The organism is Synechococcus sp. CCY9201 (assembly GCF_034931105.1).
Taxonomy (GTDB): Bacteria; Cyanobacteriota; Cyanobacteriia; order PCC-6307; family Cyanobiaceae; genus CBW1002.
Map to the genome: position 1 here is coordinate 1 of NZ_JAYGIC010000065.1, position 57,671 is coordinate 57,671.

General features: G+C 64.9%; 52 protein-coding genes and 1 pseudogene (1 of these 53 running past the window's edge). 29 read left to right on the plus strand and 24 right to left on the minus strand.

Annotated features, from left to right (window positions below; genetic code table 11):
• The 5 genes and pseudogenes from VB716_RS06335 to thrS all read right to left on the minus strand — a co-directional run.
• Positions 1-700 (minus strand): annotated as a pseudogene (locus tag VB716_RS06335) (M3 family peptidase); the annotation flags it as partial.
• A gap of 52 nt (positions 701-752) precedes the next feature.
• Positions 753-2,339, minus strand: a complete 1,587-nt coding sequence (locus tag VB716_RS06340) for an NAD(P)H-quinone oxidoreductase subunit 4 (RefSeq protein ID WP_322757006.1) — start codon at positions 2,337-2,339, stop codon at positions 753-755.
• Between the two features lie 142 nt (positions 2,340-2,481).
• Entirely contained in the window at positions 2,482-3,429 is a 948-nt protein-coding gene (gene thrB / locus VB716_RS06345; RefSeq protein ID WP_197155190.1) for a homoserine kinase, read from the minus strand.
• Between the two features lie 70 nt (positions 3,430-3,499).
• Positions 3,500-4,525 (minus strand): glucokinase, encoded by a 1,026-nt coding sequence (gene glk / locus VB716_RS06350; protein ID WP_197170146.1) that lies wholly within the window; start codon positions 4,523-4,525, stop codon positions 3,500-3,502.
• Positions 4,526-4,535: 10 nt separating this feature from the next.
• Complete coding sequence (gene thrS, locus VB716_RS06355; RefSeq protein ID WP_322758825.1) at positions 4,536-6,266, minus strand: threonine--tRNA ligase; 1,731 nt, start codon at positions 6,264-6,266, stop codon at positions 4,536-4,538.
• 365 nt (positions 6,267-6,631) lie between these two features.
• Between thrS and VB716_RS06360 the strand changes: the two genes are divergently transcribed.
• Complete coding sequence (locus VB716_RS06360; RefSeq protein WP_322758826.1) at positions 6,632-6,934, plus strand: DUF2605 family protein; 303 nt, start codon at positions 6,632-6,634, stop codon at positions 6,932-6,934.
• A 17-nt stretch (positions 6,935-6,951) separates the two neighbouring features.
• On the plus strand, positions 6,952-7,422 hold the full coding sequence (locus VB716_RS06365; protein WP_323270025.1) for an NINE protein: 471 nt from the start codon (positions 6,952-6,954) through the stop codon (positions 7,420-7,422).
• Between the two features lie 2 nt (positions 7,423-7,424).
• Here the strand turns inward: VB716_RS06365 and VB716_RS06370 are convergent, their stop codons facing one another.
• The 5 genes from VB716_RS06370 to VB716_RS06390 form a co-directional block, all read right to left on the minus strand.
• Positions 7,425-8,015 (minus strand): glycoside hydrolase family 104 protein, encoded by a 591-nt coding sequence (locus VB716_RS06370; RefSeq protein WP_197155182.1) that lies wholly within the window; start codon positions 8,013-8,015, stop codon positions 7,425-7,427.
• Positions 8,016-8,363: 348 nt separating this feature from the next.
• Positions 8,364-9,377 (minus strand): tryptophan--tRNA ligase, encoded by a 1,014-nt coding sequence (trpS, locus tag VB716_RS06375; RefSeq protein ID WP_322757008.1) that lies wholly within the window; start codon positions 9,375-9,377, stop codon positions 8,364-8,366.
• A 5-nt stretch (positions 9,378-9,382) separates the two neighbouring features.
• Complete coding sequence (locus VB716_RS06380; protein WP_197155178.1) at positions 9,383-9,907, minus strand: hypothetical protein; 525 nt, start codon at positions 9,905-9,907, stop codon at positions 9,383-9,385.
• Between the two features lie 15 nt (positions 9,908-9,922).
• Complete coding sequence (locus VB716_RS06385) at positions 9,923-10,456, minus strand: hypothetical protein (protein WP_197155176.1); 534 nt, start codon at positions 10,454-10,456, stop codon at positions 9,923-9,925.
• Positions 10,449-11,366: a cation diffusion facilitator family transporter gene (locus VB716_RS06390; RefSeq protein ID WP_323270026.1), complete on the minus strand. Its 918-nt coding sequence runs from the start codon at positions 11,364-11,366 to the stop codon at positions 10,449-10,451. Before VB716_RS06390 ends, VB716_RS06385 begins: the two co-directional genes overlap by 8 nt.
• A 155-nt stretch (positions 11,367-11,521) precedes the next feature.
• Here VB716_RS06390 and VB716_RS06395 point away from each other — a divergent pair, with 155 nt between their 5' ends.
• The 6 genes from VB716_RS06395 to VB716_RS06420 all read left to right on the plus strand — a co-directional run bounded on the left by VB716_RS06395 (position 11,522) and on the right by VB716_RS06420 (position 18,427).
• Positions 11,522-12,988, plus strand: a complete 1,467-nt coding sequence (locus VB716_RS06395) for a YcjF family protein (RefSeq protein ID WP_323270027.1) — start codon at positions 11,522-11,524, stop codon at positions 12,986-12,988.
• A gap of 334 nt (positions 12,989-13,322) precedes the next feature.
• Positions 13,323-14,399, plus strand: coding sequence for a photosystem II q(b) protein (gene psbA, locus VB716_RS06400; RefSeq protein ID WP_197155171.1), 1,077 nt, complete (start codon positions 13,323-13,325; stop codon positions 14,397-14,399).
• A 382-nt stretch (positions 14,400-14,781) separates the two neighbouring features.
• Positions 14,782-15,612 carry a metal ABC transporter substrate-binding protein gene (locus tag VB716_RS06405; RefSeq protein WP_322758828.1) on the plus strand — a complete coding sequence of 277 codons (831 nt, stop codon included), beginning with the start codon at positions 14,782-14,784 and terminating at the stop codon, positions 15,610-15,612.
• Positions 15,605-16,414, plus strand: a complete 810-nt coding sequence (locus VB716_RS06410) for a metal ABC transporter ATP-binding protein (protein ID WP_197155167.1) — start codon at positions 15,605-15,607, stop codon at positions 16,412-16,414. Before VB716_RS06405 ends, VB716_RS06410 begins: the two co-directional genes overlap by 8 nt.
• Position 16,415: 1 nt before the next feature.
• Entirely contained in the window at positions 16,416-17,270 is an 855-nt protein-coding gene (locus VB716_RS06415; protein ID WP_197155166.1) for a metal ABC transporter permease, read from the plus strand.
• On the plus strand, positions 17,267-18,427 hold the full coding sequence (locus tag VB716_RS06420) for a DUF4336 domain-containing protein (RefSeq protein WP_197155165.1): 1,161 nt from the start codon (positions 17,267-17,269) through the stop codon (positions 18,425-18,427). Before VB716_RS06415 ends, VB716_RS06420 begins: the two co-directional genes overlap by 4 nt.
• Before the next feature lie 21 nt (positions 18,428-18,448).
• Here the strand turns inward: VB716_RS06420 and VB716_RS06425 are convergent, their stop codons facing one another.
• Entirely contained in the window at positions 18,449-18,808 is a 360-nt protein-coding gene (locus tag VB716_RS06425; protein WP_197155164.1) for a DUF760 domain-containing protein, read from the minus strand.
• A 34-nt stretch (positions 18,809-18,842) separates the two neighbouring features.
• A complete protein-coding gene (lepB, locus tag VB716_RS06430; RefSeq protein WP_322758829.1) occupies positions 18,843-19,439 on the minus strand; it encodes a signal peptidase I in 597 nt (198 codons plus the stop codon).
• A gap of 96 nt (positions 19,440-19,535) precedes the next feature.
• On the opposite strand from lepB, the gene menD reads away from it, so the two are divergent.
• The 6 genes from menD to VB716_RS06460 all read left to right on the plus strand — a co-directional run bounded on the left by menD (position 19,536) and on the right by VB716_RS06460 (position 27,002).
• Positions 19,536-21,449: a 2-succinyl-5-enolpyruvyl-6-hydroxy-3-cyclohexene-1-carboxylic-acid synthase gene (gene menD, locus VB716_RS06435; RefSeq protein WP_323270029.1), complete on the plus strand. Its 1,914-nt coding sequence runs from the start codon at positions 19,536-19,538 to the stop codon at positions 21,447-21,449.
• Positions 21,446-22,297, plus strand: coding sequence for a 1,4-dihydroxy-2-naphthoyl-CoA synthase (menB, locus tag VB716_RS06440; protein WP_323270030.1), 852 nt, complete (start codon positions 21,446-21,448; stop codon positions 22,295-22,297). Before menD ends, menB begins: the two co-directional genes overlap by 4 nt.
• Positions 22,298-22,331: 34 nt before the next feature.
• Positions 22,332-23,039, plus strand: a complete 708-nt coding sequence (locus tag VB716_RS06445) for a L,D-transpeptidase family protein (protein ID WP_323270031.1) — start codon at positions 22,332-22,334, stop codon at positions 23,037-23,039.
• A 102-nt stretch (positions 23,040-23,141) separates the two neighbouring features.
• Positions 23,142-24,683, plus strand: coding sequence for a glycogen synthase GlgA (gene glgA / locus VB716_RS06450; protein ID WP_323270032.1), 1,542 nt, complete (start codon positions 23,142-23,144; stop codon positions 24,681-24,683).
• Positions 24,676-25,560, plus strand: a complete 885-nt coding sequence (locus VB716_RS06455) for a hypothetical protein (RefSeq protein WP_323270033.1) — start codon at positions 24,676-24,678, stop codon at positions 25,558-25,560. Before glgA ends, VB716_RS06455 begins: the two co-directional genes overlap by 8 nt.
• Positions 25,545-27,002, plus strand: a complete 1,458-nt coding sequence (locus VB716_RS06460; RefSeq protein ID WP_323270034.1) for a UDP-N-acetylmuramoyl-tripeptide--D-alanyl-D-alanine ligase — start codon at positions 25,545-25,547, stop codon at positions 27,000-27,002. Before VB716_RS06455 ends, VB716_RS06460 begins: the two co-directional genes overlap by 16 nt.
• 27 nt (positions 27,003-27,029) lie before the next feature.
• Here VB716_RS06460 and VB716_RS06465 read toward each other — a convergent pair whose 3' ends face one another.
• The 7 genes from VB716_RS06465 to VB716_RS06495 form a co-directional block, all read right to left on the minus strand.
• Positions 27,030-28,352: a chloride channel protein gene (locus VB716_RS06465; protein WP_323270035.1), complete on the minus strand. Its 1,323-nt coding sequence runs from the start codon at positions 28,350-28,352 to the stop codon at positions 27,030-27,032.
• A 16-nt stretch (positions 28,353-28,368) separates the two neighbouring features.
• Entirely contained in the window at positions 28,369-29,718 is a 1,350-nt protein-coding gene (gene glmU, locus VB716_RS06470; RefSeq protein ID WP_323270036.1) for a bifunctional UDP-N-acetylglucosamine diphosphorylase/glucosamine-1-phosphate N-acetyltransferase GlmU, read from the minus strand.
• Between the two features lie 27 nt (positions 29,719-29,745).
• Positions 29,746-30,789, minus strand: a complete 1,044-nt coding sequence (locus VB716_RS06475; RefSeq protein WP_323270037.1) for an MnmC family methyltransferase — start codon at positions 30,787-30,789, stop codon at positions 29,746-29,748.
• Between the two features lie 5 nt (positions 30,790-30,794).
• Complete coding sequence (gene aroA, locus VB716_RS06480) at positions 30,795-32,120, minus strand: 3-phosphoshikimate 1-carboxyvinyltransferase (protein ID WP_323270038.1); 1,326 nt, start codon at positions 32,118-32,120, stop codon at positions 30,795-30,797.
• 65 nt (positions 32,121-32,185) lie between these two features.
• Positions 32,186-32,329: a hypothetical protein gene (locus VB716_RS06485; protein ID WP_323248107.1), complete on the minus strand. Its 144-nt coding sequence runs from the start codon at positions 32,327-32,329 to the stop codon at positions 32,186-32,188.
• 31 nt (positions 32,330-32,360) lie between these two features.
• The gene (locus VB716_RS06490) at positions 32,361-32,798 is read right to left on the minus strand and encodes an Rrf2 family transcriptional regulator (RefSeq protein WP_323270039.1); all 438 of its coding nucleotides are present in this window, start codon (positions 32,796-32,798) and stop codon (positions 32,361-32,363) included.
• Positions 32,799-32,817: 19 nt separating this feature from the next.
• Positions 32,818-34,431, minus strand: a complete 1,614-nt coding sequence (locus VB716_RS06495) for a UbiD family decarboxylase (RefSeq protein WP_323270040.1) — start codon at positions 34,429-34,431, stop codon at positions 32,818-32,820.
• A 52-nt stretch (positions 34,432-34,483) separates the two neighbouring features.
• On the opposite strand from VB716_RS06495, the gene VB716_RS06500 reads away from it, so the two are divergent.
• From VB716_RS06500 to VB716_RS06545, 10 genes are all read left to right on the plus strand, one after another.
• Entirely contained in the window at positions 34,484-35,239 is a 756-nt protein-coding gene (locus VB716_RS06500; RefSeq protein ID WP_197155150.1) for a 2-phosphosulfolactate phosphatase family protein, read from the plus strand.
• Between the two features lie 85 nt (positions 35,240-35,324).
• Positions 35,325-36,143, plus strand: a complete 819-nt coding sequence (locus VB716_RS06505; protein ID WP_197155148.1) for a carbon-nitrogen hydrolase family protein — start codon at positions 35,325-35,327, stop codon at positions 36,141-36,143.
• Positions 36,144-36,178: 35 nt separating this feature from the next.
• A complete protein-coding gene (locus tag VB716_RS06510; protein ID WP_197172392.1) occupies positions 36,179-37,261 on the plus strand; it encodes an N-acetylmuramoyl-L-alanine amidase in 1,083 nt (360 codons plus the stop codon).
• On the plus strand, positions 37,258-38,073 hold the full coding sequence (gene murI / locus VB716_RS06515; protein ID WP_197170128.1) for a glutamate racemase: 816 nt from the start codon (positions 37,258-37,260) through the stop codon (positions 38,071-38,073). Before VB716_RS06510 ends, murI begins: the two co-directional genes overlap by 4 nt.
• A gap of 32 nt (positions 38,074-38,105) precedes the next feature.
• Positions 38,106-39,077 carry a solanesyl diphosphate synthase gene (gene sds, locus VB716_RS06520; RefSeq protein WP_323248112.1) on the plus strand — a complete coding sequence of 324 codons (972 nt, stop codon included), beginning with the start codon at positions 38,106-38,108 and terminating at the stop codon, positions 39,075-39,077.
• A 77-nt stretch (positions 39,078-39,154) separates the two neighbouring features.
• Complete coding sequence (locus tag VB716_RS06525) at positions 39,155-39,535, plus strand: hypothetical protein (RefSeq protein WP_197155143.1); 381 nt, start codon at positions 39,155-39,157, stop codon at positions 39,533-39,535.
• Positions 39,536-39,537: 2 nt separating this feature from the next.
• The gene (locus tag VB716_RS06530; protein WP_323270041.1) at positions 39,538-40,479 is read left to right on the plus strand and encodes a helix-turn-helix domain-containing protein; all 942 of its coding nucleotides are present in this window, start codon (positions 39,538-39,540) and stop codon (positions 40,477-40,479) included.
• Between the two features lie 119 nt (positions 40,480-40,598).
• The gene (locus tag VB716_RS06535; protein WP_323270042.1) at positions 40,599-43,127 is read left to right on the plus strand and encodes a type II CAAX prenyl endopeptidase Rce1 family protein; all 2,529 of its coding nucleotides are present in this window, start codon (positions 40,599-40,601) and stop codon (positions 43,125-43,127) included.
• The gene (locus VB716_RS06540; protein ID WP_323270043.1) at positions 43,124-44,737 is read left to right on the plus strand and encodes a diguanylate cyclase; all 1,614 of its coding nucleotides are present in this window, start codon (positions 43,124-43,126) and stop codon (positions 44,735-44,737) included. The genes VB716_RS06535 and VB716_RS06540 overlap by 4 nt, the downstream gene beginning before the upstream one ends.
• Positions 44,738-44,806: 69 nt before the next feature.
• Entirely contained in the window at positions 44,807-45,130 is a 324-nt protein-coding gene (locus VB716_RS06545; protein WP_323270044.1) for an STAS domain-containing protein, read from the plus strand.
• 35 nt (positions 45,131-45,165) lie between these two features.
• Here the strand turns inward: VB716_RS06545 and VB716_RS06550 are convergent, their stop codons facing one another.
• From VB716_RS06550 to VB716_RS06570, 5 genes are all read right to left on the minus strand, one after another.
• The gene (locus tag VB716_RS06550; protein ID WP_323270045.1) at positions 45,166-46,308 is read right to left on the minus strand and encodes a PP2C family protein-serine/threonine phosphatase; all 1,143 of its coding nucleotides are present in this window, start codon (positions 46,306-46,308) and stop codon (positions 45,166-45,168) included.
• A gap of 38 nt (positions 46,309-46,346) precedes the next feature.
• Positions 46,347-48,911 (minus strand): response regulator, encoded by a 2,565-nt coding sequence (locus VB716_RS06555; protein WP_323270046.1) that lies wholly within the window; start codon positions 48,909-48,911, stop codon positions 46,347-46,349.
• Between the two features lie 178 nt (positions 48,912-49,089).
• The gene (locus VB716_RS06560; RefSeq protein ID WP_323270047.1) at positions 49,090-50,472 is read right to left on the minus strand and encodes an O-antigen ligase domain-containing protein; all 1,383 of its coding nucleotides are present in this window, start codon (positions 50,470-50,472) and stop codon (positions 49,090-49,092) included.
• Between the two features lie 15 nt (positions 50,473-50,487).
• Positions 50,488-51,813 carry a hypothetical protein gene (locus VB716_RS06565; protein WP_323270048.1) on the minus strand — a complete coding sequence of 442 codons (1,326 nt, stop codon included), beginning with the start codon at positions 51,811-51,813 and terminating at the stop codon, positions 50,488-50,490.
• A gap of 193 nt (positions 51,814-52,006) precedes the next feature.
• Positions 52,007-53,014 (minus strand): polysaccharide biosynthesis/export family protein, encoded by a 1,008-nt coding sequence (locus VB716_RS06570; RefSeq protein ID WP_323270049.1) that lies wholly within the window; start codon positions 53,012-53,014, stop codon positions 52,007-52,009.
• 491 nt (positions 53,015-53,505) lie between these two features.
• Here VB716_RS06570 and VB716_RS06575 point away from each other — a divergent pair, with 491 nt between their 5' ends.
• The 5 genes from VB716_RS06575 to VB716_RS06595 all read left to right on the plus strand — a co-directional run.
• Positions 53,506-54,312, plus strand: coding sequence for a hypothetical protein (locus VB716_RS06575; RefSeq protein WP_323270050.1), 807 nt, complete (start codon positions 53,506-53,508; stop codon positions 54,310-54,312).
• A 41-nt stretch (positions 54,313-54,353) separates the two neighbouring features.
• Positions 54,354-55,628 (plus strand): lipopolysaccharide biosynthesis protein, encoded by a 1,275-nt coding sequence (locus VB716_RS06580; RefSeq protein ID WP_323270051.1) that lies wholly within the window; start codon positions 54,354-54,356, stop codon positions 55,626-55,628.
• Positions 55,629-55,983: 355 nt separating this feature from the next.
• A complete protein-coding gene (locus tag VB716_RS06585; protein WP_323270052.1) occupies positions 55,984-56,898 on the plus strand; it encodes a glycosyltransferase family 4 protein in 915 nt (304 codons plus the stop codon).
• The gene (locus tag VB716_RS06590) at positions 56,895-57,089 is read left to right on the plus strand and encodes a hypothetical protein (protein ID WP_323270053.1); all 195 of its coding nucleotides are present in this window, start codon (positions 56,895-56,897) and stop codon (positions 57,087-57,089) included. Before VB716_RS06585 ends, VB716_RS06590 begins: the two co-directional genes overlap by 4 nt.
• Before the next feature lie 6 nt (positions 57,090-57,095).
• Positions 57,096-57,671: the 5' portion of a glycosyltransferase family A protein gene (locus VB716_RS06595; protein ID WP_323270054.1), read on the plus strand. Its footprint extends 426 nt past the window's final position; 576 of the gene's 1,002 nt are visible here — the first part of the coding sequence; it begins with the start codon at positions 57,096-57,098; its stop codon lies beyond the right edge, outside the window.

The window sequence follows — 57,671 nt, forward strand, 5'->3', positions numbered from 1 at the left end:
CGGCGCGGTTGTCGCCGGCCTCGCGGGCCGCCTGGGCCAGCAGCTCCCGCAGGCTGGCGGGCAATCCCTCAAGATCGGCCTCATCGCTCAACACCAGGCTCCACTGGTTGGTGGCGTCGAGCACATGGTTGCTGAAGCTCGTGGCCAGTTCCGCCAGCTCCTGGCTGGCGGCGTTGAAGGCCTCCTGGGCCGGGCCCTCCAGACCCACGCCGCGCAGCTGCATGTCCCGCAGTTCAGCGGTGAGGATGCGCTGCTGGGTGGCATCGAGGCGCAGAGCGGATCCCTCGGCGGCGCCTTGGTGCTGCGTGTCCAACGCCTGCAGGGCGGCATAGACGACTGAACTCTGGCCAGCCCGGTTGCCGAAGGCGACCACTCCACCCTGCTGCTGCTGGTGGGCCTGCCGCAGCTCCGGCGTGTTGCAGACCCCGTTGAGATGACTCACCACACCCCAGCTCCAGCGCAGCCGCTCCCCCAGCCGCTGGAGCGGATCCATCACCTCGTTCCAGGTCAGGGGAACGTCGTCATGCAGCCGGGAGCTGAGTTGATCTTCCAGGGCCGAGAGGCCAGCGTTGAGCTCTTCCAGTAACGCCGGAATGGCCTGATCCACCTGCTCCGGAGTGATTGCATCGAACGGGGGCAGTCCCTGACCAACCAGCAACGGGAGGCTGGGATCGGCAATGGCAACGGCGCTGGGCGTCATGGCTGGGAGCAGTCTGGCTCCCATTCCACAGGGTTGGCGGAGCGGCCGTGGTTCAGCCGAGGGCGGTCAACCGACCCAGGGCGATCTGGGCCTGATCGGCCAGCTCGGTGGCCAGGGCATTGGTGCTGGCTTCGTAGAAGTCGATCGCCACGCGAGGCCAGAAGCCGATCACGAGGGTCGGAACCAGCAGGCTGAGGCCGATCAGGAGCTCGCGCGGCTTCATATCGCCCACCACGGCCAGGGCGGGGATTCTGGGTCCGAAGAACACACGCCGGCAGAGCGAAAGCAGATACACCGGCGTCAGCACCAGGCCGATGGCCGCCAGCACGATCGTGATCACCCGGAATCCCACGGTGAATCCGTCATTAGCGGTCACCCCGAGGAAGACGGTGATCTCACTGACGAAGCCGCTCATGCCCGGCAGTGCCAGGGAGGCAAGACAACTGGCCAGGAAGAAGGCGAAGGTGATCGGCAGGGCCTTGGCCAGGCCGCCCATGTTCGGGATCGAGAGGGTCTTGGTGCGCTCGTAGAACACGCCGGTGACGAAGAACATGGCCGCGGCGATCAGGCCATGGCTGATCATCTGCAGCTGGGCACCGCTGATGCCGAGCGCATCAATGGCACCGATGCCCAGCAGCACGAAGCCCATGTGGCTCACCGAGCTGCAGGCGATGCGGCGCTTGACGTTGTCCTGAGCGAAGGCATTGAGGGCGCCGTAAATGATGTTGACGATCCCGAGCACGATCAGCGCAGGAGCCAGTTGCAGATGGGCTTCGGGCAGCATCTGGACGTTGAAGCGCAGCAGGGCATAGCCCCCCATCTTGAGCAGGACACCAGCCAGGAGCATCGAGACCGGCGCATTCGCCTCGCCATGGGCATCCGGCAGCCAGGTGTGCAGCGGGAAGATCGGCAGCTTCACGCCGAAGCCCACCAGGAAACCGAGATAACAGAGCAATCCGAAGGTTCCACCGGGGGAGCGGGCGGCCAGCTCGGACAGATTGAGGGTGAATCCATCACCGGACAAGGCCAGGGCCAGACCACTGATCAGGATCAGCAGGGACGCCGTGGCGGTGTACAGGATGAACTTGGTGGCGGCGTACTGGCGCTGGTTGCCACCCCAGATGGCGATCAACAGATAGACGGGAACCAGCTCGAGCTCCCAGGCCAGGAAGAACAGCAGGAAATCCTGGGAGAGGAAGACCAGTCCCTGGGCTGAAGCCTGGATCAGCATCAGCGCGAAATAGAGGCGTGTCTTGCGATTCACCGACCAGCTGGCCGCCACCGCCAGCAAGGTGACCAGCCCGCTCAGCACCACCAGGGGAGCGGAGAGGCCATCGGCGGCAAGCGACCACTCCAGGCCGAGGGCAGGAACCCAGGGCACCCGCTCGACCAGCTGAAGACCGCTGAGGCCACCTTCGAAGTGGCGGCTGAACACCCAGAGCATCAGGGCGAAATCCAGCGACAGCACCCCGAGGGCGATGCCCCTCGGCAGACGGGGATCGCTGCCATCTCCCGGCAGGAGGGGCATGACCAGGGCTGCCGCCGCCGGCAGCAGCACGATCAGGCTCAGCCAGGGAAAGGAGGCGGAATCGAACACAGAGGGGGAGGACGCGACCAGAAGGAAGAGGTTGGCGTCCATCACCAGAAAGCGACTTGTTGTTGGCCTCCTGAACCCCGAACCACAACGTTCTGTGGCACGTGAAGGAAGTTGCGGCGAATCTATCAGCTCGACGGTCTCATCCTGAGCAGAAATACTCAGCCCACAGGGTTGATCTGCCGGCTCAGCGCAGGGGCAGGGGTTCCCACTGACTGCCGCGGTGGCGGATGCCCAGAACTTCGGAGCGGGCCGACACCCCCTCCCGCTCCCAGGCGGTCACCATGGCCTGGCCCACCGCCTCGGTCACAGAGTCTGTGCCCAGGGCCAGCAACGTGGGACCCGCTCCACTGATCACACAGCCCCAGGCGCCAGCCGCGATCGCCGCCTCCCGCACGGCCCGTCCCCCCTGGATCAGCCCCCAGCGGTAGGGCTCGTGCAGACGGTCGTGCATGCCATCGGTGATCAGATCCCCGTTGCCGGTGCGCAGCCCCTGCAACAGCAGCGTCAGAGCACCGAGATTCATCACCGCATCGGGGATCGGGATGCTCTTGGGCATGGCCCGGCGCGCCTCGCTGGTGGTCAGCCGGATCGACGGGATCGCCACCACGACCCTGACCTGATCCGACCATTCACAGCGCACCACCCGCCAGCGATGCGACGCCGCCTTGGCGGTGAGGCAGAGGCCACCCACAAGGGACGGCACCACGTTGTCGGGATGGCCCTCGATGTCGATGGCCAGCTCCAGCAGCTTCTCCTGACTGAGAGGTTCACCCACCAGGGCATTGGCGCCCACCAGGCCCGCCACGATTGCCGTGGCACTGCTGCCGAGGCCACGGGCCGGCGGCACCGCCAGGCGGACGCGAGCCTCCAGGGCCACCGGCTCCTCGCCGGCCTCCCGCCAGACCCGCTGGGCGGCTCTGTACACGAGGTTGTCGGGCCCACCGCGCAGGTGGGCGCCTTCGCTGCCCTCGATGATGAGATCGAAGCGATCACTGCCGCCTTCGATGCAACGCAGCTCGAAGCGGTTATCCAGCGGGAGCGCCGCTCCCAGGCAGTCAAAGCCGGGCCCGATGTTGGCTGTGGTGGCGGGCACATCCACCAACACGCCCTGGCCGATCTGGGGACGCACCATCGGTATCTGCCTTCCGCACACGGGTCCTAAGCGGCCAGTGTCCCACCCGCTGGGGCGGGAGCGGGTGCATTCAGTGCAGCAGCATGCGCGCGCGACAGGCGGCGCTGAACAGACCGATGCCTTCATCGACCACAGCCGTGATCGGCAGGGAGGCGAGCTGGGGACGCAGGCGACCCTTACCGAGGAAAGCCTCCCGAAACGTTGTGGAGCCCAGCTCATCGAGCAATTTGGCAGCAGTGCCGCCGGCCAGCCAGAGGCCTCCTCGGCTGAGGCCGGTGAGGGCCAGGTCCCCACAGACGCTGCCATAGGCCCCCAGCCACAGATCGAGGGCCTCCAGGGCAAGCGCATCGCCACCGGCGGCGGCGCGGGCGGTGGCGGCTGGCAGATCCTCAGGAGCTTCTGTGCTGTCTCCCTGCAAGGCCGCCTGCCAACGCTCGGCCACCGGGGCCAGGGGGTGGCCCTGGGCGGCGGGCCGCTCCGCCAGCAGCCAGCGGGCCACATGGCCAAGCCCGGTGCCACTCACCACCCGCTCGATCGAGACCCGCTCCAGCTGGAGGTCTGCCTGCAACCAGCACTTCAGCTGCCATTCGGACTCGGAGCGCGGTGCGAAGGTGCCGTGGCCCCCTTCGCTGGCCATGGCCTGCAGGCCCTCACTGGTAGGAACCCCGTAGGCCACACCCAGTCCAGTGCCAGCCCCCACGATCAGCAGGGGGGCTGAAGGCTCAGGCACTCCGGGATGAAGCTGCACCTGCTGATCGGCGCCGAGATGGGGCAGGCCGTAGACCAGCACCGCGAAATCGTTCTCGAGTTCGAGCCTGGGGATCGTGCACTCGCGAGCAAGCGCCTCACTGCTCAACTGCCAGGGGAGGTTGGTGAGCTGGGCCCGCCCAGCCTGCACCGGTCCAGCCACGGCCAGACAGGCGGCATCAGGCCGCTCCTCACCCTCCAGGAACGCCTGCACCATCGGCGCCAGATCGGGCCAGGCGGCGGAGGTGAAACGCTGCTGCCGCAAACACTCCAGTCCATCCGCTGCGCTGCGGTACAGAGCCAGGAGTGTCTTGGTGCCGCCGATGTCACCTGCTAGCAGAGTGGTCATCAGGCCGGCCTCAGGCCTGGATCGGTTGGTCAGCCAGGACCAGAGCGGCACCTCGCTGCTGATTGGCCAGGGTGGCGGCCGCGATCAGGTCAGACCCCGCCACGCTTCCCAGATCTCCATCGCGGCGGCTGCGCAGGCTGACCGCACCGGCCTCGGCTTCCTTGGCACCGATCACCCCAAGCACCGGGATCTTCATCTGCTCGCCATTGCGAATCAACTTGCCCAGACGATCGCCGGAGTGGTCGATCGTGGCGCGAACGCCGGAGGCCTTGAGCTGGGCCATCAGCGCCTCGGCATAGGGACGCACCTCATCTGTGACCGGCAGCAGACGGATCTGCTCTGGGGCCAACCAAAAGGGGAAATCGCCGGCGTAGTTCTCGGTCATGATGCCAAAGAAGCGTTCCAGCGAGCCGAAGATGGCGCGGTGGATCATGATCGGTCGCTGGCGGCTTCCATCGGCAGCCACATACTCGAGGTTGAAACGCTCGGGCAGATTGAAGTCGAGCTGGATGGTGGAGCACTGCCACATCCGGCCGATGGCGTCCTCAATTTTGAGGTCGATCTTGGGCCCGTAAAAGGCACCACCGCCCTCATCCACTTTGTAGGCCCAGCCCTTGCGATCCAGCGCCTCGATCAGACCCTGCGTGGCCAGGTTCCAGACGGCATCATCGCCGATCGATTTCTCCGGCCGCGTGGAGAGATTGATCTCGTAGCTCCGGAAATCAAAGGCGGACAGGATCGTTTCGGTCAGATTCAGCACCCGCAGGATCTCATCACCGATCTGCTCCGGCAGACAGAACACATGGGCATCGTCCTGGGTGAAGCCCCGCACCCGCATCAGGCCATGCATCACGCCGGGCCGCTCGTAGCGATACACGGTGCCGAGCTCAGCCCAACGGATCGGCAACTCGCGGTAACTCCGCAATGTGCTGGCGTAGGTGAGCACGTGGAACGGACAGTTCATCGGCTTGAGCTGGTACTGGCGCTCGTCCACCTGCATCGGCCCGAACATGCTCTCGCTGTAGAAGTCGAGGTGGCCGGAGGTCTTCCAGAGGCTGATGTCCGCCACGTGGGGGGTGTACAGCAGCTCATAGCCGTCGGCGAAGTGGGCCTCGCGCCAGAAGTCTTCGATCAGCAGGCGCATGCGGGCACCACGCGGATGCCAGAACACCAGGCCGGCACCGGCTTCATCCTCGATCGCGAACAGGTCAAGGTCGGTGCCGAGGCGGCGGTGATCGCGGCGCAGGGCCTCCTGCTTGCGGTGCTTGTACTCCGCCAGCTGCTCGGGGGTCTCCCAGGCGGTGCCATAGATGCGCTGCAGCTGGGCCTTGGTCTCATCCCCGCGCCAGTAGGAGCCGGCAACGCTTTCGAGCTCGAAGGCCTTGGGGTTGAGTTCGCTGGTGTTGGTCACATGGGGGCCGGCGCAGAGATCCCACCACTCCTCGCCCAGCGTGTAGAGGGTGATGGGCTCGCTGAGGCCCGCCAGAATCTCCAGCTTGTAGGGCTCGTTCTGGGCCTTGATCTTCGCTTCAGCCTGCTCGCGGCTCACGGCGATGCGCTCAAGCGGCAGCCTGCGATTGATGATCCGGATCATCTCCTTCTTGATCGCCTTGAGATCGGCTTCCGTGAACGGATCCGGATTGTCGAAGTCGTAATAGAAGCCGCTCTCGGTCCAGGGGCCGATGGTCACCTGCGCCTTGGGGAAGAGCTTCTGCACTGCCATCGCCAGCACATGGCTCATCGAGTGGCGAATCTTCAGCAGCTGCTCGCTCTCGCTCGTTTTCGGCAGGACCAGCGGAGCCGCCGCTGCCTCAACGGCTGGCTCCGTGCCAGTGGTGCTGCCGCTGCCGCTCGGTGCAGGATCGGCGGAGCGGGTCACGGTCACGGCACAGGAGTCGGTCGAAGGGCGATCCTACGCAGCCCCATCGAGCCCTGAACAGCACCGATCGCTCTGGCTGGGGTGATCGTGCCTAGCCTGCTGAGATGGGCCAGTCCGCGTTTCCTGATCCCTCGGATCCAATTTCGGATCCATTGCCAAGGCCACTTCCAGAGCCAGCGACAGGGCCAGCCACGGGGCCGCTGTCGACTGGCTCTCTGGAAGGCGACCTGCTTGACGGGCTGCTCAGTCCCCTGATGGATGACTTCAGCGACTGGCTGCAACGCGGTCAGGTGTTGTTGCAGCACTGCCCGGAGGCGGTGATGCCAGCCGCCGAACGCCAGGCTCTGGCGGAGTCCCTGGAACAGGCCCTCAAGGACGTGGCCGCCGCCCGTGCCCTGCGGGCCGCCATCTCCACCCCGATGGCCCTGGACATGGAATCCCTGGCTCCCTGGCATCAGCTGGTGCTCCGGGTCTGGGCCCTGGCAAGCCGGCTTCGGCAGGCGGGCATTGTGGTTCCTGCAGCTCCCTGACCACGTCAACACGGTCTATGCCTTCCCTTTCGCCGGTGCTGCCTCCGGAACGCCGTCACATTGCCGTGGGCTATGTGCTCTGGGCCCTGGGCCTGATGGGGGTCTGCGGCCTTCAGCGCTTCTACACCCGACGGCCGGTGAGCGGCACCCTGTGGCTGCTCACCCTGGGGTGTTGCGGCATTGGCCAGCTGGTGGATCTGTTCCTCATGCCCGAATTGGTACGCACGGCCAATCAACCCCTGGCCCTGCATGAGGCCCTGGCGGCCGCCGATGCGGAGAAGACCCCCAGCCTGCAGCGTCAGCTGCTCGTTCTGGCGCGCCAGGCAGGAACCAAGGGGTTCACCATCAACGACGCCATGCTGGCGCTTGAGCTGGGCCGTGATGATGACGTCACCACGGTGCGTCAGGAAATCGATCAGCTGATGGGGGAGCACCTGCTCGACGTCGGGAACGATGAGCGCGGCCGGGTGGTCTACCGCGAATTCTGAGCTCAGGCCTGGCCTGCCTGCCGTTGCCGCTGCAGATCGGCCCGATAGAAGCGCACCAGCTGGTCTGCCCGCTTCACAGGCTGGCCGTAGGCACTGCCGCCATGGCTGGCCGGCAGGGAGGCCCACTCGTTCGCCAGGCGGGCCAGCACCGTGGCATCCAGGCCCCTGCGGTCGAACAGATCGAGAACACCGCGGCGATCCACCAGGAACAGGGCGGCCTGGTCCTGGCTGGCGGGGCCGAAGTCGGGCAGACCAAGGCGCTGCTGTGCTTCCCGCCAGGTTCCCGGCAGGAACTGGTAGGCACCGGCGGCGGCGCTGGTATAGCGCCGCCTGACCGTCACCTCGGGATGGCGCGCCAGGCTGGCAAAGCGGCCGCCCCCGTAGAGAACCCGGTAACCGTCATGGCTGCCGCCCACCCAGGTGCCCTCGGCGAAGCGGATGGTGTTGAGCAGGGCGCGGCGCTCTGGACTGATGGCATAGGCCGTGGCCTGGCCTCCGGCCAGAGCGGCGGTGGCGGCCTGGTGCTGCTGCACGGCCGGAACCGCCTCGGGCTGCCTGCCGGGTGCCGGTGCCACCAAGGGCAGGAGCGGCAAGGCGAGCAGCAGGGAGAAACGGGATCGGGTCGAAGAAATCAGAAGGGCTGATCGCGAGTCCAGAGAGACTGACGGTTAGCTGGGAGGGGCCGCCACCCCCATGCACTGGGGGGTGGACAAAGCTCCCACGGCGTGCTTTCGGACTGGGGATCATGAGTCCAGGCTCCATGAGCAAACCGCAACACAAGGCGAGCGAAGGGAGTTGACACGTGGGGCTTCGCCGTCGCTACCTGGGCATCACCACCGAGGGAACTGACAGTCTGATCAGCTGCACTGATCAACGAGCAGCCCTTCGATCAGCAGAAGATCACAATTGATGACGATCCACACCCGCAACTACTGATCGACCTATGAGCGTGGATAGAAGCCCAGCGCGTCGCGCAGGCGCTGGAGGGTGGTGCTGGCCACGGCCTCGGCCCGCTCTCTGCCCAGCTCCAGAACCTGCTGCAACTGGCTCGGGTCGCTGCGCAGATCGCGGTAACGCTCCTGAACCGGACGCAGGGCCTCCACCACCGTTTCGGCCAGCAGTGGCTTGAAGGTGCCCCATCCCATGGAGGCGCACTGGGCTGTGGCCGCCTCGCGCCCCAGGCCACTCAGAACCGCATAAAGGCCCAAGAGGTTGTCGGCTTCTGGACGCTCGGGGTTGCCGAACTCGAGGCCCATGGTGGGATCGGTCTTGGCACGCTTGATCTTTCTGGTCACCAGCTCGGGGGGGTCGAGCAGGGTGATGCGAGAGCCCTCGTTGGGATCGCTCTTGCTCATCTTGCTGCGGCCATCGGTGAGGCTCATCACCCGGGCCCCGTCCTGGAGGATCAGCGGTTCAGGCACCCGCAGCAGCGGCGCCTCCTCACTGCCGAAGCGGCTGTTGATCCGCTGTTGGGCAATGTCACGGGCCAGCTCGAGGTGCTGCTTCTGATCCTCGCCAACCGGCACCAGGTCAGCGTCATAGAGAAGGATGTCCGCCGCCATCAGCACCGGGTAATCCAGCAGACCGGCGGAGACGTTGTCGCCCTGCTTGACCGCCTTCTCCTTGAACTGGATCATCCGCTCCAGCCAGTTCAGCGGGGTGACGCAGTTCAGCAGCCAGCAGAGCTCGCTGTGGGCCGCCACGTGGCTCTGGACGAACACCGTCGAACGCTGCGGATCGATGCCGCAGGCCAGGTAGAGCGCCGCTGTGGTGAGGGTGTCCTCAGCAAGCCTGGCCGGGTCGTGGGGCACGGTGATCGCGTGCAGGTCCACAACACAGAAGAAGGTGTCGTGGCTGTCCTGCAGGCCGACCCAGTTGCGGATCGCGCCGAGCCAGTTGCCCAGATGCAAGGCACCGGTGGGTTGGACACCGGAGAGAACCCGTTGCCGAGCCATCGCAGTCAGCCGGCGGCGGCCACTTCAGAAGCTGTCGCTTCAGGTGTGGCTGGTTCCGAATCGGTGGATTCGCTGCTGTCGGTCTCAGAGCTGATCAGCTGATCGTCAGCCGGGGCTTCGGCAGGAGCCACCTCCTCTTCGATCGGCGTCGCGGCGGGGCGGGCCGGACGGGCAAAGGGGTTGGCCCGGGCCGCTGGTGCCGGACGGCCTTCGCCACGACGAATCTCGTTGCGGCGCGTTGGGCGGGAATCACCCGATGGCCGGGCATCACCCTGGGCGCGGTGCTCGGCCAGCAGGGCATCGAGCTGACCCTGGTCCAGCATCTGGCCCAGGCTGCGCACCGCAAAGCCCAGCACGGCCACGGTGGAGCGCAGACCGAAGGCCTCCTGCAGAGCCCGGGCCGAGCGCATCTCGTTGTCACTCAGGCGGATGCGAAAACCACCGGGCTCACGGTTGGGACCGGGGCGGCCACCACGGCTGGGTGCGTCGTGCCGGTCCTTGGAGATGGAGGGGGTGGTGTCGTCGGCCATTGCCGCAGCCCTGAGTCAGGCGCAAGTGTGCCGCATCGACGGACAGGTGGAGGCGAACGGTCGTTGCAGCCAGTGCAGACGGTGGGTCTCACCGCTGCCTTGGCGGGGCAGGACCAGCAGGGGCAGGTGAGGAACACCACACTCGAGGCTGTGGCGGTAGCAGCGCAACAACTCCAGGTAGGCCGGCAGGGTCCAGCCGTCATCACCGCGCATCTGCCGGCTCCAGTAGCGCCGCAAGGCCTGCTGGAACGGCAGGAGGTCAAACTCCTCCCAGCACTGCAGCTGTGCGGCCCAGTCCTCCAGGCCCTCTGCCCGCAGCTGGCGGAATCGCGCGAGCTCAGGAGCCTCACCGCTGCCATCGGGAGGCAGGGCCGTCGCCAGGGATTCGACCGGAACCACCTCGAGCCGCAACCAACAGCGGTCCAGCAGCAGTACCGGCAGCTGACCATGCCAGGCGGGAGCGGCGCGCAGGTCGGCAATCAGGCGATTCACCAGCGCCATCTGGCTCGGCCGCAGCAGCGGTGGATTCCCAGGCAGCAGATCAGCCATGGGTTCCTCGGAAGGTGATCTCCGCACTGGCGTATTCCGGGGGCTCAAGGTGGATGGTGCAACGCACCGGGCCGAAACGCTCCTCCAGGTGTTCCTCCACCAACTCAGTGATGCGATGGGCGGTGGGCAGATCGTTGGCCGACACGACGAGGTGCATGTCGATGAACACCTGCTGACCGAGCACACCACGACTGGCGATGTCGTGGCAATTCAGCACTCCGGGTACGGCCATCGCCACGGCATGGATGGCTTCCGGAGCGATCGCGATCTGGTCCACCAGCCAGGGGAGATTCGTGGTGATCACCGACCAGCACACCTTGACCAGCAGCACGCAGAGCGGGATCGCCAGCGCCACATCCAGCCAACTCTGACGCAGGAACACCGCACCGCAAAGGCCGACCAGCACCACGAGGGTTGTCCAGATGTCGCTGCGGGTGTGCAGGGCGTCGGCGATCAGCAGCCGGCTGCCGAGTCTGCGTCCTTCGCCGTGTTCGTAACCAGAGAGGAGAATGTTGAAACCCAGGGCCAGCAGCAGCAGCAGCAGCTCCGGCGCATCCACCCGCAGCGGGGTCAGACCGACACTGATGCGCTGCACGGCCGTCTGCAGGATCTCGAAGGCCGCGAACAGGATGAAGGCGGCGATCGCCAGGGCGCCGATAGCCTCGTATTTGTGGTGGCCATAGGGATGATCCCGATCGGGGCGAGGATCGGAGAGACCGTTGGTGAACAGGCCCAGCAGGCTGGAGAGGCCATCGGTGGCGCTGTGCATGGCATCCGCCAGCACCGCCAGAGACCCCGTGAACAGTCCGACCGCCAGCTTCAGCAGGCTCATGACCACGTTGACCGCCAGGGCGATCAACAGGACCCGCTGCACCTGCCCGCGATTGTCGGACCCCGCCCCGACGGCCATGTCCGGATCTCGATGCGCGTGGCTCCCAAACCTATTGGCAAATCCACAGAACACGGTGCTCACAGAAGCCAGCGATGGTGGCCGGCGCTACGGGCGGCTGATCCGGAGGCGGCTGAGCTAGAGATTCGGCATGTTCGGGTCCCAGCCGTTCCTTCGTGACCAGCCCAGACCACCCCAGCCCAGCGGCTCCTGGTGCCGCCACGGATTCAGCGGCAACCGAACCGGCGACCGATCCTTCAGCTCTGGGTCCAGCGGTGCGGCGTCTGCTGCGTCGAGGGCCCTGGTTACCCGTGGTGGTCGTGGCAGGGAGCGGCTGGCTGGTCAGCGATCTGCTCGGCCATGTCGGCCATGGGCTGATGGCAGCGGCGCTGCCGGCCGCCGCCGCCGCCGCTGGCCTGGTCTGGCTCTCCGGCAGGGGGACGGTCACCGCCAGACTGCCGGCCACCGCGAGCGGACTGCTGCAGCGCTGCGAAGGCCTGATGGAGCAGTTCGTCCAGCTGGAAGGGGCGGAGGGGTCTCGGCAGCAGGAACGACGGCGCGAACTGCAGGAGTGGCGCTCCAGCCAGGAGGAGCCCGGCCTGAGCCTGGCGCTGGTGGGGGTTCAACTTCCGGAAGCCACCGCGATGACGCCGATGCGTGACGCCCTGCGGGGTCGGGCCGCCCTGGCGTTGCACTGGGCCCGGCCTCTGCCGGCGAGCAGCCCGGACTGGCGCTGGCCAACCCTGTTCGAGCGCTGTGATGTGCTCCTGTACCACCTGCGGCTGCCCCTCAGCGCCGCGGATCTCCGTTGGCTGGAAGGCCTGGACGACTGTCCCTGTCTGTGGCTGCTGGCCACGTTCCACGGGTCCGTGCAAGACGGGTCGGCGCAGCGCATGCGCCAGGAGCTGGCCGCCCAGCTGCCTGCGGGGCAGGCGGCGCGGGTTCTGTTCTGGGATGGGTCGAGCGAGACTCTCGCGGCTGCCCTGGAACCGCTGGCGCTGGATCTGCGGCAGCGACCGTTGCAGCTCCGTCGTGACGCCCGGCTGCGCAGCCTGCGCCTGCTGCATCGCCGCTGGCAGGCCGACCTGGAACAGCTGCGCCGCCAGCGCTGGATCCAGCTGCAGCAGCGCACCCAGTGGATCGTGGCGGCGGGGGTCTTCGCCGCTCCGGTGCCCAGCCTGGATCTGCTGGTGCTGGCGGTGGCCAACGGCCTGATGCTGCAGGAGATGGCGCGCCTCTGGGGCTGCTCCTGGTCGATGGCACAGTTGCGCGACGCGGCCCTGGAGCTGGGCAAGGCAGCCCTGGCCCAGGGCGTGGTGGAGTGGAGCACCCAGGCCCTGGCCGCCGCGATCAAGCTGCATGGAGCCACCTGGTTGATCGGTGGCACGGTGCAGGCAGTCAGCGCGGCTTACCTGACGCGGGTCGTGGGCCATGCCATGGCCGACATGCTGGCCCTGACCGCCGGAGTGGCCGCCCCTGATCTGGAACGGATCAAGCGCCAGGCACCGCTGCTGGTCGCCCGGGCCGCCGAGGCCGAGAAACTCGATTGGGCAGCCTTCCTGCAGCAAGGTCGCAACTGGGTGCAGGAACAGTCCAACCGCATCAACGGCGCCGTACCAGCTCTGCCGCAGGCCTCGACCTGAACAGATGTAACAGGATCGTTACTTCTGAAGTAAAGCAACCTGAAGCAACGAAACAATGTATTTCCCAGGCAGCGAATCGCCGGCGCTCTCTAATCAGTTCACGTAACGTTTTTCTAACCGTTCGGGATCATCCCGTCGGCTGATCGCTTCGGTTGCATTCCGGGTTTCCCCGGCTGATGTTCCCTGGAGCGGTTGCGGGTTGCCGCTGTGTCGCCAGACGTTGCCCGGCCCATGGTCTCCCCATAGCATCGGCAGCTCTCAGTGCACCAGCGCAGTGCACAAACGCAGCGCACAAGCGGACCCCATACCTCCATCCCATCCGTCCTCTTCATCCATGACCACTGCCGTCCGCAGCGGCCGCAGCGGAAGCTGGGAAAGCTTCTGTGAGTGGGTCACCTCCACCAACAACCGCATCTACGTGGGTTGGTTCGGTGTGCTGATGATCCCCTGCCTGCTGGCCGCCACCATCTGCTATGTGGTGGCGTTCATCGCCGCCCCTGCCGTCGACATCGACGGTATCCGTGAGCCGGTCGCCGGCTCGCTGATCTACGGCAACAACATCATCTCCGGTGCTGTTGTTCCCTCCAGCAACGCCATCGGCCTGCACTTCTACCCCATCTGGGAAGCCGCCAGCCTCGATGAGTGGCTGTACAACGGCGGTCCCTATCAGCTGGTGGTGTTCCACTTCCTGATCGGCATCTCCGCCTACATGGGCCGGCAGTGGGAACTCTCCTACCGCCTCGGCATGCGTCCCTGGATCTGCGTCGCCTACAGCGCTCCGCTGTCGGCAGCCTTCGCCGTGTTCCTGATCTATCCCTTCGGTCAGGGCTCCTTCTCCGATGGCATGCCGCTCGGCATCTCGGGCACCTTCAACTTCATGCTGGTGTTCCAGGCTGAGCACAACATCCTGATGCACCCCTTCCACATGCTGGGGGTGGCCGGTGTGTTCGGCGGCAGCCTGTTCTCCGCCATGCACGGCTCCCTGGTGACCTCGTCGCTGGTGCGTGAAACCACTGAGAGCGAGAGCCAGAACTACGGCTACAAGTTCGGCCAGGAGGAAGAGACCTACAACATCGTGGCTGCCCACGGTTACTTCGGTCGCCTGATCTTCCAATACGCCTCCTTCAACAACAGCCGCAGCCTCCACTTCTTCCTGGCCGCCTGGCCGGTGGTCGGCATCTGGTTCACCTCCCTGGGCGTGAGCACGATGGCCTTCAACCTGAACGGTTTCAACTTCAACCAGTCGATCCTGGATGGCCAGGGCCGGGTCGTGAACACCTGGGCCGACATCCTCAACCGCGCTGGTCTGGGCATGGAAGTGATGCATGAGCGCAATGCGCACAACTTCCCGCTCGACCTGGCAGCCAGCAGTGCCGCACCTGTGGCCCTGACGGCACCCACCATCGGTTGATCCCAGGGGGCCGCTTCGCCACGCTGATCCCACGATCCCAGCGGAAGCGTCTCGATTCGATCCACAGCCCTGCAGGGTTACTCCTGCGGGGCTTTCTGATGCCTGCCCGTCGCTGGTTCAGCGGCGGGGTCTGCCCGCCAGGGTGCCTAGGCTCTTTCTGGTTATGCCGGCCAGCTTTCCGGCTTTCTGTTCCACCGTGCCATCCCCGTGCTTCGTCCATCGACACCACGCTGACCAGACCAGATGGCCCAGGCGAGCCGGCCTGGCCCTGATCGCGCTCCCCCTTCTGCTGGTCACGGCGGGGTGCTCCGCTCCTCCCACGGTGTCGCCACGGGATCAGGTTTCAGCAGGCTCACCCTCAGCATCCGAGGGGCGTCCCTTGGTGCTCACCACCTTCACGGTGCTGGCGGACATGGCCCGCAACGTGGCCGGAGATCGACTGGAGGTGGCCTCGATCACCAAGGTGGGGAGCGAAATCCATCACTACGAGCCCACGCCCAGCGATCTGCGCCGCGCCCAGGGTGCGGTGATGGTCCTGGAAAACGGCTTCAATCTGGAGCGCTGGGCCCAGCGTTTCACCGACACCATCCAGGGAGCACGACGGGTCGTGGTGACCGAGGGTATGGATCCTCTGCCGATTCGCAGCGATGGACTGGAGTCCACCGGCAGCACAGGCCCAGGCGTGCCCAATCCCCATGCCTGGATGTCGCCCAGCCGTGCCCAGCACTATGTGGACACGATCCGGGACGCCTTCATCGACCTGGATCCGGCCGGAGCCGCCACCTACCGCCGTAATGCCGAGGCCTACAAGCAGAAGCTCGCCCAGCTCGATCAGGATCTGCGTCGCTCCCTGGCGAGGGTGCCGCCCAACCAGCGGATGCTGGTGACCTGCGAGGGAGCGTTCAGCTATCTCGCCCGCGACTACGGATTGCAGGAGGGCTACCTCTGGCCAGTGAACGGTGAAGGGGAAGCCACCCCTCGGCGACAGGCCCGTCTCACCGACGAAGTGCGTCGCCGGAAGGTCCCGGCGGTGTTCTGCGAAAGCACCGTCAGCGACAAAAGCATGCGCCAGTTAGCGGCGGCCAGTGGAGCCCGCTTCGGCGGTACGTTCTACGTCGATTCGCTCTCGGATCCCACAGGTCCCGCGCCTAGCCTGTTGAAGTTGCAGCGACACAACGTCGATCTGATCGTGAAGGGGCTCACGAATGACTGACGCCGCCTGGGGTGCCGATCACAGCACGGCAGGCCAGCTCCGGTCAGGCCTGCGGCTGGAGGTGGAGAACGTCAGTGTGGATTATCACGGAAGCGTTGCTCTGCACGGAGCCAGCCTGGTGCTACCTGCCGGCAGTATCTGTGGTCTGGTTGGCATGAATGGGGCTGGCAAATCCACCCTGTTCAAGGCCTTGATGGGCTTCATCCAACCCTCCTGCGGACGCATCCGCGTCAATGGACTGGGGGTTCAGGATGCGCAGCGCCAGCACGCCGTGGCCTACGTGCCCCAGAGCGAGATGGTCGACTGGGACTTCCCGGTGAGTGTGGAGAACGTCGTGATGATGGGGCGCTATGGCGCCATGAACCTGCTGCGCATCCCCCGTTCCTCCGACCATGCCGCCGTGCGTCATGCCCTCGAGCGTGTGGAGCTGTGGGCCCTGCGCCACCGCCAGATCGGTTCGCTCTCCGGCGGACAACGCAAGCGGGCCTTTCTGGCCCGTGCCCTCGCTCAGGGCGCCTCGGTGCTGCTGTTGGATGAACCCTTCAATGGGGTCGACATCCGCACCGAAAAACTGATCGTTGATCTGCTGCTGCAGTTCCGCCAGGAAGGTCGCTCGATCCTGATTTCGACGCACGACATGGCCCACGTGCGCAGCTTCTGCGATCAGGTGGTGCTGATCAACAAGACCGTGCTGGCCTACGGCGAAACATCCGAGGTGTTCACACCCGAGAATCTGGCCCGCACCTTCGGTGGCGAGGTGCCCGTGATGGGACCGGCCGCCACTGGTGGCGAGGGCTGCTGAGATGGATCTCGCCACCCTGTTGCTGGAGCCCCTGCGCCACGACTTCATGGTCAAGGCGCTGCTGGTGAGCCTTTTGGTGGCAAGCGTCTGCGGCATGCTCTCCTGCTTCATGACCCTCAAGGGCTGGGCCCTGATGGGGGATGCCGTATCCCACGCCGTGATGCCGGGCGTGGTGATTGCCTACGCCCTGGGGCTGCCCTACGCCCTCGGTGCCTTTGTGTTCGGTGTGGGCTCGGTGGCCTCGATCGGTTTCATCAAGCAGAAGACACGGGTGAAGGAGGACACGGTGATCGGCCTGGTGTTCACCGGATTCTTTGCCCTGGGAATCACGCTGGTCTCGAAGGTGCGCAGCACGATCGATCTCACCCACATTCTCTTCGGCAACGTCCTGGGAATCTCGCCGGAGGACGTGACCCAGACCCTGGTGATCTCCCTGATCGTGCTGGCGGTGTTGCTTGTGTTCCGCCGCGATCTGGTGCTGTTCTGCTTCGATCCGACCCACGCCCGCTCGATCGGCATCCGCACCGGAGTGCTCCACTACCTGCTGCTGTCGATGCTGTCGCTGGCGGCGGTGGCCGGGCTGCAGACCGTGGGCATCATCCTGGTGGTGGCCATGCTCGTCACCCCTGGGGCCACCGCCTATCTGCTCACCGATCGATTCGACCGGATGTGCTGGCTGGCCATGGCCAGTGCCTCCCTGGCCAGCCTGCTGGGGATCTATGCCAGCTATTGGTTCGATGCCTCCACGGCCGGCTGCATCGTGCTGTGGCAGACAGGCCTCTTCCTGATGGCCCTGCTGTTCGCGCCTCGCCATGGACTGCTGGCCCACCGCCGCCACCAATCCCAGCCACGATGATGGCGCCTGAGTCTCTGGCAGATCAGCGCTGGCCCTGGTGGCCCCTGCTGCCCCTCTACCCCTACGGCCAACGTCGCACCCTGGTGCGAGAACTGATCGCCGATCAGGTGTGGAGCTTCGAGCAGCTGCAGGGGATCTACTACGTGGCCGTGCCGATCCGGATGACGGTGCTGCGGCTGCAGCAGGGACTCCTGCTCTACGCGCCGGTGGCACCAACGCCAGAAGTACGGCGCCACCTGGCTGCCCTGGAGCAGATCCACGGACCGGTCTGCACGATCGTGCTGCCCACCAGCTCCGGCCTCGAGCACAAACTGCCGGTTCCGGCCATGGCCCGCGCCTTTCCCAAGGCGCAGGTGTGGGTCAGTTCAGGTCAGTGGAGCTTTCCGCTGAATCTGCCCCTGAGCTGGCTGGGATTTCCTGCCAGGCGCACCCACATCCTCGGCAGCGAGGGCTATCCCCATCCCGGTGAGCTGGAGTGGTGCAGCCTCGGTCCACTCAATCTCGGTCTGGGAACCTTCCAGGAGGTGGCCTGCCTGCACCGCGCCAGCGGCAGCGTGCTGATCACCGACGCCCTGGTGAGCATCGGGGATCAGCCACCGCAGCTGTTCGACGCCGACCCGACGCCACTGCTCTTCCACGCCCGTGAACGGGCTGAAGAGCCCCTGGTCGACAGCCCGGCCCAGCGGCAGCGCGGCTGGAAGCGGCTGGTGCTGTTCGCGTCCTACCTCAGGCCCGCCAGTGTGGCCGTACCGCCCCTGGCGCAGGTGCTCGGCCACAGCCTCGCGGCAGGTCTTCGCCAGAAGCGGGCCCACTTCGGCTTTTATCCCTTCCGCTGGCAGCCGGGCTGGGAGCAGGACTTCGAGACCCTGCGGGGCGGCCAGAGCCTGCAGGTTGCCCCGGTGCTGGAGCGGCTGGTATTTCCGCGCTGCCGTCAGGCGCTGGTGGACTGGCTGGTCCAGCTGGGCCGCTGGGGCGAGATGCGATGGTTGATCCCTGCCCACTACGACGCCCCGGTGCCCTGTCACGGCTCCGATCTGGAAGGATTGGCCAGCCAGCTTGAGCAGCGCAGCTGGGCACCGGATAGCGGCGGATGGGAAGTGCTCGCCAGCATCGACCGGCAATTGCTGCGCCTGGGGCTGGTTCCAGAAAATCCCTGATCTGGGATCAGAACTGTCAGTTCAGAGCTTCAGTTCGCCTGGGCAGGCTTCGTCGTCGTCGTCAAGGCCGCCGATGCCGATCAGGGAGGAATCCAGTTCCATGCGCTGCTCCATCTGGCGAAGGAAATAGCCCGTCATCATCGCGGAGGCCAGAAGACCGGCGAGATTGTCACGGCTGGCCTGGATCTTCACCTCAAACTGTTCACCCGGCAACATTCCGAGCAGACCCTGCACATTGTGGCGAATGATTTCCTGCATATCCGGGCTGGCCGAGCGCGCCACGCGCTGGAGCACATCCGGGGATTGTTCCTGCAGGTACTGAATCAGCGAATTGCTGCTGATCGCTTCGGTATCGGTCTTCAGGAACTCCGGGTTGAACATCTCCCTCCGGGGTGCTCTGGAACACGCCTGCACCCTAACCCAAGTGTTCGTTAGCACCATCGAGATCAGCGGACGGCAATCGCGGCAACGATCCGAAGCGTTGCAACGGCCAGTACCGCCACAGAGCCGAGCCGATCAGGCAGTCATCCGGCAAGCTTCCCCAGAGGTGGGAATCGAGGCTGCTGTTGCGGTTATCGCCCAGCACGAAATGATGTCCCGCAGGCACGGTGAGGGGTTCCAGGTCGTAATCGATCAGCTCAGGAGCCCAATCGAGGGAAACGGGTTCGCCGTTGCGCCAGAGGCGGCCCTGCCGCACCTCCACCCGATCGCCAGGTTCGGCCACGATCCGCTTGATCAGGGCAGCCCTGGGGTCGTAACCCGCCGCGATCAGAGGGCTGGGGGGATGGAATACCACGATCGTGCCCAGGGGCAGGGGCAGATCCAGCCGGGCGCGCAGCTTCTCCACCAGCACCCGATCCTCCAGCTGCAGGGTGGGCAGCATCGAGCCGGAGGGAATCCAGCGCGGTTCCAGCACCCACCAACGCAGCAGCAGGGCCAGCACCAGCCACAGCAGCAGCGACTGCAACTGGCGCCGCACGGCCTGCCACCAGCTCGCGCCCTCGGCTGCCATCGGGGAGGTGGACTCGTTGCTCGGCATCGCGAATCGTCGGGGGCGGGCCGGCCGGTGAGGATGATCGGCCCATCTTGACCAACGGAGGCAACGCCAGTGGCGGCCGCGGCCCAATGCAACCTGCAGGCGGCCCTCACCCTGCTGGCGGAGCTGCAGAGGGCTGGCCTGCAGCATGTGGTGTTGTGTCCCGGCAGCCGCTCCGGTCCTCTGGCAGTGGCCGCAGGGCTGCAACAGCAACGGGGCCTGCGGCTGCACACCGCGATCGACGAGCGCTCGGCAGCCTTCTTCGCCCTCGGATTAGGTCGTGCCGAGGGTCGGGCCGCCGCGGTGGTCACCACCTCCGGCACGGCGGTGGCGAATCTGCTGCCGGCCGTGGTGGAGGCCGACTACGGCGCCATCCCCCTGCTGCTGCTCACGGCCGACCGTCCCGTCGCCCTGAAGGGATGCGGTGCCAATCAGACCGTGAACCAGCAGGATTTTCTGCGCGCCAACTGCCGCTGGTATGGAGAAGGCCCGCCCGAGGGACTGGCCGATGCCAGCGAGACATCGCTGCGCAACCTGGCGTGGCAGGCCATGGCCGCCACCGCCGGATCCCCTGCTCCATCAGGACCGGTGCATCTGAATCTGCCCTTCAGCGAACCCCTGCACGGCAACGCCACCGACCTGCTGGCTCTGGCGGCGGCAAGCCTTCCAGAAACACCCAATCGAGCGTCTTCAGAGCTCCTCGATCCATCCGTTGCACTCCCGTTCAATCCTCAGCCTCCTGATCAGCCCGTCGGGCAACGTGCCGAGCCCTTAGGACAACCTGCCCAGCCAGCGGCCACCCACTCCAGCCCTTTGGCCGGTTCACCTGGCGATGCACCCCACCTGGATCCCGACCTCCCCGGAGTGGTGGTGGCGGGACCCTGGCGCGGGCCGATGGCAGCCTTTCCTGCCTTCCTGGAGGCCCTGCGCCAGTGGCAACGGCGCAGCGGCTGGCCGGTGCTGGCCGATGCGCTCTCCAGCCTGCGTGGCTGTCCTGGTCTGGAACTGATCTGCAGCTACGACCTGCTGTTGTGCCACCCCGACCTGCTGCTGGGCCCGACCGATCTGGCCAGCCCTCAAGGGCAGCCCTTGCAGGTGCTGCGGCTGGGTCCACTGCCGGCCAGCCGACGGTTGCAGCAGTGGCTGGGCACTGGCCACCAGCGGCAGGTACTGATCAGCGAAGCGGAACCACGGCCCCTGGATCCGCTCGGCACCGGAGCCCTGCAGTGGGATGGGGGGTTGGTCTCCTGGCTGGCCTCCGCCCCACCGGCCTGGCGATCGGGCTCCCCGGCGCCCGACTGCCTGGCCCTGGGGAGGCAATGGCACCAGGCAGAACAGGCGATGCAGACGTGGCTGGATCAGAAGCTGCAGCCAGACCCTTCCGCCGGGCTCAACGAACCGGGCCTGGCCCGATGGTTGAGTCAGCGGCTGCCGGCCGATCTGCCGCTGCTTCTGGCCAACAGCAGCCCCGTGCGGGACTGGGAGAGCTTCGGGTCATCATGCGCCCCGCACCGCCCCGTGTTCTCCTTCCGCGGCGCCTCCGGCATCGACGGCACCCTCTCGCTCGCCTGCGGCATCGCCGAAGCCCTGGGGGCGGCGGTGCTGGTCTGCGGTGATCTGGCCCTGCTGCACGACTGCAACGGCTGGCTCTGGCAGCAGCAGCTGCGCGGCCGGCTCACGGTGCTGCTGATCGACAACGGCGGCGGCGGCATCTTCGAGCAGCTCTCGATTCGACCCAGCGACGAGGCACTGCTCGATTTCGAGCGTCTGTTCGCCATGCCGCAGGCGGTCGATCCCTGTGCCCTGGCCGCCGCCCACGGGGTCCCGGCCCGTTCGATCAACAGTTGGAGCACCCTGGAGGAAACCCTGGCCTGGGCCCTTCAACTCCCGATGGCCCTGGTGCGGTTGCGGACCGACCGCCGCGCCGATGCCAGCCGGCGCCAGCACTTGCGCACAATGGCGGCAGCACAACCCGATCCCTCTTGAGCACGCCCCCCCAGCCGGTGATCTGGCAGAGCACCGGGTCGTATGAGGACATCCGCTTCGAGATCAGTGAGGAGGGAATCGCCCGCATCACGATTGATCGTCCCCATAAACGCAACGCCTTCCGGCCCCGCACGGTGCAGGAGCTCTGCGACGCCTTTTCGCGGGTGCGCGACAACCCCCGCCTCGGCGTGGTGCTGTTCACCGGTGCCGGTCCGGCAGCCGATGGCGGCTGGGCCTTCTGCGCCGGCGGCGACCAGAGCGTGCGGGGTGACGGCGGTTACCTGGATGAGACGGGCCTGCCTCGCCTCAATGTGCTCGACCTGCAACGGCTGATCCGCAGCCTGCCCAAGGTGGTGATTGCCCTGGTCGCCGGCTACGCCATCGGCGGCGGCCAGGTGCTGCATCTGCTCTGTGATCTGAGTCTGGCGGCGGAGAACGCGGTGTTCGGCCAGACCGGGCCCCGGGTCGGCAGCTTCGACGGCGGTTTCGGCGCCGGCTACCTGGCCCGGGTGGTGGGGCAACGCAAGGCCCGCGAGATCTGGTTTCTCTGCAGGCAATACAACGCCCAGGAGGCCCTGGCGATGGGGTTGGTGAATCAGGTGGTGCCCCTGGAGCAGCTGCAGGCCGAGGGAGTGAGCTGGGCCCGCCAGGTGCTGCGCCACAGCCCCACGGCGATCCGCTGCCTCAAGGCCGCCTTCAATGCCGAAACCGACGGGCTGGCGGGCCTGCAGGAACTGGCGGGTCAGGCCACCCATCTCTTCTACCGAACCGAGGAGGGCCAGGAGGGTCGCAATGCCTTCCTTGAAAAACGCGAGCCCGACTTCTCCTCCTCAGCCTGGCTACCTTGACGGTGGATCACTGCCATCGGATCTGCTCCAGCTCGTGCGCCCCGCCCACCGATCCGAACCGCTACCTGAACCGCTGTTGTGGTCACGGCCGATACCGGACAAGCGGTTCCAGCCGTTCCAAAAGGCGGATCCCATCTGCCGCGGGCTGCGCCAGACCACCCTGGCTGGACTGATCACCCTGGGACTGGCAGCGGGACTGATCGCTCCTGACGCCCATGCCAGCACTCAGACCAGTGCCGGCAGCCAGCTGGTTGACACCAAGCAGGGCGTGGCCGTGGCCACCCCAGCCTCAGACGAGGCCCCCGGTGGACTGGAGCTGGTGCTGGATCGCCGCCAGCGACGCCTGCTGGTGCTCGAGAACGGCCAGGAAATCCGGCGCTTTCCGGTGGCGGTCGGCATGCCGGGCTGGGAAACCCCCGTGGGCCGGTTCGAGGTGATGGAGCTGCGGGCCAACCCGGTCTGGGAGCACCCGGCCAATGGTCGCCTGATTCCCCCCGGTCCGGCCAACCCCCTGGGCAGCCGCTGGATCGGCTTCTACCGCGACTGCAAGGGCCGCCGCGGCTTCAACGGCCAGGAGCACCTGGTGGTGCAGGGGTGCGTCACCGCCGGCTTCCATGGCACGCCCAACCGCGCCAGCGTCGGGCAGGCGGTATCGCACGGCTGCGTTCGCCTGTACGACGAGCACGTGCAGGCGCTGTACAACCTGGTCCAGCTGGGAACCCCCGTCACGGTCCTGCCGTGACGGTGCCGAGCCGACAGGACTGACCAGGCTGAACGGGGCAGTCCGTTGGCATGGCTCTGTGGAAAGCGCCCGTAATATGCCGCCATCTCTGGCAGGATTTCGATGCGGGTGTTGTTCGCCGCCGCAGAATGCGCGCCCATGATCAAAGTGGGCGGCATGGGGGACGTAGTGGGCTCCCTGTCCCCTGCCCTGGCTGCGCTTGGCCATGACGTGCGCATCATCATGCCGGGTTACGGCAAGCTCTGGAGTCTTCTGTCAATTCCAGACGAACCGATCTGGCGTGGACACACGATGGGCACCGATTTCTCGGTGTTTGAAACCCGCCACCCCACCAACGGGCTGCCGATCTATCTGGTGGGTCATCCGGTGTTCGATCCGGAGCGGATCTATGGCGGTGAGGATGAGGATTGGCGCTTCACCTTCTTCGCCAGCGCCACCGCAGAATTCGCCTGGAACGGCGGTTGGAAGCCGCAGGTGCTGCACTGCCACGATTGGCACACCGGCATGATCCCGGTGTGGATGCATCAGGACCCCGAGATCAGCACGGTCTTCACCATCCACAACCTCAAGTACCAGGGTCCCTGGCGCTGGAAGCTGGAGCGGATGACCTGGTGCCCCTGGTACATGCAGGGCGATCACACCATGGCGGCGGCCCTGCTCTATGCCGATCGGGTGAATGCCGTCTCACCCACCTATGCGATTGAGATCCGCACCCCCCAGTACGGCGAACACCTCGACGGGCTGCTCAATTACATCAGCGGCAAGCTGCGCGGCATCCTCAATGGCATCGACACGGAAGACTGGAATCCGGCGACCGATCCCACCCTGCCGGCCACCTTCACGCCGGCCGATCTGAGCCCTCGGGCGCGCAACAAACGGGCTCTCCAGGAACGCATGGGTCTCAGCCTGAGCCCGCGCACCTACCTGATGGGCATGGTCAGCCGGCTGGTGGATCAGAAGGGGGTGGACCTGCTGCTGCAGGTGGCAGACCGGGTGCTCGCCTACACCGACAGCCAGATCGTGGTGCTCGGCACCGGCGATCGAGGCTATGAATCGGGCCTCTGGCAGATGGCGGCCCGTCATCCAGGCCGCTTCGCTGTGTTTCTCACCTACGACGATGCCCTGTCACGGCTGATCTACGGCGGCAGCGATGCCTTCCTGATGCCCAGCCGCTTCGAACCCTGCGGCATCAGCCAGATGCTGGCGATGCGCTACGGCTCGGTGCCGGTGGTGCGCCGGGTCGGCGGACTGGTGGATACCGTGCCGCCCCACGATCCGATTGCCGGCACGGGAACGGGCTTCTGCTTCGATCGCTACGAGCCGGTCGACTTCTTCACCTCGATCGTGCGCTCCTGGGAGGCCTACCGCCACCAGAGCAGCTGGGAGGAGTTGCAGCGCCGCGGCATGACCCAGGACATGAGCTGGAGCCGCTCCGCCCTCGAATACGACGTCATGTACCGCGATGTCTGCGGCGTCAAGGAACCCACCCCCCTGGCGGAGGACGTGGAGCGCTTCTCCCAGGGCCAGGATGCCGATCCCAGTCTGCGGGGTGGCCAGGCACCCGCTCCGGATGCCTCCCTGAGTCAGGAAGGGCGTGGCAGCCGCAATCCGCTCAACCTGCTGCGCCGCCGCCTCAATGGGTGAATGGGAACGGGGCGAACCGGTCACCCTGGAGTCTCGCCCCGCCAACACCGCCCCCCTGCCGGTTGTCTACGAAAGTCCGTGGCGGCTGCTGGGCCGCGACCTGACCGCCCTTACGGCCAGCCTGCGGCTGTTGGCCCGGGAGCTCCTGAGGCGCAACAACAGCGGCGATCTGCCGCGACCGGGGCCCTGGCCCCGCGACCTTGCGCCCCTGTTCTGGCCGCTGGTTCTGGCGGTGACGCTGACGCTCAGCGGTCTGCTGGTCTGGACTCTGCAGCGCCGCCCAGCAGCGTCTCCGACTCCTGCTGCCCAGGGGGTGATCGACAGCACCCCGCTGGCCAGTGGTGCTGAAAGCCCAGGCACCCAAGCCCAGCTGCCCCCGAGCGAGCGCAACACAAACAGCCAGCAGGGCAGCGCGACGCTTGAGCAGGACAGCGGGACGATCAAGACCGCCAAGGGGACAGCAACAGCCAGCGGCATGGATCAAGCGCTGCCCCAATCGGAGGACATCACCGGATCCGCTGACCCGCAGCCCACGGACACCTCGACCAGGGACACCCCGACCACGGCCAGTCAGGCGGACAGCGGCTACATCGCCGATGGCGACGGTCTGATCGAAGGACCGGCCACCTGGCTGGAGCTGATCGAGCAGCCGAAACTCGGCAGCGTGATCCTGCGGCTGGATGCGCCCTACAGCCTGCTTCGGCCGGAGCAACGGCAACAGCTGGCCGAGCGCTGGTGGGAGCGCGCCCAGAGCCAGGGGTTCGAACGCCTGGAGCTGCGCGACATCCATGGGCGCCTGCTGGGGCACTCCGCAAGGCTCGGATCCGGCATGATCCTGCTCGATCCTGGCCTGCTGCCCCCATGGCGATCCGCCTGAATGAACTGGAGGAGCTCTGGGGCGCGCCCCTGCGGGCAGCAGCGGAGCATCAGGACGTCCAGCCCGGGGCAGGGCTGACGGAGCTGCGCACGGAGCTGCGTATCGAACCCGATGCCATCTGCACCGACAGCCGCCGCCTCCAACCGGGAGATCTGTTCGTGCCCCTGGTGGGCGAGACCTTCGATGGCCATGCCTTCCTGGAGCAGGCCCTGGCCGGCGGCGGTGCTGCGGCAGCGATCGCCCAGGCCGATCGGCTCACGGAAGCCCAGCAGCAGCAAATGGCCGACCTCGGCCGCCCGCTCTGGCTCGTGCCGGACACGCTGCTGGCTTATCAGCAGCTGGGAAGGCTCTGGCGCGACCAACTGCGGGCTCCCGTGGTGGCCGTGACCGGCTCAGCCGGCAAGACCACCACCCGGGAGCTGATCCGCGCTTGCCTGGACTCCTTGGGGCCGGTGGTGGCGAGCAGCGGCAACGAGAACAACGACATCGGCGTGCCCCTCACCCTGCTCAAGGCCCGCACGTCCACCGCCGCCCTGGTGGTGGAAATGGGCATGCGCGGCCTGGGCGAGATCGAGCGGCTCAGCCACTGCGCGGCTCCAGATGTGAGCGTGATCACCAACATCGGCACGGCCCACATCGGCCGCCTCGGCAGCCGGGAGGCGATCGCCCAGGCCAAGTGTGAAATCTGCCTCGGCCTCAAACCAGACGGCCTGCTGGTGATTCCGGCGGGGGATCCGCTGCTGGAGACGGCCCTGGCCAGGGTCTGGTCGGGAGAGGTCTGGCGGGTGGCCCTGAGCAGCGACCCAGCCGCTGAACCGCTTCCACCGGCTGATTGGATCGGTCATCTCAACGACGATGGCAGCCGCCTGGAGGTGCACCACAACGGCCGGATCGAGTCGGTGAGCCTGCCCCTGGAGGGACAACACAACGCCAGAAACCTCCTGCTGGCGCTGGCCGTGGCCGATCGGCTGGGCGTGGAACCCCAGGCCCTCACGGCTCTGGAGGTGGACGTGCCCGGCGGCCGCAACCGGCGGCGGCAGATGGGTGGCCTCACCGTGCTGGATGAGACCTACAACGCCTCGCCGGAGGCGGTGCTGGCGGCCCTGGAGCTGCTGGCATCCCAACCGGGGCGCCGGTTCGCCGTGCTCGGCACGATGCTGGAGCTGGGTGATCGCAGCCTGGACTTACACCGTCAGGTGGCCGAACGCGCCGCGGCCCTGGGGTTGGATGGACTGGTGATTGTGGATGGTGGGGAGGAAGGCACCGCCATGTTCGAAGCGGCTCACTCTCTGCCCCGGCTGGCGCGCGTCGCTGAGGCGATTGAAGCGATGGATCCGCTACGGGGCTGGATCAACGCCGGCGATGTGGTGCTGCTCAAGGCGAGTCGGGGCGTGGCTCTGGAACGGCTGTTGCCGTGTCTGGAGCGGGAGAGCTGGAACTGATCGAAGCCTTCAGCCCGTTGTGAGCGCTCAACCCGGTTGACGACGAGAGGCGAGCAGCCGATCCATCTGGCAGGTGTTCCAGGTGGAGCCGCCCCAGCGCTCGCCGATCGCCGCTGCCAGGGCTGAGGCCACCAGCAGCCAGGGCAACAGCTGGGCATCACCCTGCAGGGTGAACACAAACACCCCACAGAACAACGGGGTGCGGCAGGCCCCGCTGAACAGCGCCGCCGCCGCCACCGCAGCAACCGCCGCCTGCTGATCGGCTGGCAGGGCCTGGATCCAGGGGGCAATCAGCACCGCACCGAGGCTCATGGTGTCGTGCATCAGGCCACCCGGTGCCCCCACGGAAATGCTGAGCAACGGACCCAGCAGACGGGGCAAGCCAGCCCAGACCGGCGAGGACGAGTCACCAGCCAGGCCCGGGCCGAGGGACAGGGAGCCATCGTTGAGGCTGAGACCACTGCTGGCGAGGGCCAGCAGGGCAAAGGCCGTGGCCAGTGCCAGGGCCGCCCGCCAGGGGTGGCTGCGCAGCAGGCCGGCCACCCAGGCGCTGCAGGGAATCAGCAAGCGCACGAACAGCACCCCGAGCAGACCCATCACCAGCGTGGTGAGCAGCAGGGTGGGCCAGAGGGCAGGAGGCAGAAGCCGCCCCAGGGGCAGCTGGGCCAGCGCCGCCAGCCGGGCCGGCTGAGCCTCTGAGGCGGAGCCGAAGGCCTCGGACAGCACCGTGCCGAGACCCGCCAGCAACAGGGTCGGGAAAACCAGCGGAAAACCTTTGACGGCGCTCAGCTCCTCGAGGCCATAGGCCACCCCCAGCAAGGGGGAGCGGAACGCGGTGCCAAGACCGGCCGCTCCTCCGATCGCCACCAGCAATGAGGTGGGCAGCAGGCGAAGTGGGGTGAGCCAGCGGCGCAGGCCCAAGAGGCAGGAGGCGCCCAGGGCGGCAGACGGGGATTCCGTCCCCACCGACAACCCAGCCAGATGGGTGAGGGCCAGGAGCGGCAGCCGTGCGAGCTGAACCCGCCAATCCAGGCTGGCCAGATACGCACCTTCGTCGCGGGAGTAGCTGCCGTCGGACGCCTCGGGGGCCGGGCGCTGCAGCAGCAGCAACCCCGTGAGGCCCCCACCTCGGCCCCTTGCCAGCGGACCCCAGGCCAGCCGCACGAACAGCAGCGTTCCCGCCAGGGTGATCAGCGGCAGCCAGAACGGCAGGGCCTCGGACCCGCCCAGGGGCCACAGCCGCTGCAGACGGAATCCCTGCGCCGACAGCCATTGATAGGGCTGCTCCGCCGCGGTGATCACCACGGCGGAGAGCAGCAACGAGAGCAGCAGGGGCAGGGAGAGCAACATGGTGAACCCCTGGCGATCAGGCCGGACCGGGCCAGTTCTCCTTGATCAGCTGGCGGGCCCGGCCGATTGCCAGGGCACCGCTGGGTACGTCCTTGGTCAGGGTGGAGCCGGCCCCCACCGTGACCCGTTCCCCGAGATTGATCGGGGCCACCAGCACCGAGTTCGCCCCGGTCTTGCTGCCGGCCCCGATCACGGTGCGGTGCTTGCGGAGGCCGTCGTAGTTGGCGGTGATCGTGCCCGCACCCACATTCACGCCGGAGCCGAGATCGGCATCGCCGATGTAGCTGAGGTGATTCACCTTCACCTCCGCCTCCAGCACGCTGTTCTTGATCTCCACGAAGTTGCCGACGCGGCAGCCAGCCGCCAGGTTGCTGCCGGCCCGGAGCTGGGCGAAGGGCCCGATCGCGCAGCCATCGGCGACAACGGCGCCGCGCACCACCGAGTGGAGCACCTCCACGCCACAACCGAGTTCAGAGTCTTCGATCAGGCAGCCTGGACCGATGCGGCAGCCATCGCCGATCACGCTGCTGCCCCGGAAATGGCATTGCGGTTCCACCACCACGTCGCGGCCGAAACGGCTGCCATCGCTGAGGGTGCAACTGGGTGGATCCACGAAGGTGACCCCCTCGGCCATCCAGTGGCACCGCAGCCTGTCCTGGAGCACGGCTTCACACTGGCTGAGCTGCAGGCGGTCGTTGACGCCGTTGATCTCATCGGGATCGCTCACCTCCAGATGGAAGGCCGGCTGCAACAGAGCCACCGTGTCGGTGAGATAGAGCTCCCCCTGGTCGTTGTCTGAAGTGAGCAGGGGCAGCACCGCCGCCAGTTTTGGCCAGTCGAAGCAGTAGATGCCGCCATTGATCAGGTCGGTGTCTCGCTGGGCCGGGTTGCAATCGAGATGCTCCACGATGGCGCTCACCTGCCCCTCGGCATCGGCGAAGACGCGGCCGTATCCGGTGGGATCGTCGAGCCGGGCGGTGAGCAGGGTCACGGCAGCGCCGCTCTGGCGATGGCGGTCCAGCAGCTGCTCCAGGGTCTCCGGCCGCAGCAGCGGCACATCGCCGTTCAACACCAGCAGCTCGCCGCTGAAACCGGCCAGAGGCTCGAGCAACTGCTGAACGGCGTGGCCGGTGCCGTTCTGCGGCTGCTGCAACACGTACTCCAGACCGGTCAGATGGCCCAGCTCCTGCTCAACCCGCTCGGCCTGGTGGCCAACAATCAGCAGCTGCCGCTCAGGCTCCAGGGTTCGGCAACTGCGCAGCACCCGCTCCACCAGGGTGGCGCCGGCCAGCGGCTGCAACACCTTGGGGCGGTCGCTCTTCATGCGGGTGCCCTTTCCGGCGGCCAGAACGGCAACGGCGAGCATCAGTGAAGGCGGCATCTGCGGCGGAATCTACCGGCGGTGACCCTCCAGGCCCCAGCGACGGCGCCAGGCACTGCTGGGTTCAGCGCCCGCCATGGCCTGCTCCAGCTGGCGACGCTGATGGATCGCGGCCGCCGTGGAGCACCCACTTGGATCGCGGTAGGGGTGACCGGCGCTGGTCGTGAGGTGCTCCCACTCCATCGGCGTGAGCGGCCGCAGCCTGTCGGATGGGGGCAGCGGCTCTGGACTGGCGGCCGTGCCCCCACTCCAGCGGCGGCGGCCAGAACCCGCGCCAGGCATCGCCGGATTCGGGGGCGAGGGGATCGTGCTCAACTGAAGACCAGCCCGACGCAGGGTCTGGCGCACGGCCGCCGCCGAGCAGTAACTCAGCCAGCGCCCCTGGGGGGCCAACAGGCTCGCCATCGCAACTAAGACCTCCTCCGTCCAGAGCTGCGGGCAATGGGCTGGCGAGAAGGCATCCATCAGCACCAGGTCACAGCGGCCGGCCAGCTCAACGGCCAGGCGAGGCAGGCTGCGGCGCGCATCGCCCCAGAGCATCGAACCGCGAAACACCGGATCCAGCGGTGGAGGATCCAGAACCGCCCGATCCAGAAGACCCGAACCCTGACAACCTGAATCCTGCGGGGCCAAAACCTGACCCACTTGGCGGTGAAGGGTCTGCAGCACTGCCAGGGTGGAGGGCAGCCACTGGGAGCGGAAGCCTGGGTCGGCCAGGGCAAGGGCGAGCGGTTCGGGATCCAGCTCCAGGCCCCACCAGCGCAGCCGCAGACCTCGGGCGGCGGCAGCCTCGATCAGGGCGGCGGTGTTGGTGCCGGTGCCCACACAGCACTCGACCACCAGCAGCTCCCGGCCAGCCGGGAAACGCTCCAGATCGGCCGGCCCCACGAACTTGGCCAGGGCTTCGGCCAGGGCTCCCTCGGCGCTGTGGAACGCCTCACGGAAGGCGGTGCTGTAGAGGCTGAAGCTGCCGTCGGCCGTGCAACGGGACTGGAGAGCGCTGCTGGAAAGGTCGTGCAGGGAGCCGGCCGTGCTGTTCGTGGCTGAAGCGGCCACGGACCTCAGGCCCGCAGGCGAGCCAGATCGTCCCAGAAGCCGGGATAGGACACGGCTGCCGCCTCGGGCCGCGCCAGGCTGGTGGCACCCTCTGCCACCAACGACGCCACCGCCAGGCTCATGGCCACCCGGTGGTCGGTCTCGCTGTCCACGGCGGTGCCGCGCAGCACGGTGGGACCCGTGATCGCCAGGCCATCGGCGAACTCCTCCAGGCGAGCGCCCATGGCGCCGAGCTGGCGAGCCATCACCGCCAGCCGGTCAGTCTCCTTGACCCGCAGCTCTTCGGCATCGCGGATGCGGCTGACCCCCTCGGCAAAGCAGGCCGCGACGGCCAGCACCGGAATCTCATCCACCAGACGGGGAATCAGATCACCGCCGATGTCGAACGCCTGCAGGGGCCCATGGCAGACGTGGAGATCCCCCACCGGCTCGCCCGCCACATCACGGGCATGGCGCACCTCGATGGCGGCACCCATCTGCTGCAACACCTCGAGAATGCCGGTGCGGCTGGGATTGAGTCCCACATTTTCGACCGTGAGCTCGGCTCCGGGGGTGATGGCGGCAGCCACCAGCCAGAAGGCCGCGGAGCTGATGTCGCCAGGCACCACCACGCTCTGCCCCCGCAGAGCCGGGCCTGGGGTCACGGTCACATCGTTGGCGGCGGAGCCACCCACCACCAGGTGGGCGCCGAAGGCCCGCAGCATCCGTTCGCTGTGGTCGCGCGACTGGGCCGGTTCGATCACGGTGGTGGGACCCTCGGCGGTGAGGGCCGCCAGCAGGATGGCGCTCTTCACCTGGGCCGAGGCCACCGGGGTGTAGATGGTGGTACCGCGTAAGGGCTGACCCAGCACCGCCAAGGGCGCAAAGTTGCCACCCTTGCGGCCATGGATCTGGGCACCCATGCCGGCCAGGGGTTCCCCGACACGCCGCATCGGCCGACCCCGCAGGGAACGATCGCCGCTGAGTACGAAGTGGCGGCCGCAGCGACCCGCCAGCAGCCCCAGCATCAGCCGCATCGTGGTGCCGGAATTGCCGCACTCGAGCACATCGCCCGGTTCCTGAAGCCCATCCAGCCCCACCCCCTGCACCAGCACCGGCTGGCCGGCCTCGATCGGCGAGACCTCCACCCCCATGGCCCGCAGGCAATCGGCGGTGCTGAGCGGATCCTCGGCGGGCAGCAACCCCTCAATGCGGGTCTCCCCCTCGGCGATGGCGCCGAACAGCAGAGCCCGGTGGGAGATCGACTTGTCGCCCGGCACCCGCACCGTGCCCCGCAGGGAGCCTCCGGCCGGCAGGTGCAGCGGGGCTGGAATCGCGGCGGCGGAGGTCAAGGGAACCGGTCGGAGCGGGATCTTGATCCTATGGAGAGCCCGCTGCGGGCTTCCGCTGGGAGGGCTCAGCCGGGGTTGGGCTTGCCAGGGCACCGGGCGAGCAGGGCCGCTGCAGCCAGGATCAGGGCCACCAGCAGGGCCGACAGCAGCATCGCCGCCACGATCTGCCCCTGCTCCAGGGCAAAGGCGACGCCGAACGCCCCCACCACGCCGATCAGCCCAACGGGTCAGATCAGCCGATCAACCCAGCAGCAGGCCCTGCTCCTCCCCGATCGAAGCCTCGGCACTGCGCAGATCGAACAGCAGTTCAGCCAGAGTGAGGCGGCCCAGCTCCCGCTCCATGGCGCGGCGCAGGCGCTGCTCCAGGGCCGCCGCGACCCGATCGCTGGCCTTGGGCAGCTCCAGGGAGGCGGGGTCTTCGCTGGGGTCGGCGGAGACCGCCGCCAGAATGGCCGCCAGGGGGATTTCCTCTGTTGGCAGAGCCAGACGGAAACCGCCGCGGCGACCCCGGCGGGATTCGAGCAGCCCGGCGCGGCGCAGCCCCAGGAGCTGCTGCTCCAGCATCGGCGCGGGCAGCTCCAGAGCAGTCGCCAGGTCGGTGCTGGATCGCCAGACCTGCGGCGCCAGGGCCAGCTGCAACAGGGCCTGGAGGGCGTAGAGCCCACCTTTCTTCAGCATGGCTCTGGCCGCTGGGGCGTCATCGCAGGTTGGCCAGCCGTTCCAGCACGTGCTCGAGGGTGTACCCGAACAGGGCCGGATCGGGCTGGTTCTGGCCCACGTCCGCCAGCCCCAGCTCCTGCCAGCGGGCATCGAGGCGGGCCTCCAGCTCTGCAGGCCGGCGGAGTGGTTCACCCCAGGGATGGCGCTTCTCGGGGCCGATCTTGGTGGTGGCATCAATCGCCAGGCGGCCACCCAGACCCAGCCGCTCGCTGGCGAAATCAAGGCTGTCGAACGGGGTGTTCTCCAGCACGAACAGATCCCGCTGGGGATCCACCTGGGCACTGATCGCCCAGATCACCTGGCGGGGATCGCGGATGTTGATGCTCTGATCCACCACCACCACGAACTTCGTGTAAGTGAACTGCGGCAGAGCACTCCAGAAGGCCATGGCGGCACGCCTGGCCTGGCCGGGATAGGCCTTGTCGATGGCGATCACGGCCAGCTTGTAGCTGAGGCCCTCCATCGGCAGGAAGAAATCGACGATCTCCGGGATCTGCTGCCGCAGGATCGGGGTGTAGATGCGGTTGAGGGCGATGGCCAGCATCGCGTCCTCCTTGGGGGGCCGGCCGCTGAAGGTGGTGAAGTAGATCGGGTCGCGCCGCTGGGTGACGCACTGAAACCGCACCAGCGGTGAGGCCTCGACACCGCCGTAGAAGCCCATGTGGTCGCCGAACGGGCCATCGGCCAGCTCCTCGCCGGGAGTGATCGTGCCCTCCAGCACCAGCTCACTGTGGCTGGGAACTTCCAGATTCACCGTCTTGCACTTGGCCAATCGCACGCCCTCACCGGCGTAGAGGCCGGCAAACAACCACTCGCTCAACTGCACCGGGATCGGCGTCGCCGCCGCCATCACCAGCAAGGGGTGCACCCCGATGGCGATCGCGATCTCCAGCGGCTTGCTCAGCGCCGCCGCCTTGCGCAGGTGGCGAGCGCCGCCCCGCACACTCAGCCAATGCACCGTCATCGTGTTGATCGACTGCCGCTGCAGGCGGTAGACGCCCACGTTGGGGGTCCCCGTTTCCGGGTCCTTGGTGATCACCAGACCCAGGGTGATGATGCCGCCGGCATCGCCCGGCCAGGGCCGCAACAGGGGCAGGGCATCGAGATTCACCTGGTCCCCCTTGAACACCTGCTGGTGGCAGGGGGGGGTGAGGTCGAGATCGGGGCGGGCCTTGACCAGATCCCAGAGCAGGCCGCCGAACCTGGCTGCTTCCTGCAGCCCCTTGGGGGGGCGAGGCTGTTGCAGCAGGGCCAGCCGCTCGCCGAGGGCCTCGAGCTCCTCGGGTCGCTCCATGCCCATGCTCCACAACACCCGCTCCTGGGTGCCGAGCAGGTTCACGGCCACCGGCATCGTGCTGCCGATCACGTTCTCGAACAGCAGCGCCGGCCCGCCAGCGCTCAGCACCCGATCGGCGATGGCCGCCAGCTCCAGATCGGGATTCACCGGGGCGGTGATGCGGCGCAGCTGACCGCGCTGCTCCAGCAGGGTGAGATACCCGCGCAGATCACGGCGGGAGGCGCCGTTGAAACCCCGGAATGAACCCGCGTCCACCGTTGGCCCGCCAGCCTGAACGCCGATGCTCCGCACCATCACCAATCCCTTGCGGTGCCTACTGTGACGCACCCCTGTGGCGACCGCGGCCGTGCTCCTGTCCTATTTCCATACCTCCGAATGCGTCCCCCCGGTGACCTCCGTGGCGGAAGGCGGCCCGGATGCCGCGGTGGTGATCGATGTGCTGCGAGCCACCACCACGATCGCCTGGTCCCTGAAGAACGGCGCCGAAGCGATCCAGGCCTTCGCCGACCTGACGGAACTGAACACCGCCGCCGCCGCCTGGCCCGCCGAACATCGCCTCAAGGCCGGCGAGCGCGGCGGCAAGCGGGTGGAGGGCTACGACCTGGGCAATTCGCCCCTGGCCGTGGTGCCGAAGCTGGTGGCCGGCAAACGCATCTTCATGAGCACCACCAACGGCACACGCTCCCTGGCGGCGGTGCAGGCGGTGCCCCAGCTGCTCACGGCCTGCCTGCCCAACCGCAGCGCCGTGGCCCGGCGACTGGTGGAGACCGGCGCTGAGCGGGTCTGGATCGTGGGCAGCGGCTGGGAGGGGGATTACTCCCTGGAAGACAGCCTCGCGGCCGGCGCGGTGGCCTCGGCCGCCATGGAGATGGCGGTGGCCCCCCACGTTGGCGTGCGCTGCGGCAATGACGAAATGCTCGCCGCTCTGGCCCTCTGGCAGCAGTGGCGCCACGACACCGAAACCTGCCTGCGTGCCGCCAGCCACGGCCAGCGGCTGATCGGGCTTGGCAACCACGACGAAGACTTCGCCTGCTGCGCCGCCGTGGACACCCTGACGATCGTGCCGCGGCAGAGCGCTCCAGGGGTGCTGGAAGCCAGCTGAACCGGCCCTTTTCGGTGGAGAGAGCGGCGGGCTGGAAGGGGCTGGGCATGTCCCTTACAGTTCGCCGGTCGTGACGGGATGACGGGTGAGCAGTTTTCTGGCGGCAGCACTGCAACTCACCAGCACTCCGGATCCTGACGCCAATCTCGCGGCTGCCGAGGAGCAGATCGAACTGGCGGCCCGCCGTGGCGCTGAGCTGGTGGGACTGCCCGAGAACTTCGCCTTCATGGGAGAAGACAGCACCCGGATCGACCTGGCCGCCGACCTGGCCGAGCGCTGCAGCCGCTTCCTGGTCACCATGGCGCGCCGCTACCAGGTGACCCTGCTCGGTGGCGGTTTTCCCGTGCCGGCCGGTCCTGGTCACACCTTCAACCGGGCCGAGCTGGTGGGCAAGGAAGGACAGCTTCTGGCCCGTTACGACAAGATCCATCTGTTCGATGTCGACCTGCCGGACGGCATCACCTACCGCGAGTCGGCCACGGTGCAGCCCGGCCAGCAGCTGCCCCCCGTGGTGGATGTGCCCGGCCTCTGCAGGATCGGTCTGTCGATCTGCTACGACGTGCGCTTTCCGGAGCTCTATCGCCACCTGGCCCAGGCGGGAGCCGAACTGCTGATGATCCCGGCGGCCTTCACCGCCTTCACCGGCAAGGATCACTGGCAGGTGCTGCTCCAGGCCCGGGCGATCGAAAACACCGCCTATGTGGTGGCCCCGGCCCAGACCGGCCTTCACTACGACCGGCGTCAGACCCATGGCCATGCGCTGGTGATCGATCCCTGGGGCACGGTGCTGGCCGACGCAGGCGTGGCCCCCGGCCTGGCCGTGGCACCGGTGGATCGGGATCACGAAGGCCGGGTCAGGGCTCAGATGCCGAGCCTTCAGCACCGCCAACCGGCGTTGTTCTGACCGGTATGCCGTTCTTTCGCATGCCCCTGTTTCGGATGACGCTCAAGCGCCTGCCGCTGTTCCTTGCCCCACTGCTGCTGGCGTTCGCTGCGCTTCCCGCGTGGGCTGCCAGCACCCTTGGCGCCTGGCGCATCACCCGCGAGGGCATTCTTGAGCTGCGCACGACCCCAGGCGTTCAGATCCAGGCCTTCTTCGAGGAGGGATCCGGGGGGCGCGGCCCCCGGATCTGGGTGGATCTGCCCGGCGCCCCCCAGCGCAGCCGCTCGATCAGCGGTGGCGGAGCGATTCGAGAAGTACGGATCGGAAAGCCCGATCCCGGAACCACGCGACTCGTGGTCGAGTTTCAGCCAGGCACCCGGCTCGACCCCCGCCAGCTGAGGCTGGTCGGCACCTCCCGCGACCGCTGGCGCATGGATCTGCCGGGGCTTCCGAGGCGCTCGGCAGTCGCCATGGGCGAGGGCGATATCAACGCTGCCACGGTGGCCAGCGCCGGATGGACCAGAGGTGGCGGCAATTTCAGTTCGGCCACCACACCACTGTCAGCCGATGGCCTGCCAGTGGTGCCGAGAGGCCGCTTCAAGGTCGTGATCGATCCAGGCCATGGCGGCCCCGATCCAGGTGCGGTCGGGATCGGTGGATTGCGTGAAACCAACGTGGTGCTTGATGTGGGGCTGCAGGTGGCCCAGCTGCTCCAGGCCAGAGGCGTGCAGGTTCTGATGACCCGCACTTCCGAGGTGGACGTCGACCTGCCCCCGCGGGTGTCCCTGGCCAACAGCAACCGCGCCGATGTGTTCGTGAGCATCCATGCGAACGCTCTGAGCATGGCGCGGCCGGACGTGAACGGAATCGAGACGTTCTATTTCCAGGGCAGCAATTCCAGACAGCTGGCCGCGTCTCTGCAGCGGCAGATGCTGGCGATCTCTCCCGGCACTCCGGATCGGGGTGTCCGCACCGGGCGCTTCTACGTGATCCGCCGCACCGTGATGCCGGCCTCCCTGGTGGAGATGGGATTCGTGACCGGCAGGATCGACGCCCCCCGCCTGGCCGATCCGAACTTCCGCCGCCGCATGGCCCTGGCCCTGGCGACCGGAATCCTCGAGTACCTGCAACGCTCTTGAGCCTTCTCATCGGCCTGTTCGACAGTGGTCTCGGTGGTCTGACCGTGCTGCGCCAGATCCAGGCGCTCTACCCCCATTCCCCCTGCCTCTACCTCGGGGATACCGCCCGGGTTCCCTATGGCGAGCGCACCCCTGACGACATCCGCGCCATCGCCGCTGAGGTGGTGCACTGGCTGCGGCTGCAGGGGGTGGGTGTGCTGGTGATGGCCTGCAACACCTCCAATGCCCTGGCCCTGGATGTGGCCGTGGCCGAAGCAGGTGTGCCAGTGGTGGGCCTGATCGACAGTGTCGCCAGCGAACTCTGCAGCGACCGGATCGGGGTACTCGCCACCCCAGCCACGGCGGCCAGCGCGGCCTATGGCCGAGCGATCCATGCCTGCCGTCCGACGGCCCGGGTGATCGAGGTGGGCTGCCCGGCCTTCGTGCCCCTGATCGAAGCGGGCAATCTGGAGGATCCAGCCCTGGAAGAGGCGGCTCGGGGGTACCTCCAGCCGATGATCGCCGGCGAGGTGGACACGATCGTGCTGGGCTGCACCCACTACCCCCTGCTGCGCCCCTTGCTGCGCCGGCTGCTGCCTCAAGGGGTTCGCCTGGTCGATCCGGCCCAGGCTGCCGCCCGGCGTCTCGGGCCCCTGCTCGGCAACCTGGGCGATTCGCCGGAAGTGGACCTGGAGGACGATCCGATCGACCCGCCGAGGCTGCTCTACCGCTACTGCGTCACCGGCTCGGCCAGTGGCTTCGCCAAGGCCGCGACCCGTTGGCTGGAGCGGCGGCCACGGGTGGAGACGGTGGAGCTCCGGACGCCCTCCTGATCCTTCTAGGATCGGCTCACCAGGGAGGTGTCGTGGCCACGGTTGCAGAACTTCTTCAGCCGGTCGAGGCCGATCTCGACGCCTTGCTTGCCGATCTGCGCAGCCTGATCGGAGCCGGTCATCCGATCCTTCAGGCAGCTGCTGAGCACCTGTTCGCCGCCGGCGGCAAGCGCCTGAGGCCTGGCATCGTGTTGCTGCTCTCGCGGGCCATCGATCCTGATGGGGCCCTCGGTTCCCGCCATCGGCGTCTGGCCGAGATCACCGAGATGATCCACACCGCCTCCCTGGTGCATGACGACGTGGTGGATGAAGCCTCCACCCGCCGTGGTGTGGCCACCGTGCACAGCCGCTTCAACTATCGGGTGGCGGTGCTGGCAGGGGATTTCCTCTTCGCCCAGGCCAGCTGGCATCTGGCCAACCTCGACGACCTCGAGGTGGTGAAACTGCTCAGCCGGGTGATCATGGACCTGGCGGACGGGGAAGTACGCCAGGGCCTGTTCCGCTACGACACCGGCCAGAGCTTCGAGACGTACCTCGAAAAGAGCTACTGCAAGACCGCTTCCCTGATCGCCAACAGCGCCCGCGCTGCCGGCGTGCTGGCCGAACTGCCGCAACCACGCCTGGAAGATCTCTATCGCTTCGGTCGTCAGCTGGGCCTGGCCTTCCAGGTGGTGGACGACATCCTCGATTTCACCGGTAGCGACCAGCAGCTCGGCAAGCCCGCCGCCAGCGACCTGGCCGCCGGCTACCTCACGGCTCCGGTGCTCTACGCCCTGGAGGAGAAGCCAGCTCTGGCTGGGCTGATCGAGCGGGAATTCTGTGAAGCGGGCGATCTTGACCAGGCCCTGGCTCTGGTGCGGGGCTGCGAGGCCATTCCCCGTTCCCGTGCCCTGGCCGAACAGTTCAGCCGCGAAGCCCATGAAGCCCTGCAGTGGCTGCCGGCCTCCGAAGCCAGCACCGCCCTGCTGGCCCTGCCGGAGTTTGTGCTGAGCCGTCTGTACTGAGACCGGGCCGGTGCAACCTGGGTTGGCTGACGCCGCAGAATCACGGACCTAGAACGCAGGCAGCTGCACTCCACCTCATGGGCCTGCCGTCGTTCTCGCTCCGGAGCCTTCCGCTGGCTGCCACCACCGCAGCCGCCGCCCTGGTGATGGTCTGCGCATCCCCTGGGGTCGCCCAGCAGATGGACGCCAGCCAGGTGCGAGCCGCCAACCTGGCCCGGATGGAGGCGGAACGCATCAACGGCGGGCTGAGCCGCTACACCACAGCTGCCTGCATGCACCAGCGCGGCGGCGGCGACTGCATGATCCAACGCACGGATCAGGGTTATCTGTTCGAATTTCTGGGGGGCGTGCCCGGCTGGCAAACCATGAACAAGCCCGCCACCATTCAGACGACGATTCTAATCTCGCCTGACGGCCGTGACATTCGCCAGGTGGACTACAACGGCACTCCCCGTTAACCGTGACCCAGAACCCGCGCGACTCTGACGCCACTGCTTCCGCCGTCTCCCCGGACGGTCCCGACGCCCCACCCGATCCGGAGCTGATCCTGCGGTCGATGGGCCACCAGTTAAAGCAGGGGCGGGAAGCACGGGGACTGACCACATCGGCGCTGGCCGAAGAGCTTTATATGCGGGCCGAACAGGTGGAGGCCCTGGAGGCAGGCGACCGCGCCCATCTTCCTGAGATGGTGTATGTGATCGCCCAGGCGCGGCGCATCGCCAAGCGCCTCGGACTTGATGCCAACGGCGTGATCGAGCCCCTGCTCGACATCCGGCCCGGGGCTCACCGCCCTGCTCGATCTGCCAGCTCCTCCACCGTGATGCCCCAGCACCCGGTGAGCCCCTCCAGCAGCGCCGTGCCGCAGGCCCAGGTCCATGCCGGGCCTGCCACACCCAGCTCGCCCATCCAGTCCAGCCTCACCAGACCCGCAGTGACGGGGTTGACCTCCACAGACCCGATTGGTGCAACGCCAGTTGGTGGCTCTCCATGGGTCGGGCGGCTTCTTCCCCTGGCGGTGCTGCTGCTGGCCCTGCTGGGGGCTGGCCTGGCCTGGCAGCGCTGGGGCAGCGGTGGCTTCAAGGGTGGCGATGCGATACCGGCCGCAGGCAGCGGCTCCCAGCCAGCGGTTCAAGCCAAAGCCAGCAGCACCAGCCTGCAGCTGAGCAGCCGCGAACCCACCTGGCTTGAAGTGAAAGACAACAAAGGCAACAGCCTGTACCGCGGGCTGTTCAAGGGCTCGAGCCGGTTCTCCCTGGGCGAGGGCCTGGAGGTGCTGGCCGGCCGGCCGGATCTGCTGATGGTGGAGCGCGCCGGCCAGACCGCCGAGCCATTAGGCCACATCAACGATGTTCTCTGGTATCGCTTCTCAGCCGAAGGCCAACGCCTCGAAGACCCCTCCTGACGCCAGATCCACCCTCCAGGCTCACGAGAGCTCGATCGTCTGCTCGGGCCCGTCAGGGTCGCTGGCTCAGCCCCTGCCGGGCCACGATCCATCGGATCCTTGGCCTGCTTCTGGCCGGAATGCTCAGCATCGGCCTGGCGAGCTGGGCCGGCGACGCGCCTCCCCTGGGCGGGTCATCCCCGCCGGACGGGGTGTCCAGCTACGACCTGGCACAGCAGGCGGCATTCAACCGGCCGGCCTTCTACCCGGTGGATCAACGGCTGGATCCGGAGCTGTTCCGATCCAATGGCGACTGGATCGGTCGGCTGATCCTGCCGGAGGCCCGCCCTGGCACCGCCGGCGTCGAGACCGCCAGCGGCGGGGACGACGACGACTGGGTCTGGATCCAGCTGGAACAGACCCCCGCCAGCTCCCGCCGGCTGCAGGGCCAGACCCTGCGACTGACCTGGCGGGACACCCCCCGACTGCGGGCACTGGTGGAGGCCGTCCGCACCGACATCCACCTCGGCGCGGCTGCCGATCAGGCCGAGGCCGCCGGCAATGTGGTGCCGCGCCGCCTGGATGGACGCCGCCGGGTCGGTCCGCTGCAGAGCCTGGCGGGGGCACGGCCCAACGACGATCTGCAGGTGCGCCTGGAGCAGGTGGAGGTTGTGGCCGGAACACCGCCAACCCTGACCATCGGGCGGCCACCGGTGCAGATCACCGGTCGCTGGGTGGCGCTGGTGCGGATCGTGAAGCAGAGCGGACCCAACGGCGAGAGCCTGCTCGTGCGGCATTTCAACCGCCGCAGCGGCAGATTTGATGGCCCCGAGCAGACCGTGCGCCTGCCCCAGCAGCCCCGGGATCGCAACGGCCGTTGGCTGTCGACCCCCAGGGGGCTGGCAAGCAGCCCGGCCGGTTCGGATGGCTGGTACCTCTACGGAGCCCAGGACGCCAACGGGCTGTTCACCGTGCAGGCCCTGGAGCCCCGCCAGCTGATCCGCCCCGGCGCCGATCAACAGGTGCCGGGCCTGAATGCGGGGCTTCGGTATCTGCGCGAGGGGAACTGGCTCCACACTCCGGAGCGGCGCGGCAGCCTCGGGCGGATCCTGCTGCAGGGCTCTTCTGATGCCATGGGCGTAGCAGCGACCACGGGCGGGGCAACAGCCACGGGGACCGCTGAAACGATTGGCCCTGCCTGGACGCTCGGCCGCCGCGCCCTGGTGCTCCACCTGTTCGGCGGCATCGGTGGCCCCGGCGGAGAGGCGCGGGGCAGCACCACGATCACGGGCCACTTCGCCCTCGGTGAGGCCAGCGTGGTGGAAGACCCCTTCACGGGCCAGCCGCGCCTGGCGATCCGCTACCACCAGATCTACGCCAACAACCCCAACGGCATCGTCGCCGGCACCCAGGACTGGTCGGCCTACATGGGCGATCTGCAGCGGGGCTGGCTGGGTAGCCGCCCTGTCTCGGATGTGCTGATTCCCGAGGACACCTTCAGTGAGCTGCGCATCGGCGGCACCCGGCTGTCCCTGCTGGATGAACTGGGACTTCAGGCGGAAGTGCTGATGGCCCGCTACCGCAGCGGCGACGGCACCGGTCTCTCGAGCGTCACTCCGGCCACCTCCTGCGTGCAGGACTCCAGCCAGGCGCTGTATGCCGCCCTGCGCCGACTGCGCACCCAGGTGCAGGCGGATCCGGCCCTGCTCGCCTGGCTGAAGGCCCATCCCGACGACCCCAGCAGCCGGGTGTTCCGCCAGCAGCAGGAGCTGGCCGATGACCTGGATCGGTTGCTCACCCCCCTGGGGATGGCCCGCTCCGACTGGCAGGGCAATGCTGAACGGGTCGAGGTCGCGATCAGTCGTGCCGGCCTCACGGGTGCCGAGGCCACATCGTTCCGGCGCGGCCAATCGGTGACGGACATCCTGCTGAGCTGGCGGTCGCTGCTGCCGCGCGGTGCCCACGACGCCATGGCCAGCGTGTTTCTGCACCATGGCTCACCGCTGCTGCTGCTGCGCACCAACCAGGTGGCCGGCGGCGATCCCAGCCTCGAACCCCTGGCCCCGACCCTGCTGCTGGGCCGGATCCCCCCCCTGGCGACCCTGCTGAGCCGAACCGCCTCGGCCCTGCTCACCCCCATCACCCCCACCGGAGTGACGCTCACGGCGGTCCTGCTGGTGGGCTACGGCGCAGTGGCGCTGGCCTGCGGACGGCGTAACGGCTTCCTGCCCCGCCACTGGCGCTGGCCGAAGCCACTGCCGGGGCTGGTCTCCAGCCTGGCCCTGCTGCCGATGCCCGCGATCGGCGAGGAACTGGTGTTCCGGGTGGCCCTGCTGCCCCAGCCCGATTCCGGCACGTCTCTGGCCACGGGCCTGGCCTGGGGAGCCCTCTCCACCGGCCTGTTCGTGCTGTATCACCCCCTGGCGGCGGCCCTCTGGTACCCAGCGGCGCGCAGGGTCTTCAGCGACGGCCGTTTCCTGAGCCAATGCCTGGGGCTGGCCGTGGTCTGCCTGGTGGCCTTCGCCACCACCGGATCCCTGGGGCCACCGGTGCTGATCCATTGGCTGGCCGTGAGCCTGTGGCTGGGCCCCCTGGAAGGCCGCCTAAGATTCGACACCAGGCCAGTCGAGGCCGCGGAAGCAGCCCCTGCCCCAGTGCGATCACGGTGAACCAAGGCAGCTCCACAACCGCCGACCCTTCACCAGACGCGGGAGCCGGCCGGACCATTCCGATTCCGTCTGATGAAGCCGACCGACTGCGGGCCCTGCGGCGCTACCAGATCCTCGACCAGCCACCCAGTCAGGCTTTCGACCAGATCACTCAGCTCACCAGCCAGCTGTTCGGCGTTCCGATCGCCGTGATCTCGCTGGTGGATGAGGATCGCCAGTGGTTTCTGTCGCGCACCGGACTGGAAGCGCGGCAGACGGATCGCCAGGTGGCCTTCTGCGCCCATGCCATCTGCGAACCAGACGGACTGGTGGTGGAAGACGCCAGCCTTGATGAGCGTTTTCGCGATAACCCGCTCGTCCGGGATGACCCCTCAATCCGCTTCTACGCCGGAGCCCTTCTCACCAGCGAGGACGGCCACAACCTCGGCACCCTCTGCGTGATCGATCGCAAACCACGCCAGTTCAATGCCGCTGAGCGCACCCTGCTGCGCAATCTGGCCCAGATGGTGATGGAGCAGCTCGAACAACACCGCCGTCAAGTGGACATCCTGCCGGAGCATGAGCGGCAGCTCTTCCAGTTCCTCAGAAGCGGCGGCAACGAATTCGAGCGCTCCCGCCGCTTCCAGCGCCCCCTGTCGCTGCTGCAGCTGAGCCTCAGCCAACCGCTGCAGGAGCCCCTCCGCTGCCAGGTGATCGCCAGACTTGAACGGGAACTGCGCGACCACGATCGAGTGGCGTCGCCAGCTGCCGACCGGTTCTGCGTGCTGCTGATTGAAACCGACGCCACCGAAGCCAGGCGCCTGGAAGAACGGCTGCGTGATCTGGTGGCAGCCATCGGTGCACCAGAAGCCACCTCTCCAGAAACCAGCCCAGCACCAACCGTGTCGGCTGGACTGACCACGATTGATCCAGCCGACCAGAACTTCGAAGAGCTCTGGGATCGTTCCGTGCTGCTACTGCACCAGGATCCTGAAGCACCCCCCGGGCCAGCAGCTCCCGCTGGTGCAGCCGCTGGCTCCGCTCCCGTTCGGACCATCCTCCAGTCGCTGGCCAAGGGCCTTGTCCAACAGGTGGATCCCGGGTCTGACACGCACCGGCAGGGGCCCCACGCGTTACTGGGCCGGCAGGGATTCTTCGATGCGGGTCAACAAGAATTCGAGCGTGCCAGGCGCTTCTGCCGCCCGTTGTCCCTGCTGCTGCTGGACCTCGACCACATGGCGTTGCTGAACGAACAGTGGGGGCGCTCCAGCGGCGACAGCGTGATCGCCACCGTCGCCCAGCTGATCCGGGAGGAACTGCGTGACCAGGATCTGCTCAGCCAGCTGGGGGGCGACAGCTTTGGGGTGCTGCTGGTGGAAACGGGAGCGCAGGGGGCGGCACTGCTGGCTGAGCGCATCCGCACGTGTATCGCCTCCAACAACTTTCACGCCAGCGGCATGCCCATCTTCGTGACGGCAAGCGGCGGCTTCACATCGATCAGCGAGAACGACGCCGACTTCACCGATCTTTTCACGCGGGCGGAAGACTCCCTGACGCTGGCTAAACAGACTGGCCGCAACCGGATCAAGTTGAATGGACGCCCCTTCAGTCGTGTCGAGCAGGGTCACTGATGCCGTCGTTCAGCGGAATCCCTCCTACCCTCCGACCAACATCCATTCCCGCTGGCGCCGATCGTCCCCATGAGTTCTGTGCATGTTCTCTCCCCCACCGGCATCCTCAATGGCGAGTCCGGCGAAGCCCTTGAAGAGCAGATCCGCACAGCGCTCGAGTCCACCACGTCACCCCTGCTGGTCGACTGCAGCGCGCTCACCTTCATGGACAGCAGCGGCTTCGGCCATCTGGTGGTGGCACTGAAGCTGGCCCGGCAGCAGCAACGTGATCTGTTCCTGTGCGGGCTCAGCACCCAGCTCCTGATGGTGCTGCAGCTCACCGGCACCGACAAGGTATTCCGGATGTTCGAATCGCGTCAGGACTGCGAAGACTCTCTGGCCGCTACCTCGTAGGAGACGATCCGGCCAAGACGATCACGCAAAGATAATCAGTCAAAGGCAGCCTGCACGATCGAGCAATCGTCGCTGAACTGGCCCTTGCTGGCGATCTGACGCAGGGCTCCAATCAACGCTTCGATTGAATCGGGATGGTCCTTCTGCAGCTGCGCCGCCAGCGTCACGAAGGCATCCAGGGTCCAGACGCTGCCATCGCTGCAGGGCAGTTCATAGACGCCATCGCTGTAGAGCAACAGGCTGCTGTGGGGTGGCACTTCAAATACACTGGCGGTGTAATCGGCATCCTCAAACAGTCCAACCGCCATTCCGCCTGTTGCCAGGCGCGTCACCGTGAGGGATCCATCAGCGGCTGGCGAGAAACAGAGAGCGGGAGGATGGCCACCGCTGGCATAGGTCAGCTGTCGGGAAGGGGCATGGTAGATCCCGCACCACATGGTGAAGTACTGGGAATTCTGGCGCTCCATCTGAAACATGCCGTTCAGGGTGGTGAGCATCAACGCTGGATCCAGAAGGGTGGCGCGAGGAATGGCCGTGGAACGCAGCAGATTGTGCACCGAAATCGAGGGCAGAGCCGCCGCCAGACCATGGCCGCTCACATCAAGCAGATACAGGAGCAGATGATCATCATCAAGCCAGTAATAGTCGTAGCAATCGCCCGCCAGCTGGGTGGAGGGCAGATAGAGCGACTGAATCCGGGGAGAGCCATCGAGGATGCCGGGGAGCAGGGAATTCACATAGATAGCCGCCTGGGCAAGTTCGGCATTGAGGCGATCGGTCTGCCGTTGCAATCGCTCCGCCAGGAGGCGTTGACGCTCGTTGGCCCGCACCAGACGAACGGCGGAACGCACCCGGGCCAGCAGTTCATCGGGCGCCACTGGCTTGGAGAGGAAATCATCGGCACCGGCATCCAGTCCGGTCACCCGGTCTTCAAGGCTGGAACGGGAGGTGAGCAGGCAGAAGAACGTGTCCTGCAAACCGGGCGTGGACTTGATCCGGTGACAGATCTCGAGGCCATCGATCGGTTGCATCTGCCAGTCGCAGATCACGATCTGGGGCTGATGCAGAGCGACCTGCTCCAATCCATCAGAGCCACTCTGACTGGTGAAAACCGCGTAGCCCGCCGAATCGAGAACCTTCTCCATCACCCGCAGGATCAGGCGATCATCATCGATCAACAGAATGCGGAGGGAAGACTCTGAATCCTGCGCCATGCTCAGGGACCCCCTGAGGCGTCGTCTGCCTCACGAATAGCACGCAATTCCGCCATCACGCGCCCTGCTTCCTCCAGCAGGGCAGGAACCAGGGCGAAGGCCGCTGCAGGGGCTCCATCGCGAGCCTTCTCTTCGGTGTCACGACAGAACTGCGCCAGGGCCAGCGCGCCCAGCGTCGCGCTCGGAGAACGGAGCGCATGACACGCCTCAGACAGAGCCGTGGCGTCCTGCTGGCTGGAGGCGGCTGTCACCCGGCCAAGAATCAGCAGGCTGTCCTCCAGAAACATGTCGACCAACTCGGCGGGGCTGTCGCCCGTGAGATCGAGCAACTGCTGCCAGGTGGCTGCATCCAGGCAGGATGAGGACGGTGGGGTCATCGGTTGGTAGCGCTCCAGAACAGTCTTGAGACCGTCGATGGTCATCGGCTTGCTGATGTAATCATTCATGCCGGCCTCCAGGCAGGCCTGACGATCCTCATCACGGGCATGGGCCGTCATGGCGATGATCCAGGGCTGAATGGCGAGGCTGGTGCTGCCGCGAATGCGACGACTGGCCTCGAGCCCATCCAGCACTGGCATCTGCACATCCATCAACACCACGTCGTAGGGGTCTTGATGCACAGCATCGAGGGCTGCCTGGCCATTATTGACGATCACAGCTCCGTAGCCGAGATGGTTCAGCATCCTGGCAACCAGTTTCTGGTTCACAGGGATGTCGTCCACCAGCAGGAGACGCAGGGGACGGCGAGCGGCCAGCCGCTCGATCGAAGCCAGAGCTGCAGCTCCTCGCAGAGGATCTGCTGAACCTGGCAGCCCAACGCCGGAGGGGTGCAGCGGCACGGCCGTCGCCAGCAACTGCCGCAGCATGTTGGCCAGTTGATAGAAGCGGCAGGGCTTGGGCAGGAGGACCGTGAGCGAATCCACGAGCGACCGCAGCTCCGCGAGGCCACTGCGGCGGGATGTGAGCAGGATCAGCGGCAGGGATTCAGCACCCCTGAGCTGACGGACCTGATCCACCAACGAGGTGGGGGCGCCGTCGGAGCTCTGCAGCGCATCGTCAAGTATCACAAATCCAAACGGGATGCCAGCCGCCAGGGATTCGGGAATCTCCTCGATGGAGTGGGCGGTCTCAGTCGTCACGCTGAGGCTGCCCAGCTGATCCTGAAGCGCCAGCAACTGGCTGCGATTGGCAGAAACCAGCAGGCCACGGGTGCCCGCAGGCAAGGTGATTTCCCAGGCTGCAGCTTGACAGACCGACTCATCCACCTCGGCTTCAATCGTGAAGCAGAAGCTGGATCCCTCACCGGGGGTGCTGGTCACGGTGATGTCGCCACCCATGCATTCGCACAGGCGCTTGCAGATCACCAGTCCAAGGCCGGTGCCACCGTAACGGCGGGTCATCGACGCATCAGCCTGCACGAAGGGCTGGAACAACATCGGCAGTTGTTCAGCCGCAATGCCGATTCCCGTGTCCTCAATCAAAAACCGCAACCGAACGTGGGATCGGAAGGCCGTCTGATGCTGGTCAGGCAGGTCCAGCACCGACACCTGAACGCGTACATCACCACGATTCGTAAATTTAACGCTATTACTCACCAGGTTGGTGAGGATCTGACGCAAGCGAACCGCATCACCAAGGATGTGGGAGGGAACATCAGAATCCAAGCAGTAGCTAAGCGTGTTGTGCCTGCGGGCAGCCTCATCGGCGAGAAGATCGAGCACATCTTCGATGCAGGAGCGCAGCTCGAAGATGCGGTGCTCGAGATTCAGCTTGCCGGATTCGATCTTGGAAAAACAGAGAATGTCGTTGATGATGGTCAACAAAGCCTGGCCGCTGCTGCGAATCGTCTGCACCGCATCCAGCTGCTCCTCATCCAATGAACTGCACAGCAGCAGCTCGGTCATGCCGATGATGCCGTTCATCGGCGTGCGGATCTCATGGCTCATCGCCGCCAGGAAGGCATCTTTCGCCTGGCTCGCCAGCACCGCGGTCTCCCGGGCTTCACTTAGCTCAGCATTGCGTTGCTGCAAGGCATCAAGGGCATCCCGGTCATGGCAGATCAGCGCGTGGTGCTCCACCGCCAGGGCCAGAAGATCAGCACGATCGGTGAGCAGGTTCTGCTGCTGAGGGCTCCAGGAGTGAGCCAGCGGCTGCGTTCGGTAGGCAAGCAGACAACCCCAGACATCACCATGACGCCGAATCGGCACCAGCAGAGCGGCGACGGCACCCAGGCCGGCCCAGGCCGCCTGCTGGTCTGCAGCCAAGGGGGCCAGGCTCAGATCCGCAAAGGCCACAGGGCCTTGCACCCCGAGCAGCGGGTCGAGGTCCAAGCTGCCTGGATCCAAGGGCATCGCGGACATAGGCCGCGGAGCCACAGTCGACCAGCCACCATTCGGTCTGCGGGCCAGCACCACAACCACCGCTTCCGGTAGGAGTGCGGCCAGTTCCTCAACGACCACTTCGGCGATCCGGCCAGGATCTGATCCCTGGCGGATGAGGTCGGGGATGGAGGGAGGGGGGGATGGAACCCCACCATCAAGCAACGGCAGGCTGGATCCGGAGGGCATCAACGGCATCCCGTATCGACGCAGCCTCCACAGGCCATGGGCAGGGGGTTCAAACCGGAGCAAAGCCGCATGGAAGCTCGGGTGTCTTGACGCCTCAGACCTGAGACTAGGAAAGCCGGAGCCAGAAAACCCAGTTTCGCAACATCGACAACATCAGGCGGTAGCCCCCAGCGGCTGGTCACGTTTCGACCGACTCGGACAAGGGGGAAACAGTGGCAGGCGGTGGCGAATCATCTGCAGCGACAACCATGGCGTGAGGCATTGGCGAAGGTTGTTCCTGCAAGGCCATTCCCATGATGACCATGCCAGGCCAGTAGAGATAGACAAGTATCTCGAGATTTTCGCCAAAGGTATACATCAATAGAATCACGATCATACTCAGCCCGACCTTTCCAAGCTGATAACGGGGGCTGGAGGCACGCAGAATCAGAGAGATGATTGTGGCGGCCATTGGCACCACCAGAGCAAAGAAACCTACGATTCCCTTGACGAAAAGGACACCAGCCCAGGTGTGATGAGAGCCGATCGGCATATACTCAACCAGATGCGGACCAGACTCGACGATGCCATGGCCCCAGATGGGTGCCTCCTCCTCCCAGCGCCGATAAGCGATCCGTTTCAAAGCAAAACGCACGCGGGTCGAGTCAGCTCGCGCACCCTTGAAATCTTCCCAGAAATTACTAGCTGCCGTCAGCAGCATCGGAGCAAGGATACCACCCAGATAGGAGAGTATCCCAAGACCGATCAGAGTAAGCGGACGCCGAATCCTACCAATCAAGGTAGTAATTGCGGGAATCAGGATAATGCAGACCTGGGCCAGTCTAGATTTACACACAAAACACATGACGATTGAGCCCGCCAATCCTAAGATTTTCCAATTTCGATTCTTCTCCTGCAAGCAAATCATGAAGTAGACATTTCCCACAAAACCCAGGGCAGGCCCCCAAGGAGTGAACAGCCTCCAGCGGAGATCTCCAGTGGTGTGATCGATTTCGTAGAGTGGAACATCAAAGAAGGAATCGCCCGGTCCGCCAACTGCCCGCAGAGGCGAGACATATAAGATTTCCGGAAGATGAAGAGATGGGGTGATCAGAAGGAATGGCACGATGATCAGAGTGTGCAAACCAACCATGCAGGCCGCCCTACTGATGATTCCGCTGCGGATCTTTAGGCAACCAGCCAGGGGATAAAGAGCAAGACCCGCCCATCCCTTGGCCCAGCCGATCGTCGACTTGATGATCATCCCTGTACCAAGGTTAAAATCCACATGGCCACCAATCAGTGCAACCTCCATAAACAGCATTCCAATAATCCAGAGCCAAATCACCGGCGAGATCACAATCTCGTCATACTCTTCCGGATGGTCAATCCTGGCAAGGATCATCACGATCAGACATCCAAGCAACAACCAGGCCAGAACAGATCCCACCACATAGAGACCTCCGATCAACCAGACCGGATAGGTCGTAACAATTGACCACCACACCAATCTCTCCGGCCAGTTCTCAGGCTGGAGATCGGGAGTCTCCTCGCTACGTCGTTTCCAGAATCGGATCCCCATCGATACCAACCCCGCTTAGGTGGAGATGAATTTGGCGATCCGTTTGATCCATGGCTTGCGGATCCAGAGAATCCACAACCCAACCGTGGTGAGAATCGATCCGAAGGCCGAGCCAGCCAACACCAGCCCCTTCTTGGGAGTAGTGGGTTTTTCCGGCAAGCTCGGCTCCACGGCAAGCTGCACTAGAGGAAAGGCCGCGAACAGATCCCCTTGCCCCAGATCAATCTTTGCAAGAGTTGAAGCAAAAACAGCCTGAGCAATTTGTTCGTCTCGCAGCAGACTTTCCAAGGTTGACTGCCGTTGGGACATCCAGCGCAATCGACCCTCGAGAGAGGCAATCTGCTGATCGAGCTTGCGCACCTGGGCTGCCGCACCGGTAGCGGTGGACTGGTCCGTCACCAGAGACTGGAAGAGAGTGTCACGACCGGATCCACTTGTCGATAGGGCCAAGCGACTGAGAATGTTGGCAGCCAGAGGTCGACCGAGCAACTGACGGGCACGGCGCTGGAGAGCCTGCTGAGCAGCTTGCTGGCGCTTCACCTCCTTGCGGATACGTGGGTGGTTCGGCCCGAACTTTGAACTCTCAACCTTGAGGATCGCGGTGGCTTCGCTATAGTCCTTAAGATTCTGCTGAAAGATCTGATCTACCTGTAGCTTGAAGGCATCCGCAGCATCAGCAGCCGTAAGGCCCAGGCTGCGACTCAGCTTCTCTGCCTTACCTTCCGCCTGAGCTTGCTGAGATGCAAACTGTGCGCGATCGCGACGGAGTTGCTCGATATTCGTGGAAAGAGCCTCCACTTGCTCAAGCGAATTGATTCCAGAGCTGAGCTTATAGGCTGAAACTTTTCTTTGTGCCGCAGCCAGTTTGGCTTGCGACTCCCGAAGGATCGTTTGCGTAGGAACCTCCCGCTGCTTGATCTCACTGGAGCGAAGCTCATTGAGCCTCTGCCTCAGGGCGTCGTACAGGGCATAAGACTTCTTGCGAGCCTCCTCCGGTGAGGGGCCAGTGACCTCAATCTGCATGATCGTAGTATTATCGATATTTTTAATCCTTGGCTCATCAAACTTATCCAAAGGCAGCTTGGCATTCTTTGCCGCCTGACTGATCACCTGTTCACTGGCAAAGATATATTCGTAATTGGCACGCGGATCAAAGGTAGATGAGGCTCCACCTCCAGAACCACTCGTTGCAGAAGCCTGGCCAATCTCCGGTAAATTCACATTCACAGCATTCACACTTCCAGGAAGGATCAATGCCCACGAGCTGGTGTAAACGGGCTTCGAAAGGGTCAGGAAGAGAATGCTGGAGCCCCAGATCACACCATTCGTACTGGCACTCACCAAAATGTATCTGCTCCAGCGCAGCTTGTCCGTACGACTGAGACCCTCCCACCATCGGCGAGGATGAGGCATCTGGAGTCCAGGAATATTGCGGAGCTGATCAGTGATCAGCCGTGATCCCTTTCCAACAAAAGTGGGCATCCTCAGGGTAGGAATACCAGGCAAACGAGGAGGAGGGAAAGCCACGTTCTGGTCAGGGGATGATGCGGTCGTACAGAAGAACGCCAGGGGTGATGATCTGATCCAAGATTCTAAGAACACCACTGAAGTTCACAACAGCCGAGTCGTAACAGGCCACGGCATCCGTCGGCATGAGATAGGGGTTGTTCTCGTTACTGGTGGACCGGCGTAACAACTCTTCCACGCCCTTATCAAGGGTGGTGGTCTTGCCCGTGGTGGCGTCCACCCTCACCAGCACGGCACGACGGTAGGCATTGGTCAGCACTGTGCCACCGGCGCAGTTACCGGAAACCACAGCATGGGAAAAGCGGGATCCGTAGGGGAAAGAAGTAGCATCCCTACCAATGGCCGAGGTGGCGTTACTGTTGGCTGGTTCGGTGAGATTGGAGATATAGATCTTCACACCCACTGGCGTGATCTGCGACGGCCGGACAATCAGGGGATTTTCCTGGCCCGTATCGTGAACCACGACTCGGTCCCCTGAGATCAGGGGTATATCCTTAAAGGGTTCACCGGTGAAGACCCCACTGAGATCGAGCACTCGGCGCTCTTGACCACGTATCAGCTCGACCGCCGCCACATTGGCTGTTGGTAGAACTCCGCCAGCCGAACGGAGCGCTACGGATAAGAAGCGATTGAAAGCACCCTGGCCTCCTTGGGCAACTGGAACGGTTGTCTGCTCAGAAGGTGTCCATTCATTGATCAAGACGCGGCCGGGCTGGAAGGTGGAACCGCTGACGAACACCTCTGCTGGAGCCCACTGAACCACGTTGACACTCACCTGGAGATAGGAAGGCTGAAAATAGCCATCCCTAACCAGAGTTTGATAGATACGCTCCTGAAGTTGATATGGCTCAAGCCCCGCAACCGAGATTCCTCGAATATAGGGGAGCTCCAATTCCCCGTTAAGGTTGACCTCGAATATACCGCTGAATTCCTCCCCCTCAGGAATGGTGACCTTCACCCGATCGCCAGGCGAGAGGGGAAGCGCCTTCACACTGCCCAGCGGAAGGAACAGCATCGAGAGCAGAATCAGGCGATGAATCAGTCGTCTCGGCATGCGAGCTACACGCTATGCATGAATGTCAGGATCCGTGGACTTTGGGCACATGTGTCATTTGCGGAATCTTCTCGAGGCTCATTGCCTCAAGACATTAGCGCAGACATCCTGTGGCCACAACGTTCTAGCGTAGTCAGTGACTGATTGGGTCGGCGACGCCAGAGACCGGGGTCATGATTGAGGAGATCAGCCTACTCAACCGAAAATTCCTTGCGTCAATGAGTCAGTCGATTAGAATAGCGGAGCAACAAGACAAGATCCGTGTGAAAGATCTGGCGACTGCCGCCTATCTCAATCCAAAGACGCGGGTCAAAATTGACGATGAGGAAATAGAGTTGTACTATTCATTGAGTGCGCTATGCTCTGACCGAATCAGCCTCCCCCGATAGGCAGGCAAGGCGGGCCCATCGCGCCCGACCTTAGCCAATAGCGTTTCATTGCTATCTCCTAAAATGGTCAAGAAGCATTTTATCTACACCGAAGCAAGAAGCGGCAGCAATTTTTTAGTAGACCTATTTAATCAGCATCCCCGCCTGGTTAACTATGGAGAAGTCTTGGGAGACTGGACTAAACCTCATAAGATCTATCGGGCACTAACCAATAAAGCACCAACCATGGCTTATCTAGACTTTATTTACTCTAGTCGGATTTTTTACTATTTATCTCAAGTTTATTACGCTTATCAGAACTTTAGGCGACGAAAATCAGTTCACTTTAAATGGTACTCTCAGGTCAGCTCCATTGGAATCAAAGATTTTCATCATACCCTGCTAAAGTATAACTTATTGGATTTTTTTAGGCTTCATCCTGATCTTTATATCATTTACCTTTATCGCCAGAATATCCTCAAACAGCACATATCTCTTGAGGTCATGAGGACAACTCGAGTTGTATCTTCAGAAATGACCCAAGATGGTAAGATTGTTGACCGAGCCAAAACAGCCAGAATTCACGTAAATATTTCCGAAGTTTTAGCAGTATTGGCCAATGCAGAAGAGGAAGTGCAGCAGCGTGAGCACTTATTAAGCCATGTTGATTCAGACCATCTTCTCAGAATCTCCTATGAAGAACTGTTTGATTCACAAGAGTCTCAAGCTCGGTTTCGACGACAAGCTTTTGAATTTCTTGGTGTTGATCCTATTGACGTAACCAGTCGTCAGAGAAAGCTCTCCTCCGATAATTTGCATGATCTGATAGAGAATTATGAGGAGCTACATCAGGCCTTAATCAATACACCTTACGCAAGATATCTAAGCTAATTCTAACCGCTAGAAACTCATGCTTTTTTTCTATCAAGTCAATGCCGATCTCATGGATTAAAGGAAAACTACAGGCTGCAGATAGTCCCTTTTTGCGCAACGTAGGTTGGCTAGGTGGGTCAACGGCAATGATCCGTATATCGCGGCTCTTGGCCACCATTATTCTGGCTCGTTTTCTGACCAAAGCGGATTATGGCTTGGCTGCCTTGGTGATGACAATCAATGAGTTTGTCCTGGTCTTTACCCGAAACGGAATTGGAACTAAGCTAATCCAAGCTGATTCGGATCACGTAGAGAAGTTATCACGTGAAGCTTACTGGTTGAATTGGTTGCTTTTTGCAGGGCTGTTTTGCGCCCAAGTGCTAACGGCCTTTGCAGTCAGCTGGATTTATCAGGATCAACGACTGATATTACCAATTTGTGTTCTGGGATTGGTCTTGCTAATTATGCCAGTTGGGCTGGTTCAAGCATCCCTAATTCAGCGCGAGGGTCGGTTTAAAGTCATTGCCTTGGCACAGCTGGCTCAAGTTTCTACTGATAATGTGCTGTCGGCATTACTTGCGATTTCAGGCTTAGGTCTTTGGGCGATTGTGCTCCCGAAGGTTTTAGTTGCTCCAATTTGGCTTGTTGTGATGCTAAAAAATCATCCTTGGAGACCCCATGGAAAGCCCACATCAAAACATTGGAGAGAGTTGATTGGTTTTGGCGGCTCAATCTTAGGGGTTGAACTATTGCAGACCCTGCGCAGCAATCTGGACTATTTAATCGTAGGTCGATTCCTAAGTCTTGATGCTCTAGGCGTTTACTACTTTGCCTTCAACGCAGGAGCTGGAATTAGCTTAGGTATCATCAATGCTACCAAAGCGTCCGTCTTGTCTCATCTGTGCGAGGCACGCGATAATCTTTTACGGTTCAGAGCTCGCTACTTTCAGAGCCTAAAAGTAATGGGTTCGGCAATTGTACCCCTTGTGCTTTTGCAGTCTAGTCTGGCACCATTCTACGTTCCTATCATATTCGGCACAAGATGGGATAGCGCCATTCCCATTTTGATCATCATTTGTCTTTCAGCCATTCCGCGCCCCTTCGCTGATGCTGCATCTCAGCTGCTAATCGCCATCGACAAGACGGAATGGGATTTAAACTGGAATATTATTTTCACCTCCGTTTTTGCTGTGGCTTTATTCATAGGGGTTCACTGGCAGGCGATTGGTGTTGCGATTGCCGTTTTACTCACTCACTGGTTATGCCTGCCCCTTTTCACGATCTATGCCTCTCGCATCGCCTTCAGACACTTAGCCCGTACCCAAAGCCCGTGACCCTGAGCTTCCGATCGGGCCATAAGAGCTGACCAGCATCATGTTCAGAAAGCCCCTGCTCTCTACGCTGGACGTTCGAGGGTGTTGGCCCCAGTGTTTCATCTTCCTTCAGATGGTTGCCCAGAACGATCCTTCGCAGTTTGCATGAGACTATGCACGGGCACCAAACGCTTTCATACAAGCCTTGATCTCCCTACAGGCAACTGTATTCATCGGCGGTCATCAGTCTGATTAGCTCCTCATCATGAAAGTTCTGCACATTCTCGCCACTGGAGGAACAGGCAAGATTTGCGGCATCCGGCCCAGCCTGGAGATGCTTGCAGATTCTCCGTTGGCTGAACGGCATAGCTTTGCAATGACCGGTCCGGGGGAACTGAACAGCACCCTGGCGGACTGGAATCCTGATCTGTTGGTCTGGCACAAAGCCTGCTCCTGGAAGGGGTTGCCAAGCCTGATCCGCCATCGGGTACGAAGACAAATCCTGTTTGAACACCACTACTGCGCAGGTTTTGAGAGGCACAACGTTCCCTCGACACTCCGCTTCCGCACAATGCTGCGCCTCTCCTATGCCGCCATGGAACAGGTGGTGGCCGTCTCACGCGCACAGCGGAGCTGGTTGGAGACAGCCCATCTGATCTCACCCTCCAGGAGTCGTGTACTGCTTTCCTCCCGGACAGTCGACGACTTCCTGGTTCTTCCAGCACCGGACCCGGCACTAGGTCGCCCCCTCACCCTGTTGGCCTATGGGCGGCTCACTCCTCAAAAGGGCTTCGACCGGCTGCTGCGGGCCCTGCGCCATCTGCCTGGGGGCGGTCTACGGCTGCTACTGGTTGGCGACGGACCCCAGAAGCAGGAACTTGAAGCACTGGCTGCTGCCGATCCGAGGGTCGAACTCCTGGGAGCCCGCAAGGACATCCCCGCCCTGCTGGCCCAGGTCGATGCTGTGGTGATTCCATCCCGCTGGGAACCCTGGGGGAATGTCTGTCTGGAGGCACGGGCGGCAGGAAGGCCCGTGATCGTGAGCGACGTGGATGGACTGCCTGAACAGGTGTTGCGTTCGAGGAACGGAAGCGCATCCGCTCAGCATGGCTCCTGCGGTCTGGTGGTGAACGGGGAATCAGACTCTGTGCTGGCCGCCGCCCTTGACGCCATGCTGAGCAGCACTGACCGGCAGCGAAGCTCATGGTCGGAGGAGGGGCGACGCTCCGCCCGCAGTGCCTGGAGTGACTACATGGGCTCCTGGAGCCACCTACTGGATGAGCTTTCATGAGCGAGATATCTCTGGTGTCGCTGCATTCGGTGCCGGTTGGTGTCGTACCGATCCTGGTCTTCCTCTCGGGCTTGTCGCTGCCATTCACCAACGCCTCCTCGATGTTGTTCCGCTCTATGGAGCTGCAGGCGCAGATGGGGCGTCGCTTGCTGCAACGCCGCCAGGCATCCGCCGCGGCAGGAGCCGCCTGAGCCGCCATGGCGCACAGCCCTCCAGCGAGCCTGGTCAGACCGGTGATTTCCGTGGTGATCCCAGTCCACAACGGCTCAGCCCTGCTGCGCCACACCCTGCAATCGGTGCAACAGCAAAGCCTCACCAACTGGGAACTGATCGTGCTGGACGACGGCTCCAGCGATGACAGCGCCGCCATTGCAACCGCCATGGCCGGCGATGATCCCCGCATCCAGGTGCTACGCCAGGCCAACGCCGGGGTTTCGATCGCCCGCAACCGGGGTGTGGCCGCCAGCCGCGCCCCCCTGATCGCCTTCCTCGATGCCGACGACCTCTGGCATCCGGACAAACTGCGCTGCCATGTGGAGCGCCACCAGAGCGATGCCGACCTGGGAGTGAGTTTTGCCCGGGTGGAATTTCTCAGCCCGGAAGGGCAACCCACCGGCAAGATCGCCTCCCACCCCAGCGGTCCCCTCAGCCCGGCCGATTTCCTCTGCGAAAACCCCACCACCACCACCTCCAACTGGGTGCTGCGCCGGGAGGTGTTCGAGGCGGTGGGAGGTTTCGTGGAGGGGATGAGCTACTCGGAAGATCTCGAGTGG

Bases quoted from the DNA above. Each gene is read 5' to 3' on its own strand.
- VB716_RS06525 (WP_197155143.1), top strand. From the start codon at position 39,155: ATGGGCCTGCCGTCGTTCTCGCTCCGGAGCCTTCCGCTGGCTGCCACC.
- VB716_RS06390 (WP_323270026.1), bottom strand. From the start codon at position 11,366: ATGGCCGTCGGGGCGGGGTCCGACAATCGCGGGCAGGTGCAGCGGGTC.
- VB716_RS06510 (WP_197172392.1), top strand. From the start codon at position 36,179: ATGACGCTCAAGCGCCTGCCGCTGTTCCTTGCCCCACTGCTGCTGGCG.
- VB716_RS06410 (WP_197155167.1), top strand. From the start codon at position 15,605: ATGACTGACGCCGCCTGGGGTGCCGATCACAGCACGGCAGGCCAGCTC.
- VB716_RS06340 (WP_322757006.1), bottom strand. From the start codon at position 2,339: ATGGACGCCAACCTCTTCCTTCTGGTCGCGTCCTCCCCCTCTGTGTTC.
- VB716_RS06465 (WP_323270035.1), bottom strand. From the start codon at position 28,352: ATGTTGCTCTCCCTGCCCCTGCTGCTCTCGTTGCTGCTCTCCGCCGTG.
- glgA (WP_323270032.1), top strand. From the start codon at position 23,142: ATGCGGGTGTTGTTCGCCGCCGCAGAATGCGCGCCCATGATCAAAGTG.
- VB716_RS06570 (WP_323270049.1), bottom strand. From the start codon at position 53,014: ATGCTGTTCCTTCCGCTGGGCAGTGTGAAGGCGCTTCCCCTCTCGCCT.
- VB716_RS06460 (WP_323270034.1), top strand. From the start codon at position 25,545: ATGGCGATCCGCCTGAATGAACTGGAGGAGCTCTGGGGCGCGCCCCTG.
- psbA (WP_197155171.1), top strand. From the start codon at position 13,323: ATGACCACTGCCGTCCGCAGCGGCCGCAGCGGAAGCTGGGAAAGCTTC.
- VB716_RS06560 (WP_323270047.1), bottom strand. From the start codon at position 50,472: ATGGGGATCCGATTCTGGAAACGACGTAGCGAGGAGACTCCCGATCTC.
- VB716_RS06490 (WP_323270039.1), bottom strand. From the start codon at position 32,798: ATGCTGAAGAAAGGTGGGCTCTACGCCCTCCAGGCCCTGTTGCAGCTG.
- glmU (WP_323270036.1), bottom strand. From the start codon at position 29,718: ATGCTCGCCGTTGCCGTTCTGGCCGCCGGAAAGGGCACCCGCATGAAG.
- thrS (WP_322758825.1), bottom strand. From the start codon at position 6,266: ATGAGCCATGTGCTGGCGATGGCAGTGCAGAAGCTCTTCCCCAAGGCG.
- VB716_RS06365 (WP_323270025.1), top strand. From the start codon at position 6,952: ATGCCTTCCCTTTCGCCGGTGCTGCCTCCGGAACGCCGTCACATTGCC.
- VB716_RS06385 (WP_197155176.1), bottom strand. From the start codon at position 10,456: ATGGCTGATCTGCTGCCTGGGAATCCACCGCTGCTGCGGCCGAGCCAG.
- VB716_RS06590 (WP_323270053.1), top strand. From the start codon at position 56,895: ATGAGCGAGATATCTCTGGTGTCGCTGCATTCGGTGCCGGTTGGTGTC.
- VB716_RS06555 (WP_323270046.1), bottom strand. From the start codon at position 48,911: ATGCCCTCCGGATCCAGCCTGCCGTTGCTTGATGGTGGGGTTCCATCC.
- VB716_RS06575 (WP_323270050.1), top strand. From the start codon at position 53,506: ATGGTCAAGAAGCATTTTATCTACACCGAAGCAAGAAGCGGCAGCAAT.
- VB716_RS06535 (WP_323270042.1), top strand. From the start codon at position 40,599: ATGCTCAGCATCGGCCTGGCGAGCTGGGCCGGCGACGCGCCTCCCCTG.
- VB716_RS06455 (WP_323270033.1), top strand. From the start codon at position 24,676: ATGGGTGAATGGGAACGGGGCGAACCGGTCACCCTGGAGTCTCGCCCC.
- VB716_RS06545 (WP_323270044.1), top strand. From the start codon at position 44,807: ATGAGTTCTGTGCATGTTCTCTCCCCCACCGGCATCCTCAATGGCGAG.
- VB716_RS06420 (WP_197155165.1), top strand. From the start codon at position 17,267: ATGATGGCGCCTGAGTCTCTGGCAGATCAGCGCTGGCCCTGGTGGCCC.
- thrB (WP_197155190.1), bottom strand. From the start codon at position 3,429: ATGGTGCGTCCCCAGATCGGCCAGGGCGTGTTGGTGGATGTGCCCGCC.
- VB716_RS06380 (WP_197155178.1), bottom strand. From the start codon at position 9,907: ATGGCCGACGACACCACCCCCTCCATCTCCAAGGACCGGCACGACGCA.
- VB716_RS06495 (WP_323270040.1), bottom strand. From the start codon at position 34,431: ATGGTGCGGAGCATCGGCGTTCAGGCTGGCGGGCCAACGGTGGACGCG.
- VB716_RS06415 (WP_197155166.1), top strand. From the start codon at position 16,416: ATGGATCTCGCCACCCTGTTGCTGGAGCCCCTGCGCCACGACTTCATG.
- VB716_RS06580 (WP_323270051.1), top strand. From the start codon at position 54,354: ATGCCGATCTCATGGATTAAAGGAAAACTACAGGCTGCAGATAGTCCC.
- trpS (WP_322757008.1), bottom strand. From the start codon at position 9,377: ATGGCTCGGCAACGGGTTCTCTCCGGTGTCCAACCCACCGGTGCCTTG.
- VB716_RS06425 (WP_197155164.1), bottom strand. From the start codon at position 18,808: ATGTTCAACCCGGAGTTCCTGAAGACCGATACCGAAGCGATCAGCAGC.
- glk (WP_197170146.1), bottom strand. From the start codon at position 4,525: ATGACCACTCTGCTAGCAGGTGACATCGGCGGCACCAAGACACTCCTG.
- VB716_RS06585 (WP_323270052.1), top strand. From the start codon at position 55,984: ATGACCGGTCCGGGGGAACTGAACAGCACCCTGGCGGACTGGAATCCT.
- lepB (WP_322758829.1), bottom strand. From the start codon at position 19,439: ATGGCAGCCGAGGGCGCGAGCTGGTGGCAGGCCGTGCGGCGCCAGTTG.